Source organism: Pseudomonas sp. 18-147 (assembly GCF_051048045.1).
GTDB lineage: Bacteria > Pseudomonadota > Gammaproteobacteria > Pseudomonadales > Pseudomonadaceae > Pseudomonas > Pseudomonas aeruginosa.
In genome coordinates, this window is record NZ_CP182296.1 from 2108731 (window position 1) to 2165206 (window position 56476).

The 56476-nt window shown below is 66.0% G+C and carries 51 protein-coding genes and 8 tRNA genes (1 of these 59 cut by a window edge); 47 read left to right on the top strand and 12 right to left on the bottom strand.

The features are described from left to right. Positions 1–35 precede the first annotated feature (35 nt). The 3 genes from ACM0M4_RS10205 (at position 36) to ACM0M4_RS10215 (ending at position 3591) form a co-directional block, all read left to right on the top strand. Positions 36–1061 (top strand): MraY family glycosyltransferase, encoded by a 1026-nt coding sequence (locus tag ACM0M4_RS10205; protein ID WP_434324234.1) that lies wholly within the window; start codon positions 36–38, stop codon positions 1059–1061. A 12-nt stretch (positions 1062–1073) separates the two neighbouring features. Then, positions 1074–3071: a polysaccharide biosynthesis protein gene (locus ACM0M4_RS10210; RefSeq protein ID WP_021265047.1), complete on the top strand. Its 1998-nt coding sequence runs from the start codon at positions 1074–1076 to the stop codon at positions 3069–3071. A gap of 190 nt (positions 3072–3261) precedes the next feature. Then, positions 3262–3591 carry a ComEA family DNA-binding protein gene (locus ACM0M4_RS10215; protein WP_003091430.1) on the top strand — a complete coding sequence of 110 codons (330 nt, stop codon included), beginning with the start codon at positions 3262–3264 and terminating at the stop codon, positions 3589–3591. 72 nt (positions 3592–3663) lie between these two features. Here ACM0M4_RS10215 and ACM0M4_RS10220 read toward each other — a convergent pair. Further along, positions 3664–3739: transfer RNA gene (locus ACM0M4_RS10220), tRNA-Asn, on the bottom strand. Positions 3740–3807: 68 nt separating this feature from the next. Continuing rightward, entirely contained in the window at positions 3808–5004 is a 1197-nt protein-coding gene (locus tag ACM0M4_RS10225) for an amino acid aminotransferase (protein WP_003104588.1), read from the bottom strand. Positions 5005–5191: 187 nt separating this feature from the next. On the opposite strand from ACM0M4_RS10225, the gene uvrB reads away from it, so the two are divergent. Further along, entirely contained in the window at positions 5192–7204 is a 2013-nt protein-coding gene (uvrB, locus tag ACM0M4_RS10230) for an excinuclease ABC subunit UvrB (RefSeq protein ID WP_003104590.1), read from the top strand. A 3-nt stretch (positions 7205–7207) separates the two neighbouring features. Here the strand turns inward: uvrB and ACM0M4_RS10235 are convergent, their stop codons facing one another. Further along, entirely contained in the window at positions 7208–8707 is a 1500-nt protein-coding gene (locus tag ACM0M4_RS10235) for an MDR family MFS transporter (RefSeq protein ID WP_003130539.1), read from the bottom strand. Between the two features lie 49 nt (positions 8708–8756). Then, complete coding sequence (locus ACM0M4_RS10240; protein ID WP_003091421.1) at positions 8757–9791, bottom strand: HlyD family secretion protein; 1035 nt, start codon at positions 9789–9791, stop codon at positions 8757–8759. Positions 9792–9893: 102 nt separating this feature from the next. Here ACM0M4_RS10240 and ACM0M4_RS10245 point away from each other — a divergent pair, with 102 nt between their 5' ends. The 11 genes from ACM0M4_RS10245 (at position 9894) to ACM0M4_RS10295 (ending at position 16847) form a co-directional block, all read left to right on the top strand. After that, the gene (locus ACM0M4_RS10245) at positions 9894–10814 is read left to right on the top strand and encodes a LysR family transcriptional regulator (protein ID WP_003091419.1); all 921 of its coding nucleotides are present in this window, start codon (positions 9894–9896) and stop codon (positions 10812–10814) included. A 37-nt stretch (positions 10815–10851) separates the two neighbouring features. Next, positions 10852–12336, top strand: coding sequence for a glutamate--tRNA ligase (gltX, locus tag ACM0M4_RS10250; RefSeq protein ID WP_003104596.1), 1485 nt, complete (start codon positions 10852–10854; stop codon positions 12334–12336). A 201-nt stretch (positions 12337–12537) separates the two neighbouring features. Continuing rightward, positions 12538–12613 (top strand) — tRNA-Ala (locus ACM0M4_RS10255). 48 nt (positions 12614–12661) lie between these two features. After that, positions 12662–12737 (top strand) — tRNA-Glu (locus ACM0M4_RS10260). Positions 12738–12830: 93 nt separating this feature from the next. Continuing rightward, positions 12831–12906 (top strand) — tRNA-Ala (locus ACM0M4_RS10265). 46 nt (positions 12907–12952) lie between these two features. Further along, a tRNA-Glu gene (locus tag ACM0M4_RS10270) sits at positions 12953–13028 on the top strand. Between the two features lie 158 nt (positions 13029–13186). Next, a complete protein-coding gene (locus ACM0M4_RS10275) occupies positions 13187–13729 on the top strand; it encodes a TetR/AcrR family transcriptional regulator (protein ID WP_003091415.1) in 543 nt (180 codons plus the stop codon). Between the two features lie 11 nt (positions 13730–13740). After that, positions 13741–14598, top strand: a complete 858-nt coding sequence (locus ACM0M4_RS10280; RefSeq protein ID WP_003115024.1) for an alpha/beta fold hydrolase — start codon at positions 13741–13743, stop codon at positions 14596–14598. Between the two features lie 112 nt (positions 14599–14710). Continuing rightward, positions 14711–15358: a bifunctional 4-hydroxy-2-oxoglutarate aldolase/2-dehydro-3-deoxy-phosphogluconate aldolase gene (locus tag ACM0M4_RS10285; protein ID WP_003115023.1), complete on the top strand. Its 648-nt coding sequence runs from the start codon at positions 14711–14713 to the stop codon at positions 15356–15358. After that, positions 15358–15795 carry an acyl-CoA thioesterase gene (locus tag ACM0M4_RS10290; RefSeq protein WP_003107647.1) on the top strand — a complete coding sequence of 146 codons (438 nt, stop codon included), beginning with the start codon at positions 15358–15360 and terminating at the stop codon, positions 15793–15795. Before ACM0M4_RS10285 ends, ACM0M4_RS10290 begins: the two co-directional genes overlap by 1 nt. 92 nt (positions 15796–15887) lie before the next feature. Beyond that, positions 15888–16847, top strand: coding sequence for a tRNA dihydrouridine(16) synthase DusC (locus tag ACM0M4_RS10295; protein ID WP_003104220.1), 960 nt, complete (start codon positions 15888–15890; stop codon positions 16845–16847). A gap of 14 nt (positions 16848–16861) precedes the next feature. Here ACM0M4_RS10295 and ACM0M4_RS10300 read toward each other — a convergent pair whose 3' ends face one another. Both ACM0M4_RS10300 and ACM0M4_RS10305 read right to left on the bottom strand, forming a co-directional pair. Beyond that, positions 16862–17608: an SDR family oxidoreductase gene (locus ACM0M4_RS10300; RefSeq protein WP_003115022.1), complete on the bottom strand. Its 747-nt coding sequence runs from the start codon at positions 17606–17608 to the stop codon at positions 16862–16864. Between the two features lie 16 nt (positions 17609–17624). Next, positions 17625–18428: a GNAT family N-acetyltransferase gene (locus ACM0M4_RS10305; RefSeq protein WP_003115021.1), complete on the bottom strand. Its 804-nt coding sequence runs from the start codon at positions 18426–18428 to the stop codon at positions 17625–17627. A gap of 157 nt (positions 18429–18585) precedes the next feature. Between ACM0M4_RS10305 and ACM0M4_RS10310 the strand changes: the two genes are divergently transcribed. Then, positions 18586–19035, top strand: a complete 450-nt coding sequence (locus ACM0M4_RS10310; RefSeq protein WP_003091405.1) for an Hsp20 family protein — start codon at positions 18586–18588, stop codon at positions 19033–19035. Positions 19036–19078: 43 nt separating this feature from the next. On the opposite strand, the gene ACM0M4_RS10315 is transcribed toward ACM0M4_RS10310, so the two are convergent. Next, entirely contained in the window at positions 19079–20407 is a 1329-nt protein-coding gene (locus ACM0M4_RS10315; protein ID WP_004350966.1) for an SGNH/GDSL hydrolase family protein, read from the bottom strand. A 111-nt stretch (positions 20408–20518) separates the two neighbouring features. Between ACM0M4_RS10315 and ACM0M4_RS10320 the strand changes: the two genes are divergently transcribed. Then, positions 20519–21430, top strand: coding sequence for a LysR substrate-binding domain-containing protein (locus ACM0M4_RS10320; protein WP_003115019.1), 912 nt, complete (start codon positions 20519–20521; stop codon positions 21428–21430). Positions 21431–21509: 79 nt separating this feature from the next. Further along, positions 21510–21887: a RidA family protein gene (locus tag ACM0M4_RS10325; RefSeq protein ID WP_115288743.1), complete on the top strand. Its 378-nt coding sequence runs from the start codon at positions 21510–21512 to the stop codon at positions 21885–21887. A 92-nt stretch (positions 21888–21979) separates the two neighbouring features. Here the strand turns inward: ACM0M4_RS10325 and ACM0M4_RS10330 are convergent, their stop codons facing one another. Continuing rightward, entirely contained in the window at positions 21980–22873 is an 894-nt protein-coding gene (locus tag ACM0M4_RS10330) for a LysR family transcriptional regulator (protein WP_003091401.1), read from the bottom strand. A 162-nt stretch (positions 22874–23035) separates the two neighbouring features. Here ACM0M4_RS10330 and leuC point away from each other — a divergent pair, with 162 nt between their 5' ends. The 16 genes from leuC to ACM0M4_RS10410 all read left to right on the top strand — a co-directional run bounded on the left by leuC (position 23036) and on the right by ACM0M4_RS10410 (position 41323). Further along, positions 23036–24460: a 3-isopropylmalate dehydratase large subunit gene (gene leuC, locus ACM0M4_RS10335; protein ID WP_003091399.1), complete on the top strand. Its 1425-nt coding sequence runs from the start codon at positions 23036–23038 to the stop codon at positions 24458–24460. An 11-nt stretch (positions 24461–24471) separates the two neighbouring features. Then, positions 24472–25110 carry a 3-isopropylmalate dehydratase small subunit gene (leuD, locus tag ACM0M4_RS10340; RefSeq protein WP_003091398.1) on the top strand — a complete coding sequence of 213 codons (639 nt, stop codon included), beginning with the start codon at positions 24472–24474 and terminating at the stop codon, positions 25108–25110. A 71-nt stretch (positions 25111–25181) separates the two neighbouring features. After that, a complete protein-coding gene (locus tag ACM0M4_RS10345; protein WP_003452681.1) occupies positions 25182–25943 on the top strand; it encodes a class I SAM-dependent methyltransferase in 762 nt (253 codons plus the stop codon). Between the two features lie 58 nt (positions 25944–26001). After that, the gene (leuB, locus tag ACM0M4_RS10350) at positions 26002–27084 is read left to right on the top strand and encodes a 3-isopropylmalate dehydrogenase (protein WP_003091395.1); all 1083 of its coding nucleotides are present in this window, start codon (positions 26002–26004) and stop codon (positions 27082–27084) included. 69 nt (positions 27085–27153) lie between these two features. Beyond that, a complete protein-coding gene (gene asd / locus ACM0M4_RS10355; protein WP_003111187.1) occupies positions 27154–28266 on the top strand; it encodes an aspartate-semialdehyde dehydrogenase in 1113 nt (370 codons plus the stop codon). A 101-nt stretch (positions 28267–28367) separates the two neighbouring features. Then, the gene (locus tag ACM0M4_RS10360; protein WP_003115016.1) at positions 28368–29378 is read left to right on the top strand and encodes an aspartate-semialdehyde dehydrogenase; all 1011 of its coding nucleotides are present in this window, start codon (positions 28368–28370) and stop codon (positions 29376–29378) included. 168 nt (positions 29379–29546) lie between these two features. After that, positions 29547–32294, top strand: coding sequence for a motility hub landmark protein FimV (fimV, locus tag ACM0M4_RS10365; protein ID WP_057387035.1), 2748 nt, complete (start codon positions 29547–29549; stop codon positions 32292–32294). Between the two features lie 21 nt (positions 32295–32315). Beyond that, a complete protein-coding gene (gene truA, locus ACM0M4_RS10370; RefSeq protein ID WP_003091390.1) occupies positions 32316–33173 on the top strand; it encodes a tRNA pseudouridine(38-40) synthase TruA in 858 nt (285 codons plus the stop codon). Positions 33174–33262: 89 nt separating this feature from the next. After that, the gene (locus ACM0M4_RS10375; protein ID WP_003104200.1) at positions 33263–33898 is read left to right on the top strand and encodes a phosphoribosylanthranilate isomerase; all 636 of its coding nucleotides are present in this window, start codon (positions 33263–33265) and stop codon (positions 33896–33898) included. Between the two features lie 268 nt (positions 33899–34166). Then, positions 34167–35039, top strand: a complete 873-nt coding sequence (gene accD / locus ACM0M4_RS10380) for an acetyl-CoA carboxylase, carboxyltransferase subunit beta (RefSeq protein ID WP_003104199.1) — start codon at positions 34167–34169, stop codon at positions 35037–35039. Next, positions 35036–36325, top strand: coding sequence for a bifunctional tetrahydrofolate synthase/dihydrofolate synthase (folC, locus tag ACM0M4_RS10385; protein ID WP_003115014.1), 1290 nt, complete (start codon positions 35036–35038; stop codon positions 36323–36325). The genes accD and folC overlap by 4 nt, the downstream gene beginning before the upstream one ends. A 3-nt stretch (positions 36326–36328) precedes the next feature. Next, positions 36329–36988 (top strand): SPOR domain-containing protein, encoded by a 660-nt coding sequence (locus tag ACM0M4_RS10390; RefSeq protein WP_033956831.1) that lies wholly within the window; start codon positions 36329–36331, stop codon positions 36986–36988. Positions 36989–37061: 73 nt separating this feature from the next. After that, positions 37062–37604, top strand: a complete 543-nt coding sequence (locus ACM0M4_RS10395) for a CvpA family protein (RefSeq protein WP_003113932.1) — start codon at positions 37062–37064, stop codon at positions 37602–37604. Positions 37605–37825: 221 nt separating this feature from the next. Continuing rightward, positions 37826–39331 (top strand): amidophosphoribosyltransferase, encoded by a 1506-nt coding sequence (gene purF, locus ACM0M4_RS10400; RefSeq protein WP_003091383.1) that lies wholly within the window; start codon positions 37826–37828, stop codon positions 39329–39331. Between the two features lie 16 nt (positions 39332–39347). Continuing rightward, positions 39348–40559, top strand: a complete 1212-nt coding sequence (locus tag ACM0M4_RS10405; RefSeq protein WP_003113933.1) for an O-succinylhomoserine sulfhydrylase — start codon at positions 39348–39350, stop codon at positions 40557–40559. Beyond that, the gene (locus ACM0M4_RS10410) at positions 40556–41323 is read left to right on the top strand and encodes an SDR family oxidoreductase (RefSeq protein WP_115288744.1); all 768 of its coding nucleotides are present in this window, start codon (positions 40556–40558) and stop codon (positions 41321–41323) included. Before ACM0M4_RS10405 ends, ACM0M4_RS10410 begins: the two co-directional genes overlap by 4 nt. 86 nt (positions 41324–41409) lie before the next feature. Here the strand turns inward: ACM0M4_RS10410 and xcpQ are convergent, their stop codons facing one another. Together xcpQ and xcpP are read right to left on the bottom strand one after the other, a co-directional pair. Next, a complete protein-coding gene (xcpQ, locus tag ACM0M4_RS10415) occupies positions 41410–43386 on the bottom strand; it encodes a GspD family T2SS secretin variant XcpQ (protein WP_003103536.1) in 1977 nt (658 codons plus the stop codon). A 4-nt stretch (positions 43387–43390) separates the two neighbouring features. After that, positions 43391–44098, bottom strand: coding sequence for a type II secretion system protein N (gene xcpP, locus ACM0M4_RS10420; RefSeq protein ID WP_003119750.1), 708 nt, complete (start codon positions 44096–44098; stop codon positions 43391–43393). A 219-nt stretch (positions 44099–44317) separates the two neighbouring features. Here xcpP and xcpR point away from each other — a divergent pair, with 219 nt between their 5' ends. From xcpR to ACM0M4_RS10480, 12 genes are all read left to right on the top strand, one after another. Beyond that, the gene (gene xcpR, locus ACM0M4_RS10425) at positions 44318–45826 is read left to right on the top strand and encodes a GspE family T2SS ATPase variant XcpR (protein WP_003091377.1); all 1509 of its coding nucleotides are present in this window, start codon (positions 44318–44320) and stop codon (positions 45824–45826) included. Beyond that, a complete protein-coding gene (xcpS, locus tag ACM0M4_RS10430; protein WP_003091376.1) occupies positions 45826–47043 on the top strand; it encodes a GspF family T2SS innner membrane protein variant XcpS in 1218 nt (405 codons plus the stop codon). The genes xcpR and xcpS overlap by 1 nt, the downstream gene beginning before the upstream one ends. A gap of 4 nt (positions 47044–47047) precedes the next feature. After that, on the top strand, positions 47048–47494 hold the full coding sequence (gene xcpT / locus ACM0M4_RS10435; protein ID WP_003119751.1) for a GspG family T2SS major pseudopilin variant XcpT: 447 nt from the start codon (positions 47048–47050) through the stop codon (positions 47492–47494). 6 nt (positions 47495–47500) lie between these two features. Continuing rightward, positions 47501–48019: a GspH family T2SS minor pseudopilin variant XcpU gene (gene xcpU, locus ACM0M4_RS10440; protein ID WP_003103530.1), complete on the top strand. Its 519-nt coding sequence runs from the start codon at positions 47501–47503 to the stop codon at positions 48017–48019. Beyond that, a complete protein-coding gene (xcpV, locus tag ACM0M4_RS10445) occupies positions 48016–48405 on the top strand; it encodes a GspI family T2SS minor pseudopilin variant XcpV (RefSeq protein WP_003103528.1) in 390 nt (129 codons plus the stop codon). Before xcpU ends, xcpV begins: the two co-directional genes overlap by 4 nt. Continuing rightward, positions 48402–49115, top strand: a complete 714-nt coding sequence (xcpW, locus tag ACM0M4_RS10450) for a GspJ family T2SS minor pseudopilin variant XcpW (protein WP_003110067.1) — start codon at positions 48402–48404, stop codon at positions 49113–49115. Before xcpV ends, xcpW begins: the two co-directional genes overlap by 4 nt. After that, positions 49112–50113 carry a GspK family T2SS minor pseudopilin variant XcpX gene (gene xcpX, locus ACM0M4_RS10455; protein ID WP_003119753.1) on the top strand — a complete coding sequence of 334 codons (1002 nt, stop codon included), beginning with the start codon at positions 49112–49114 and terminating at the stop codon, positions 50111–50113. Before xcpW ends, xcpX begins: the two co-directional genes overlap by 4 nt. Beyond that, positions 50110–51258: a GspL family type II secretion system protein XcpY gene (gene xcpY, locus ACM0M4_RS10460; protein ID WP_003103522.1), complete on the top strand. Its 1149-nt coding sequence runs from the start codon at positions 50110–50112 to the stop codon at positions 51256–51258. Before xcpX ends, xcpY begins: the two co-directional genes overlap by 4 nt. A gap of 1 nt (position 51259) precedes the next feature. Then, positions 51260–51784 carry a GspM family type II secretion system protein XcpZ gene (gene xcpZ, locus ACM0M4_RS10465; protein ID WP_003103519.1) on the top strand — a complete coding sequence of 175 codons (525 nt, stop codon included), beginning with the start codon at positions 51260–51262 and terminating at the stop codon, positions 51782–51784. A gap of 138 nt (positions 51785–51922) precedes the next feature. Beyond that, positions 51923–51998 (top strand) — tRNA-Val (locus ACM0M4_RS10470). A gap of 16 nt (positions 51999–52014) precedes the next feature. Continuing rightward, positions 52015–52091 (top strand) — tRNA-Asp (locus tag ACM0M4_RS10475). 114 nt (positions 52092–52205) lie between these two features. After that, positions 52206–52282: transfer RNA gene (locus ACM0M4_RS10480), tRNA-Asp, on the top strand. Positions 52283–52569: 287 nt separating this feature from the next. Here ACM0M4_RS10480 and ACM0M4_RS10485 read toward each other — a convergent pair. Beyond that, a complete protein-coding gene (locus ACM0M4_RS10485; protein WP_003103517.1) occupies positions 52570–53607 on the bottom strand; it encodes an AraC family transcriptional regulator in 1038 nt (345 codons plus the stop codon). Continuing rightward, positions 53604–54722 (bottom strand): carbon-nitrogen hydrolase family protein, encoded by a 1119-nt coding sequence (locus ACM0M4_RS10490; protein WP_003119757.1) that lies wholly within the window; start codon positions 54720–54722, stop codon positions 53604–53606. Before ACM0M4_RS10490 ends, ACM0M4_RS10485 begins: the two co-directional genes overlap by 4 nt. A gap of 214 nt (positions 54723–54936) precedes the next feature. On the opposite strand from ACM0M4_RS10490, the gene ACM0M4_RS10495 reads away from it, so the two are divergent. Next, on the top strand, positions 54937–56476 hold the 5' portion of the coding sequence (locus tag ACM0M4_RS10495) for an NADPH-dependent 2,4-dienoyl-CoA reductase (RefSeq protein WP_003103513.1). It continues 500 nt past the right edge of the window; only the first 1540 of its 2040 coding nucleotides appear in the window; its start codon is at positions 54937–54939; its stop codon lies off the right edge, out of view.

Genomic DNA, 56476 nt, shown 5'->3' on the forward strand with positions numbered 1-56476 from the left:
AAGGGGTGAGAGTATTTTTTGGGATAAATTTATAAATGGAAGAATGGTATTTGTTACTCGCTGCAGCTGGGGTTTCGGGACTGCTTACAGGCCTCTTGCGTCGTTATGCCTTAGCGAGGAGCTTACTTGACACCCCTAACTCTCGAAGTTCCCATGTCGTTCCCACTCCACGCGGAGGAGGGGTCGCCATTGTAGTTACTTTTTGTCTCATGCTGCCTATTTGGGCTGTACTGGGAAATATCTCATGGGCCGTGTCCTGGGCTTTACTTCTCGCTGGCGGCGGGGTTGTCATTATTGGATTCATGGATGATCACGGTCATATCGCCGCACGCTGGCGTCTGCTGGGACATTTTAGTGCAGCCTTGGTCTCATTGTACTTTTTGAATGGCATACCACCATTTCAGATTGTTGGTGTCAGTTGGGACCTGGGGTGGTTCGGAGGACTTCTCTTTGCTTTCTATCTCGTGTGGTTGCTGAATCTCTATAACTTCATGGATGGGATCGATGGACTTGCCAGCCTTCAGGCCATTTTTGTCTGTGTTGGCGGGGCATTATTATACTGGCTGAATGGCCAACTGACGCAGGCTTTGCTCCCCTTATCGCTAGCTTTTGCCGTTTTTGGATTCTTGTTCTGGAATTTTCCACCCGCAAAAATTTTCATGGGAGATGCGGGTAGTGGTTTTCTGGGGATTGTTTTAGGAATTCTTTCCATTCATGCCATGTGGATGAATACGAATTTTTTCTGGGCATGGTTGGTCCTGTTAGGCGTTTTCATCGTCGATGCGACCTATACCCTGATTCGTCGCTTGCTGAGAGGGGACAAGGTGTATGAGGCTCATCGAAGCCATGCCTATCAATACGCAAGCCGATACTATGGAAAGCATGCTCCTGTTACGATTGGCGTCACGGCATTGAACGTCATCTGGCTCCTCCCTATAGCCTTGTTGGTCGGGAGTGGATCTCTAGAGCCTTTGATGGGCATCGTCATAGCCTACGTCCCTCTCGTTTTTCTGGCAGTGAGGTTCAAGGCGGGTAAGCTAGAGTCGTCCGCTCAGGCCTAAAGGAGTAGGGGAATGCTAGATCGTTTAAGAGTAAAGTTGTTATCCATGCCTCGTCGCTGGAAACGTTTGCTTCAAGTGGCTACGGATATCCTTCTGGTATGGCTGTCTCTGTGGCTCGCTTTTGTGGTCCGTCTAGGCACAGACGATATGATCGACGTGTTCGGCGAGCATGCATGGCTTTTCATCACTGCGCCGGTCATCGCCATTCCACTATTCATTCGCTTCGGCATGTATCGCGCGGTGATGCGTTATCTCGGTAACGACGCATTGATCGCCATCGCCAAGGCGGTGACCATCTCGGCTCTGGTGCTGTCGCTGGTGGTGTACTGGTATCGTGGCGCGCCGGCGCCGGTGCCGCGTTCCCTGGTGTTCAACTACTGGTGGTTGAGCATGCTGCTGATCGGCGGCTTGCGTCTGGCCATGCGCCAGTATTTCATGGGCGACTGGTACTCTGCTGTGCAGTCGGTACCATTTCTCAATCGCCAGGATGGCCTGCCCAGGGTGGCTATCTATGGCGCGGGGGCGGCCGGCAACCAGTTGGTTGCGGCGTTGCGTCTCGGTCGGGCGATGCGTCCGGTGGCGTTCATCGATGACGACAAGCAGATCGCCAACCGGGTCATTGCCGGTCTGCGGGTCTATACCGCCAAGCATATCCGCCAGATGATCGACGAGACGGGCGCGCAGGAGGTTCTCCTGGCGATTCCTTCCGCCACTCGGGCCCGGCGCCGAGAGATTCTCGAGTCCCTGGAGCCGTTCCCGCTGCACGTGCGCAGCATGCCCGGCTTCATGGACCTGGCCAGCGGCCGGGTCAAGGTGGACGACCTGCAGGAGGTGGACATCGCTGACCTGCTGGGGCGCGACAGCGTCGCACCGCGCAAGGAGCTGCTGGAACGGTGCATCCGCGGTCAGGTGGTGATGGTGACCGGGGCGGGCGGCTCTATCGGTTCGGAACTCTGTCGGCAGATCATGAGTTGTTCGCCTAGCGTGCTGATCCTGTTCGAGCACAGCGAATACAACCTCTATAGCATCCATCAGGAACTGGAGCGTCGGATCAAGCGCGAGTCGCTTTCGGTGAACCTGTTGCCGATCCTCGGTTCGGTGCGCAATCCCGAGCGCCTGGTGGACGTGATGCGTACCTGGAAGGTCAATACCGTCTACCATGCGGCGGCCTACAAGCATGTGCCGATCGTCGAGCACAACATCGCCGAAGGCGTTCTCAACAACGTGATAGGCACCTTGCATGCGGTGCAGGCCGCGGTGCAGGTCGGCGTGCAGAACTTCGTGCTGATTTCCACCGACAAGGCGGTGCGGCCGACCAATGTGATGGGCAGCACCAAGCGCCTGGCGGAGATGGTCCTTCAGGCGCTCAGCAACGAATCGGCGCCGGTGCTGTTCGGCGATCGGAAGGACGTGCATCACGTCAACAAGACCCGTTTCACCATGGTCCGCTTCGGCAACGTCCTCGGTTCGTCCGGCTCGGTCATTCCGCTGTTCCGCGAGCAGATCAAGCGCGGCGGCCCGGTGACGGTCACCCACCCGAGCATCACCCGTTACTTCATGACCATTCCCGAGGCGGCGCAGTTGGTCATCCAGGCCGGTTCGATGGGGCAGGGCGGAGATGTATTCGTGCTGGACATGGGGCCGCCGGTGAAGATCCTGGAGCTCGCCGAGAAGATGATCCACCTGTCCGGCCTGAGCGTGCGTTCCGAGCGTTCGCCCCATGGTGACATCGCCATCGAGTTCAGTGGCCTGCGTCCTGGCGAGAAGCTCTACGAAGAGCTGCTGATCGGTGACAACGTGAATCCCACCGACCATCCGATGATCATGCGGGCCAACGAGGAACACCTGAGCTGGGAGGCCTTCAAGGTCGTGCTGGAGCAGTTGCTGGCCGCCGTGGAGAAGGACGACTACTCGCGGGTTCGCCAGTTGCTGCGGGAAACCGTCAGCGGCTATGCGCCTGACGGTGAAATCGTCGACTGGATCTATCGCCAGAGGCGGCGAGAACCCTGAGTCATCGTTCTCCGGAAAAGGCCGCCTAGCGGCCTTTTTTGTTTTCTCCGTACGATGTTTCCGGTGCCGGACCAGGAAGCGACTGCTTTGCTGGGGCTGTCGATCCAGGTGCGTTCCACGGCGATAAGGTGGTTTCGTGGATGGGCATGAAGCCCTCTACGTGGTCATTCATCTCTGAAGGAGTGCACCCATGCACCTAATCAAATCCGCTCTGCTTCTCATCCTGTTCGCCTGTCTTCCGTTTTCGGCTTCCGCCGCACCGGTCGCCGTCGCCAAGAATCCGCTGGCCGCAACGACACCTGCGACGACCGTGTCGCCGGGGGAGCAGGTCAATATCAATACGGTCGACGAGGCCGCCCTGATACGGGGGCTCAACGGTGTCGGCGAGGCCAAGGCCAGGGCGATCCTCGAGTATCGTGCGGCCCATGGTCCGTTCGTCTCGGTGGATCAACTGCTGGAAGTGAAAGGGGTAGGCCCGGCGTTGCTGGAGAAGAACCGGTCACGGATCGTCATCGAGTGAGGTGCGACTGAAGGGGCGAACTTTCGTCCCGATAACGAAAAAGCCCCCGGCATATGCCGAGGGCTTTGAATTTGGCTCCGCGACCTGGACTCGAACCAGGGACCCAATGATTAACAGTCATTTGCTCTACCGACTGAGCTATCGCGGAACAGCGAGGCGTATGTTACTGATTAAAAAGGGGAAGTCAAGCCTCTCCCGATGACTTCCCCATTTTCCCTACAGGACCTGGACGATGGCCTTGGTGATGGTCTCCAGGTTCGATTTGTTCAGCGCGGCGACGCAGATACGGCCGGTGCTGACGGCGTAGATACCGAACTCGGTCTTCAGGCGCTCGACCTGGTCGGCGGTCAGGCCGGAATAGGAGAACATGCCACGTTGGCGACCGACGAAGCTGAAGTCGCGCTTGGCGCCGTGGGCTGCCAGTTGCTCGACCATCGCCAGGCGCATGTCGCGGATGCGGTCGCGCATCTCGCCCAGTTCCTGCTCCCAGAGGGCCCGCAGTTCCGGGCTGTTGAGCACGGAGGAGACGACGCTGGCGCCGTGGGTCGGTGGGTTCGAATAGTTGGTGCGGATCACTCGCTTCACCTGGGACAGCACGCGGGCCGATTCATCGCGGCTTTCGGTTACGATCGAGAGGGCGCCGACGCGTTCGCCATAGAGCGAGAAGGATTTGGAGAACGAGCTGGAAACGAAGAAGCTCAGGCCCGACTGGGCGAACAGGCGCACCGCGGCGGCGTCTTCCTCGATGCCGTTGCCGAAGCCCTGGTAGGCGATGTCGAGGAACGGCACGTGGCCCTTGGCCTTGAGCACGTCCAGCACCTGTTTCCAGTCGTCCAGCTCGAGATCGACGCCGGTCGGATTATGGCAGCAGGCGTGCAGAACCACGATCGAGCGGGCCGGCAGGGCATTCAGGTCTTCCAGCAGGCCGGCGCGGTTCACGCCATTGCTGGCGGCGTCGTAATAGCGGTAGTTCTGCACCGGGAAGCCGGCGGCTTCGAACAGTGCGCGGTGGTTTTCCCAGCTCGGGTCGCTGATGGCCACGGTGGCGTCGGGCAGCAGGCGCTTGAGGAAGTCGGCGCCGAGCTTGAGCGCGCCGGTGCCGCCGACGGCCTGGGTCGTGACCACACGGCCGGCGGCCAGCAGCTCGGACTCGTTACCGAACAGCAGTTTCTGTACGCCCTGGTCGTAGGCGGCGATCCCTTCGATCGGCAGGTAGCCGCGCGGCGCGTGGGCCTCGATGCGGGCCTTCTCGGCAGCCTGCACGGCACGCAACAGCGGAATGCGCCCCTCCTCGTTGTAGTACACGCCCACGCCCAGGTTGATCTTGCCCGGACGGGTATCGGCGTTGAAGGCTTCGTTCAGGCCAAGGATGGGATCACGCGGTGCCATTTCGACGGCAGAAAACAGACTCATTTTGCGGCTGCTCGGAGTGTGAAGAGAGGAGGGCAACGCAACCCGTTATGCGGGGGCGCAAAGGGTTGCGCAAACGGGGGGTTATTATAGACACCCCTTGATGCATGCGGCGACATTTAGGTGCATGCTTTCAGCTATTTCTGACGCCGGATTTTCCTTGGCGTCACAGCTCCCTGCGAGGTTTTTCATGGATACGTTCCAACTCGACTCGCGCTTCAAGCCCGCCGGCGACCAACCGGAAGCCATCCGGCAGATGGTCGAGGGGCTGGAGGCGGGGCTTTCGCACCAGACCCTGCTGGGGGTGACGGGCTCTGGCAAGACTTTCAGCATCGCCAACGTGATTGCCCAGGTGCAGCGCCCGACCCTGGTCCTGGCGCCGAACAAGACCCTGGCGGCCCAGCTCTACGGGGAGTTCAAGACGTTCTTCCCGCACAATTCCGTGGAGTACTTCGTTTCCTACTACGACTACTACCAGCCGGAGGCCTACGTCCCGTCTTCCGATACCTATATCGAGAAGGACTCCTCGATCAACGACCATATCGAGCAGATGCGCCTGTCGGCGACCAAGGCGCTGCTCGAGCGTCCGGATGCGATCATCGTCGCCACCGTGTCGTCCATCTACGGCCTCGGTGATCCCGCGTCCTACCTGAAGATGGTCCTGCACCTGGACCGCGGCGACCGCATCGACCAGCGCGAACTGCTGCGGCGACTGACCAGCCTGCAGTACACCCGCAACGACATGGATTTCGCCCGTGCGACTTTCCGTGTGCGTGGCGATGTGATCGACATCTTCCCGGCCGAATCCGATCTCGAGGCGATTCGTGTCGAGTTGTTCGACGACGAGGTGGAAAGCCTCTCGGCCTTCGATCCGCTCACCGGCGAGGTGATCCGCAAGCTGCCGCGTTTCACCTTCTACCCCAAGAGCCACTACGTGACCCCGCGCGAGACGCTGCTGGAGGCGGTCGACCAGATCAAGGCCGAACTCAAGGAACGCCTGGACTACCTGCGCAACAACAACAAGCTGGTGGAAGCGCAGCGCCTGGAGCAGCGCACCCGTTTCGACCTGGAGATGATCCTCGAGCTGGGCTACTGCAACGGCATCGAGAACTACTCGCGCTATCTTTCCGGGCGGGCCCCCGGCGAGCCGCCGCCGACGCTCTACGACTACCTGCCGGCCAACTCGCTGCTGGTTATCGACGAATCGCACGTCAGCGTTCCGCAGGTCGGTGCGATGTTCAAGGGCGACCGCTCGCGCAAGGAGACCCTGGTGGAATACGGTTTCCGCCTGCCTTCGGCGCTGGACAACCGGCCGCTGCGCTTCGAAGAGTGGGAGGCGGTGAGTCCGCAGACCATCTTCGTCTCCGCCACCCCGGGCCCCTACGAGGCGGAGCATGCCGGGCGGGTCATCGAGCAGGTGGTGCGTCCCACCGGGCTGGTCGATCCGGAGATCGAGGTACGTCCGGCGATGACCCAGGTGGATGACCTGCTCTCGCAGATCCGCCAGCGTGTGGCCAAGGACGAGCGGGTGCTGGTGACTACCCTGACCAAGCGCATGGCCGAGGACCTCACCGATTATCTCGGCGATCACGACGTGCGGGTGCGCTACTTGCACTCGGACATCGATACCGTCGAGCGAGTGGAGATCATCCGCGACCTGCGCGCCGGTGCGTTCGACGTGCTGGTGGGGATCAACCTGCTGCGCGAAGGCCTGGACATGCCCGAGGTGTCGCTGGTGGCGATCCTCGACGCGGACAAGGAAGGCTTCCTGCGCTCGGAGCGCTCGCTGATCCAGACCATCGGTCGTGCCGCGCGCAACCTGCACGGCAAGGCGATCCTCTACGCCGACAACGTCACCGGCTCGATGCAGCGTGCGATCGACGAGACCGAGCGGCGTCGGGCCAAGCAGATCGCTTTCAACGAAGCCCATGGCATCGTGCCCAAGGGGGTGCGCAAGGACATCAAGGACATTCTCGAAGGCGCCGTGGTGCCCGGCGCGCGCGGCAAGCGCAAGGGCGTGGCCAAGGTGGCGGAGGAGAGCGGGCGCTACGAGAACGAACTGCGCTCGCCGAGCGAGATCAGCAAGCGCATCCGCCAACTGGAGGAAAAGATGTACCAGTTGGCCCGCGACCTGGAGTTCGAGGCGGCGGCGCAACTGCGCGACGAGATCCAGACGCTGCGCGAGCGCCTGGTCAACGTCTGAACCTCAGTGAGCCCCGGCGTCGGCGCGGGCGCCGATGCCGGCCGGCAGCGAGCGGGTCAGCAGCACCGCGAGCATGCTCACTGCGAGCACCATGCCGATGACATGGAAAGCATCGTTGTAGGCCATGATCATCGCCTGCTGGTGGGTGATCTCGCTGAGTTTGCCCAGCGCCGCCTGCTGGCTGCCCAGTTGCGCGGCGAGTTGCGCGAGGCGTTCGTCGACCTGCGGGTTGGTCGGCACCAGGGCTTCGCGCAGATAGTCGAAGTACACCTTGGCGCGACTGTCGAGCAGGGTCGCGAGCAGGGCGATGCCGATGGCGCCTCCGAGGTTGCGCAGGATGTTGAACAGGCTCGAGGCCGAGCCGGCATCCTGTGGCTGCAGGTAGGCGGTGGCGATCAGCGAAATGGTCACCATGATCATCGGCTGGCCGAGGGCGCGCAGTAGCTGGATCTGGTTGAACTGCGGTCCGGCGAAGTCCGGGTTGAGCACTCCGGAGAAGAAGCTGGCAAGGCCGAACAGGCCGAAGCCGGCGGCGCAGAGCAGGCGCGGCGAGACCAGCTTCATCAACTTCGGGACCAGCGGGATCAGGAACAGCTGGGGAATGCCCATCCACATGATCACCTCGCCGATCTGCATGGCGTTGTAGCCCTGGATTTGCGCTAGGTACAGCGGCAGTACGTAGATCGAGCCGTACAGGCCCATGCCCAGACCGATGCTGGAAATGCTCGCGAGGCCGAAGTTGCGGTTGCGCAGGATGCCCAGATCGATCAGCGGGTTCGGCCGCGACAGCTGCAGGATGACGAACAGGACCAGGCTGAACAGGGCGACGCTGCCGAGGCTGACGATCAGTTGCGACTCCAGCCAGTCCTTGCGGTGACCTTCCTCGAGGAAGACCTGCAGGCAGCCCAGGCCGATGCCGAGGGTGACGATGCCGGCGTAGTCGGTACTCTTCAGCAGTTCCCAGTGCGGCGCCTTTTTCTCCAGGCCGTAGAGCAGCCCGGCGATCATCAACAGGCCCGGCGGCACGTTGATATAGAAGATGTATTCCCAGCCGAAGTTTTCCGTCAGCCAGCCTCCCAGGGTCGGTCCGATGGAGGGCGCGAAGGTGGCGGTGATGGCGAACAGCGCCATGCCCTTCGGACGGTGGTGTTCCGGCAACTTGACCAGGGCCAGGGTGAACGCCAGCGGAATCAGCGCGCCGCCGGTGAAACCCTGCATGGCGCGGAACACGATCATGCTTTCCAGGTTCCAGGCGAACGAGCAGAGCAGCGAGGACACCAGGAAGCCCACCGAGATCATCACCGCCAGGCGCCGTGCCGAGAGCAGCTGCACCAGCCAGGCGGTCATCGGGATCATGATGATCTCCGCCACCAGATAGGAGGTGGAGATCCACGAGCCTTCTTCGAGGGTCGCCGCCAGCGCGCCCTGGATGTCCTTCAGCGAGGAGTTGGTGATCTGGATGTCGAGCACCGCCATGAATGCGCCGAGCATGGCGCTGAGCACCGCGATCCAGTCGCGCCGGGTCGGTTCGCCAAGCGGCCGGGCCAGCGCCTCAGCGGTCACGGAGCTCGACCTCGGCTTCGACGGACATGCCGGGGCGGATGCGGCCATGCAACGGGTTGTCGGCCTCGAACACGATCTTCACCGGGATGCGTTGCACCACCTTGGTGAAGTTTCCGGTGGCGTTGTCCGGTGGCAGCAGGCTGAACTGCGCGCCGGAAGCGGCGAACAGGCTATCGATGCGGCCGTCGATAGGCGTGTCGGGGAAGGCGTCGAAGGTCAGGCGCGCCTTCTGCCCGTCGCGCATGCGGCCGACCTGGGTCTCCTTGAAGTTGGCCTGGACCCAGATGTCTTCGTCCGGCACCAGTGACAGCAAATGGGTACCAACCTGCACGTACTGGCCGTTGCGTGCGCTGCGCTGGCCGACCAGGCCGTTGATCGGCGAATGGATCAGGGTGCGTGACAGGTTGATTTCGGCTTGCGCCAGTTCGGTTCGGGCGCTGGCGATCTGCGCTTCCAGGCGCTTGATCTCGGCGCCCAGGGTGTCGCGCTGGACGCGTTGTGCCTCGAGGTCGGCGCGGGCCTTGGCCAGTTGCGAGCGGGCCACGTGGTTGTCGGCGGTGAGGGTGGTGACCCGTTCCTCGGAAACGTAGCCGGGCTTGCGCAGGGCTTCGGCGCGGTTCAGGTCGATCTGTGCGCGGCCGAGGGTTGCCTGGCTGGCGTTGACGTCGGCGGCGCTGGCGGCGATCAGGCTGCCCTGCTGCACCAGCTTGCTGCGCGCCTGGGCCAGTTCCGCCTCGCGGGTGGCCAGCGCGGCCTGGGCGCGCTCGACGGCGAGCTTGAAGTCGGCGTCTTCCAGGCGTACCAGTAGCTGCCCCTTGTCCACGTGCTGGTTGTCGCGCACCAGGACTTCCTCGACCCGCGCGCCCAGCTGGCTGGCCACCCGCGTGATCTCGCCCTGGACGTAGGCGTTGTCGGTGCTTTCCACGTGGCGGCCGATGAACCACCAGTGCAGGAAGAAGGCCAGGGCGATCAGGCCGACGGCCACCAGGAAGACGGTCAGGCGACGTTTGAGTTGGGCGGGCATGGGTGGAGTGTTCCGTCGGCAAAATTCGGCCAATCTAGCAGTGTTCCGCCGGACGTTATAGGCGCTACACTTCAGACTCTTTGTTGCTTATAGGGAACAATAATGGGGCTTGATGATGCGCTGATCTTCACCCGCGTGGTGGAGTACCACAGCTTCACCCAGGCCGCGCAGAGCCTGGGCATGCAGAAGTCCACGGTGAGCCGGCGCATCGCCCTGCTGGAGGAGCGCCTGGGCGTGCGCCTGCTCAATCGCACCACCCGCAAGTTGCGCCTGACCGAAGTAGGGCAGGCCTACTACGAGCGCTGCCGGCAGATCATGCACGATTTCGCCGAGGCCGAGCAGGCGGTCATGCAGTTGCAGCAGGCGCCGTCGGGATTGCTGCGGATCACCTCGCCGATAGAGTTCGGCCAGATGTTCCTCGCCAGCCTGCTGGGCGACTTCATGCGTCAGTACCCGCAGATCACCGCCGAGGTCGAGCTGGCCTCGCGCAGCGTCGATCCGCTGCAGGAGGGCGTCGACATCGTGATCATGGTCGGCCAGCCGGAGGATTCCACCCTGGTGGCCCGTCGCCTGCTCTCTACCAGCCGCTGGCTCTGCGCCAGCCCCGACTACCTGGCGGCGCACGGCACGCCGACATCGGTGGCCGAGCTTGCCGGGCATCGCGCGGTCCTTCTGTCCACCGACTCCCAGCGCTACTGGCCGCTTTCCGGAGACAGCCTGCCCTGCCAGCGGGTGCTGTCCTGCAACAACATCACCTTCGCCCGCGAGGCGGTGGTCGCCGGTGCCGGCATTGCCGCGCTACCGGCGCTGATCTGTGCGGAGAGCGTGCACAGCGGGCGTCTGGTGCGTTTGCTGGCGGACGTGCCGTTGCCGGTCGGCGAACTGTATGCGGTCTATCCTTCGCGGCGTTTCCAGGCGATGAAGGTCAAGGCCTTCCTCGATTTCCTGATCAGCCGCCTGCCGGCCGACACCGGTCGTTTACTGGAGCCGGAGGCGGCCCGCCTGATAACATCGCGCCCCTGAATTTCCGTTTTAACTTCCGCTTGGCAAGAGAGTCTCCATGACCACTGTTCGTACTCGCATCGCCCCGTCGCCGACGGGCGACCCGCACGTCGGTACCGCATACATCGCGCTGTTTAACCTGTGCTTCGCGCGTCAGCACGGCGGTCAGTTCATCCTGCGCATCGAGGACACCGACCAGCTGCGTTCGACGCGGGAGTCCGAGCAGCAGATCTACGACGCCCTGCGCTGGCTCGGCATCGAATGGGACGAGGGCCCGGACGTCGGCGGCCCGCATGGCCCGTACCGGCAGAGCGAGCGCGGGCATATCTACAAGAAGTATTCGGACGAACTGGTCGAGAAGGGCCATGCCTTCACCTGCTTCTGCACGCCCGAGCGCCTCGATGCGGTTCGCGCCGAGCAGATGGCGCGTAAGGAAACCCCGCGCTACGACGGCCACTGCATGCACCTGCCGAAGGATGAGGTGCAGCGCCGCCTCGCCGCCGGCGAGTCCCACGTCACCCGCATGAAGGTGCCGACCGAGGGCGTCTGCGTGGTGCCGGACATGCTCCGCGGCGATGTCGAGATTCCGTGGGATCGCATGGACATGCAGGTGCTGATGAAGGCCGACGGCCTGCCCACCTACTTCCTCGCCAACGTGGTCGACGACCACCTGATGGGCATCACCCACGTCCTGCGCGGCGAAGAGTGGCTGCCGTCGGCGCCCAAGCTGATCAAGCTCTACGAGTATTTCGGCTGGGAGCAGCCGCAGCTGTGCTACATGCCACTGCTGCGCAACCCGGACAAGAGCAAGCTGTCCAAGCGCAAGAATCCGACCTCTATCACCTTCTACGAGCGCATGGGCTACCTGCCGCAGGCGCTGCTCAACTACCTCGGGCGGATGGGCTGGTCGATGCCGGACGAGCGCGAGAAATTCACCCTCGCCGAGATGATCGAGCATTTCGACCTGTCGCGCGTCTCCCTGGGCGGACCGATCTTCGACCTGGAGAAGCTCTCCTGGCTGAACGGGCAGTGGATCCGCGAGCAGTCCGTGGAGGAGTTCGCCCGTGAGGTGCAGAAGTGGGCGTTGAATCCCGAATACCTGATGAAGATCGCTCCGCACGTGCAGGGACGGGTGGAGAACTTCAGCCAGATCGCGCCGCTGGCCGGATTCTTCTTCAGCGGCGGGGTGCCGCTGGACGCTTCGCTGTTCGAACACAAGAAGCTCGATCCGACCCAGGTCCGCCAGGTCCTGCAACTGGTGCTGTGGAAACTCGAATCCCTGCGCCAGTGGGAGAAGGAACGCATCACCGGCTGCATCCAGGCTGTCGCCGAGCACCTCCAGCTCAAGCTGCGCGACGTGATGCCGCTGATGTTCCCGGCCATCACCGGGCATGCCAGCTCGGTTTCGGTGCTGGACGCCATGGAGATCCTTGGCGCCGACCTGTCGCGTTATCGCTTGCGCCAGGCCCTGGAGCTGCTGGGCGGGGCGTCGAAAAAGGAAACCAAGGAGTGGGAGAAGATCCGCGACGCCATTCCCGGCTGACCGGCTTTCTCCCACAGTCGATGACGAGGCCTGCCCAGTTGCGGGCCTCGTTTTTGGGGGAGGGGAGGTAAGTGATTGTTCTTCCGGTAAAATTTTTTAGGTTTCGATGAAAAATAATGTTGACAGCCTCAAGCCTCGCCCTTAGTATGCGCCCCGTCTTCACGACGAACTCAACGAAGTGAAGCGATCAAGCGGTACTTTGGGGCTATAGCTCAGCTGGGAGAGCGCTTGCATGGCATGCAAGAGGTCGACGGTTCGATCCCGTCTAGCTCCACCAAATTGCCGGGAATACGCGGTTGGTTTTGCGGATTCCTACGAAGGTTTCGTCCCCTTCGTCTAGTGGCCTAGGACACCGCCCTTTCACGGCGGTAACAGGGGTTCGAGTCCCCTAGGGGACGCCACTTCATGTTCATCCGTCCCAGCAATGGATGAACGTGTCGACGACCGGAAGGTTGTCGAAGCGATCGGAAGATCGCCCGCCTGATGGCGAATTCGGGGCTATAGCTCAGCTGGGAGAGCGCTTGCATGGCATGCAAGAGGTCGACGGTTCGATCCCGTCTAGCTCCACCACATTCCAAGGCCAGCATCGCTGGCCTTACTTTTCGAAGGTTTCATTGTCCCCTTCGTCTAGTGGCCTAGGACACCGCCCTTTCACGGCGGTAACAGGGGTTCGAGTCCCCTAGGGGACGCCACTTTTTCCCGCTCTGCGGGGCTCTATAGGGCCATTCCGAATTGGAATGGCCCTTTTGTTTTTTCCCTTTTCGAATTTCCTGACAGACGGCCCGGCCGTACGCTTGCCGATTTTTATTATGCATATAATATTTCATCCATAATATTTTCGGAGATCGTCATGAGCGACAAGAAAACCCAGACCCGTGCCCGCATCCTCGGTGCCGCCACCCAGGCCCTGCTCGAGCGGGGCGCCGTCGAACCTAGCGTCGGGGAAGTGATGGGCGCGGCGGGGCTCACCGTCGGCGGCTTCTATGCCCACTTCCAGAGCAAGGATGCGCTGATGCTCGAGGCGTTCGAGCAATTGCTCGGCAAGCGCCGCGAACTGCTCGGCGAACTCGATCCCGGATTGTCGGGAAAGGAGCGTCGTGCCTTGGCGGCCGCCTTCTACCTGTCGCGCAAGCATCGGGACGCACAGGTCGACGCCGGTTGTCCGCTGCCGGCGACCCTAGCCGAGGTGGCGCGCCTGCCGGAGGGGTTTCGCGAGGTCTTGAGCAGACATGTCGAGATCATGGTCGCCAGCCTGGCGGAAAGTCCCGAGGAAACCGACGTCGCCCTGGCCGACCTGGTGTTGATGATTGGCGGTTTGGCGCTGGCCCGGGCATTGGGGCCGGGGGAGCTGTCCGACCGGGTTCTGCGTGCCGCCAAGCAGGCGGTGAACTGAGGAGGTGCGAGATGAGCAGCCTGACCTGGATTCGCGGTTTCAACGGGACGATCGGCCGCATCGCGCCGCGTTGGACGGCCGAGCGTATGCGTCGGACGTTCATGGTGCCTGGAGAGTGGCCGCCGAAGGATTGGGAGCTGCCGCTGCTGGCCAGTTCGGAGCGCGTCACTCTGCGCTTCGGGCTGTCGGTGTTGCGCTGGGGCGAGGGGCCGGCAGTCCTGCTGCTGCATGGCTGGGCCGGCAGGCCGACACAGTTCGCCCATCTGATCGAGCAACTGGTCGGCGCGGGTTATTCGGTGTATGCCCTCGATGCGCCGGCCCATGGCCGCTCGCCGGGCAGGGAGGCGAACGTGGTGCTGTTCGCCCATGCCTTGCTGGAGGCCGCTGGCGAGTTGCCGCCGCTGCGTGCGGTGGTCGGTCATTCCCTGGGTGGCGCGGCGGCGTTGCTGGCGGCCCAGATGGGGCTGCGCAGCGAAGCGCTGGTGACGGTCTCGGCGCCGTCGCGGATTCTCGAACAGTTGCGCCTGTTCGCTCGTTTCGTCGGTTTGCCGGCCCTGGCTCGCTCGCATTTCATCCGCCTGGTCGAGCGTCAGGCTGGCATATCCGCGGCGTGCCTGGATGTGGCGCGTTACCGTCTGGAAATGCCCGGGCTGGTGGTGCATGCCGACGACGACACGCGCGTAGCGGTGGAAAATGCCGAGCGCATCCATGCCGCCTGGCCGGCCAGTCGCTTGCTGCGTCTGCCGGGCGGCGGCCACCACCGACTGCTCGGCGAGCGCAGGCTGAGCGAGTCGCTGCTGGCGCTGCTCGAGGAGCGCCCGGCGATGCGCGCTTGCCGGCGCGTGGAAAAGACGGCGAGCGCTTCCTGAGGCGCGTAGCAGAGGGGTTGTCGTTGTCCTGACCTCGGTTCTTCGGTAAAAAGCGCTGTGGCCCGCGCGGAGCGATCCGGCGGGGCGAACCGTTTCGAATCGAGGAGTGCCCATGACATTGCCGCTGGATCGGGTCCTGCAGCAGGCCAGCCCGGTATTGCCGGTGCTGGTGATCGAGGACGTGGCGCTGGCGCCCGACCTGGCGCGCGCGTTGTATGCGGGCGGCGTCACGGTGCTGGAAGTGACGCTGCGCACGCCGCAGGCGCTGGACGCGATCGCCGCCATCCATCGCGAGGTGCCCGAGGTCCTGCTGGGGGCGGGTACCCTGATCCACACCGAGCAGTTTCTCGAGGCGCGCGACGCAGGCGCACAGTTCGCCGTCAGCCCCGGATGCACGCCGCGTCTTGCCGCCGCCGCGGAGGATGCCGGCTTGCCATACCTACCCGGGGTGATGACGCCTTCGGAAGTGTTGCTGGCGCTGGAGTACGGTTATCGCTCGCTGAAGCTGTTCCCGGCCGATGGCACTGCCAGCGTGAAAATGCTGAAAAGCCTGAAGGGGCCGTTCACCGGCATCCGCTTCTGCCCGACCGGCGGGGTGAACCTGGACAACCTGCTGAATTTCCTCCGCCTGCCCAATGTCGCCTGTGTCGGCGGCACCTGGTTGGCGCCGCCGAGCCTGATCCGGGCGCGGGCCTGGGATCAGATCACACAACTGGCCAGGGAAGCGCGCGAACTGGCCGGCAGCCTGGAGCAGCATTGATGAATTGGGACTACGCCGATCCGTTCGTGATCGACCTCAGGGTCCTCGCCGAGGACATCGACGGGCTCGGCCACGCGAACAACGCCGTCTACGTCAGTTGGCTGGAGCGCTGCGCCTGGCGCCACTCGCAGCGGCTGGGCCTGGACCTGGCCGAGTACCGCCGGCTGGACCGGGCGATGGCGGTGCTGCGCCACGAGATCGACTACCTGGCCGCGGCCTACGAGGGCGACGAACTGCAATTGGCGACCTGGATCGTCGAGTCCGACCAGCGCCTGCGGATGAACCGGCGCTTCCAGTTGGTACGCCCGGCGGATGGCGCCACGCTGCTGCGGGCGCAGACCACCTTCGTCTGCATCGAACTGTCCAGCGGCAAGCCGAAGCGGATGCCGGCGGAGTTCATCGACGGCTACGGCCAGGCTCTGCTCGCCGGGGCCTGAGCCGTCGCGCGTCGACCGGCAGGCATTCGCACTTTGTTCCGGGCGGCGGATTCTCTAGAATCCGCCGCCTGTCATTTTCGAGGTAGTGGTTCGTGCAAATCGCCCTGGCGCCGATGGAAGGTCTGGTGGATGAAATCCTCCGCGACGTGCTGACCCGCGTCGGCGGCATCGATTGGTGCGTCACCGAATTCATCCGCATCACCGATCGCCTACTGCCGGCCACGGCGTTCCACAAGCTGGCGCCGGAGCTGCGCGACGGCAGCCGGACCCGCGCCGGGACGCCGATGCGTGTGCAGTTGCTCGGCTCCGATCCTGCGTGCCTGGCGGATAACGCCGCGTTCGCCTGTGAGCTGGGTGCCCCGGTGATCGACCTGAACTTCGGTTGTCCGGCCAAGACCGTGAACCGCTCGCGCGGCGGCGCGGTATTGCTCAAGGAGCCGGAGCTGATGCACGACATCGTCGCCGCCGTGCGTCGCGCGGTGCCGAGCGAGATTGCGGTGACCTCGAAGATGCGCCTGGGCTACGACAGTCCCGACGGCGCCCTGGATTGCGCGCGGGCCCTGGCCGACGGCGGCTCGGCCCATGTAGTGGTGCATGCCCGGACCAAGGTCGATGGCTACAGGCCGCCGGCGCACTGGGAGTGGGTGGCGCGGGTGGCCGAGGCGGTGCGCGTGCCGGTGTTCGCCAATGGCGAAGTGTGGACGCTCGACGACTACCTGCGTTGTCGCGAGGTCAGCGGGGTGGAGGACATCATGCTCGGTCGCGGCCTGGTCTCGCGTCCTGGCCTGGCTCGGCAGATCGCCGCCTGGCGCGATGGCGGCGAAATCCGCGAGATGCCCTGGAGCGAGCTGTTGCCGCTGCTGCGCGACTTCTGGCTGCAGGCCCGGCGCAAGCTCGCCCCGCGCTATGCCCCGGGCCGTCTCAAGCAGTGGCTGGGCATGCTCACCCGCACCTATCCCGAAGCCGTCGAGCTGTTCGCACGGATTCGCCGGGAAAGCGATTGCGAAACCATCGACCGGCTGTTGCAGGTGTCGTTCAGCCAGGCGGCCTAGCTTGCGTACCAGGCCTAGCGGCCGCCGCTGACATCGATGAAGGTGCCGGTGCTGTAGCTGGCTTCGTCCGACGCCAGCCAGAGAATCGCCCGCGCGACTTCCTCCGCCGTACCGCCGCGTCCTAGCGGTATGCCGCCCTTCAGGCGTTCGATACGGCCGGGCTCGCCGCCGCTGGCGTGGATCTCGGTATCGATCAGTCCGGGCCGCACCGCGTTGACCCGGATACCCTCCGCCGCCACTTCCCTGGCCAGACCGATGGTCATGCTGTCGATGGCGCCCTTGGCGGCGGCATAGTCGATGTATTCGTTGGGCGATCCCAGCCGCGAGGCCATCGAGGACACGTTGACGATGCTGCCGCCGCGCCCGCCGTGGCGGGTCGACAGGCGCTTCACCGCCTCGCGGGCGCAGAGGAAGCTGCCGGTCACGTTGGTCGCGAATACCCTGTGCAGGCGCGCCGCGTCGATGTTTTCCAGGCGCGTCTGCGCTTCCAGCATGCCGGCGTTGTTGACCAGCACGTCGAGGCGGCCGAAACGTTCGTCGATGGAGGCGAACAGCCGCTCGACATCGCCTTCCTCGGCTACGTCGGCCGCCACCGCCAGGGCTTCGCCGCCCTGGCGCTCGATGCGCTGGCGCAGCGCTTCGGCGGCCTCGCGGTTGCGCAGATAGTTGAGGACGACCGCATAGCCGCGTTCGGCGGCGAGCAGAGCGGTGGCGGCGCCGATGCCGCGGCTGGCTCCGGTGATCAGCATGACGTTGCGCATGATGATGCTCCCCAGGTCAGTAGCGAGTGAAGGTCAGGTAGTCGGCGTCCCAGCCCAGGCCCTGCCAGAACAGGTTGGACAGCGGCGCGTCAAGGGCCGATTGCGCGCGGATCAGGCCGGCGCCGCGCGAGCGCAGGGCCTCCTCGGCACTGCCCACCAGTTCCCGGGCCAGGCCCTGGCGGCGGGCCTGCGGCAGTACGTAGAGCTCTGCGATCTCTCCCACCCGTGCCTGACCGTCCTCGATCTGCCACAGGTGGGCGAGGACGAAACCGCGGGGATGCTGCTGGGCCTCCGCCAGCCAGAGCAAGCGGTTGCGCGAGGCGGCCAGGAGCAGTGCCTGGATCGCCTGCTGGTCGCCGGCATCCAGGGTTTCTCCGGCTTCGCGGACATTGGCTTGCCAGAGGGCGGCCACCGCGGGGACGTCGTCGGCGCTGGCCAGGCGAACCCGGTGTTGCTCTGGCGTCGCATCGAGCTCCTGGCCGACCCGCAGCAGGTTGCCGTCGGGATCGACCAGGGCGAATTCGCGCATGCCCCAGGGTTGGTCTTCCAGGGCCGTGATGCGTGGAATCCCCTGACTGCCCAGGCCGAGGGCCGCGGCCTGGCGATGCAGCGCCTGGGCGTCCTCCAGGCGCAGGTAGGCAGCGCTGCAATTGGTCTTCGGTTCGAGCGCTTCGAACAGCGACAGGTGCAGCTCCAGGGCGCCGCGCTGGAGGATGGCGTAGGTCGGATAGCGAGCGCCAAGGTGGAAGCCGAGGGACTGGTAGAAGGCGCTGGCGCTGTCCAGATCGCGGCAGGGGAAGGTCGGGATTGCGCGTTCCATGGCGACGGTTCTCGAAAGGATGAGTTTCGATCTGAGCACGACGAACGGTCGTTCTCAAGGCTCTTGAAATACTTCCGACGATCCCTATCTAGTTCGTGCGGGATGCCGAAGACGGGTTCCGCATCAGAGTACTTGCTGATAATTCAGGAGATTCGCAATGAGCAACGCTTTTTCCCTCGCCCCGCTGTTCCGTCATTCCGTAGGCTTCGATCGCTTCAACGATCTGTTCGAGTCGGCCCTGCGTAATGAGGCCGGGAGTACCTACCCGCCCTACAACGTCGAAAAGCACGGTGACGACGAGTATCGCATCGTTATCGCCGCCGCCGGCTTCCAGGAAGAAGACCTGGACCTGCAGGTCGAGCGCGGCGTGCTGACCGTCAGTGGCGGCAAGCGCGAGAAGTCCACGGACAACGTGACCTACCTGCACCAGGGCATCGCCCAGCGCGCCTTCAAGCTGTCGTTCCGCCTCGCCGACCATATCGAGGTCAAGGCGGCTTCGCTGGCCAACGGCCTGCTGAACATCGACCTGGTCCGGCTGGTTCCGGAAGAAGCCAAGCCGAAGCGTATCGCCATCAATGGCCAGCGCCCGGCACTGGACAACCAGTAACCGTCAGCGGTGATCGAAAAAAGGCGCCTTCGGGCGCCTTTTTTCATTTCGTTGCGCTATCGGCCCGGGGCTCTGCCGGTGTGCCGTCAGGCACCTCGTCCAGCAGGACGTCGAGGTCGACGGCGGCCGCCATCGCCCGGTTGCCTTCGTCGCTGGGGTGCAGATGGTCGCCGGAGTCGTAGCGCGCGGCGAGCCGCGACGGCTGCTCCGGATCGCGCAATGCCGCGTCGAAGTCGATCACCGCATCGAAGGCGCCGGCATGACGGATCCACTCGTTAACCTGCCTGCGCAGGGCTTCCTTGGCGGGATGGTAATAATCGCTCAACGGCGTGCCGGGCAGTGCGCCCTCGAACGGCGTGAGGGTCGCGCCGACGACCCGGATACCCCGGTTGTGCGCCCGTTCGATCAGTTGCCGGTAGCCGGCGATCAGCGCTTCCAGGGTGGGCGGTGCGGCATTCCGGGCGAAAGCGGTACCGGGCCAGGCAATGTCGTTGATGCCGAGCATCACCACCATGCTGCTTGCGCCTGGCTGGGCCAGTACGTCGCGGTCCAGACGTGCCAGCGCGCTCGCGCCCATGCCGTCGCTCAGCAGACGGGCGCCGGAAATCCCCGCATTGACCACGGCGACGCCATGCGGGACCAGGCGTTCGGCGAGGAAGTCCGGCCAACGGCTGTTCCGGTCGAGGCTGGCGCTGGCTCCGTCGGTGATCGAGTCGCCGAGCGTCACCAGCGTCCGCGTTGCCGTTTCGGTTTCGACCAGGATACCTGTCAACAGCAGGCGCGCGCTGGTGCTCTGGCTGTCCGCCGCGTCCAGCTGCAATGCGTGGCTTTGGGTCTGCTCGCCGGCGACGATCCAGCCCGTCTGGCGGCCGTCCCAGTGGAAGGTTTCCATGGGCGTGGCGGCCGGCAGGTAGAGACTCACCAGCACCTGCGAGAGCGCGGCCACCGGCATCGCCACCGGATCGCTGAGTAGCGTGGCGCCGGGCGCGATGGTCGCCGTCCGGCGTCCGCCAAAGGTCACGTCATGCAGGCTGCCGGTGGCGACCGCGGCGTGCTCGGAACCCGGTTTGGCCAGGGTGGCCCGGCCGATCCGGATCGGGCGCCTTCCATAGGTATTTGCCAGGACGATGCGCACGCGCGTTCCTCCCAGGCTGATTCGCGCCAGTTGCCGCACCGTCTGGTCGTGCAGTTCGGCCGGCACGTTGCTGGGAAACAGGAAGTCCTCAGCCCAGACCGGCTGCGGGCTGGCCTGCCAGCTGGCGGTCCAGGAAGCGGCCGGCGCGGCGCAGGCGTACAACAGGCTCGTCGTGAGCGCGAAGGCCCGGGTTGCGCTGGAGGTCGCGGCGGGAAGTCTTTCGATGGGTCGTTTCATGTCGTTGAATTCAGTGGTTATCCTGTAGCTGATGATGAATTCAAAGATTTAAGGGGAATAGGCCGTAGCGGGGAACATCATTTATGAAGCGAAATCATCAGGCAGGGCGCCATGGCCCGGCTTGAAGTCAACCGTTCCGGCGAACTGGAGGTGTTTGCCCGGGTCGTCGAGTCGGGGGGCTTTTCCGCCGCCGCTCGACGTTGCGGCATGACGCCCTCGGCAGTCAGCAAGCTGATCACCCGGCTCGAACAGCGCCTGGGAACCCGCTTGCTGAACCGCTCCACCCGTCAATTGCAACTGACGCCCGAGGGATGCGCGTTCTACGAGCGCGGGGTGCGTATCCTGGCCGATCTGGAGGAAGCCGAGCGGTGTGCGAGCGAAAACGCGGCGCCGCGTGGGCGCTTGCGAGTCAACGCCAACGTGCCTTTCGGGCATCACTTCCTGCTGCCGCTGGTGCCCGAGTTCCTCGCGCAGCATCCCGAGGTGACGCTGGATATCGTGCTGACCGATGAGGTCGTCGACATCCTCGAGCAGCGCACCGACGTGGCCGTGCGCGCGGGGCCGCTGAAAAGCTCGAGCCTGGTGGCGCGCAAGCTGGGGAGCACGCGCATGCTGATCGTCGGTGCGCCGGCCTATCTGGCCCGGCATGGCATGCCGGCCACGCCGCAGGCGCTGCTGGGGCACAACCGCCTCGGCGCCAACTATGTGCGAACGCGCTCCGGCTGGCCGCTGCGGGACGCCGGCGAGGAACTCGTGGTGCCGTTGTCGGGCAACGCCCAGGCCAGCGATGGCGAGGCGCTGCGCCGTCTGGCCGTGGCCGGCCTGGGCCTGGCGCGGCTGGCCGCGTTCCAGGTGCGCGAGGACATAGCCGCCGGGCGCCTGATTCCCGTGCTCGAGGCATACAACCCAGGCGACCTGGAGGAAGTCCACGCCGTCTACGTCGGCCAGGGCGGCTATCTGCCGCTGCGCGTGCGGGCGTTCCTGGACTTTCTGGCGGAGCGCGTCGATATGAGCCAGGGTTGATCGCAGTGCTACATGAATACGCCGATTCCGCGGCCGAAAGCTTTTCTTCCTAGCGCTTCATCCACAGGAGGCAATCCAGATGAGCGATGACATCCAGCGTTACCCCAGCAGCCTGCCGTTTCCCTTTTCCCGCGCGGTGCGGGCCGGCGGCTTCCTGTTTCTTTCCGGACAGGTGCCGATGAGTCCGACCGGCGAGGTGGTACGTGGCGATATCCAGACCCAGACCGAAGCGGTGATGGCACGCATCGGCGAGACCCTGGAGAGCTGTGGCGCGCGCTTCGACCAACTGGTGAAGGTCACCGTCTGGCTGTTGGACATGGCCCACTTCGCCGGTTTCAACGAGGTCTACCAGCGTCATGTGCAGGGGGCCTTGCCGGTACGCTCGACGGTGACCGCCGGGCTGGCGCTGGGGGTCGACGTGGAGGTCGAGGTGCAGGCGTGGGTCGGCGAGGGCTGAGTCGCGAGGGCATTGGCATGCAGGTCGGGTGAGCGCTGGCCGCGGACGGCGAAGAGGGGAGGGCCTACCCGTGGCGTCCGACCTGAATCGCTTCAGGCCGCTGGAGTGCCGTTGCCGAATGCCTGTTCGTCGAGCAGGCGCATGAAGGCGCGCGCGGCGTTCGACAGGGTCCGCTCGGTGTGCAGGATATAGCCGAGCTGGCGGCTGAGCTGGATGTCCTGCAGCGGCAGGCGCACCACCTGGTCGTCGAGCATGGTCCGCGGCAGCACGCTCCAGGCCAGGCCGATGGAGACCATCATCTTGATGGTCTCCAGGTAGTTGGTGCTCATGGCGATGTTCGGCGTCAGCCCTTCGGCTTCGAACATGCGCCGCACGATGTGGTGGGTGAAGGTGTTGCCGCCGGGGAATACCGCGGGGTGCTTGGCGACGTCGGCGAGGAACACCGTGCCCTGTCGGGCCAGCGGGTGCTCCGGGGCGGCGACGAAGTCCAGCGGGTCGTCCCACACCGGGACTGCGCGCACCGGTTCGGCGGTTTCCGGGGCCAGGGTGATCACCGCCAGTTCCGCACGACCATGAAGGATCTCCTCGTAGGCCACTTCCGAATCCAGGAACTGGATATCCAGCGCCACCTGCGGATGCGCCCGGGTGAAGGCGCGCAGCAGCGGCGGCAGGCGATGCAGGCCGATGTGGTGGCTGGTGGCCAGGACCAGCCGGCCGCTGACCTCGCCGGTGAGGTTGTTCAGCGCCCGGCGGGTGTCGTCGAGCACGTTGAGCAACTGGTAGGCGCGCGGCAGCAGGGCGCGGCCGGCCTCGGTGAGGTTGACCTCGCGGCCGACCCGGTCGAACAGCCGGGCATTGAGCTGCTGTTCGAGGGCGGCGATGCGCTTGCTCACCGCCGGTTGGGTCAGGTGCAGGCGCTCGCCGGCTTCGGAGAAGCTGCCGGTCTCGGCAATGGCGATGAAGGTGTTGAGGCTGTTCAGGTCCATTGCGGGCCTCCGCTGGTTTCGGCTGCCCGGAGCTTAGCGCCAATGGATTCCTGTTGGGAATGCTTTGGATGAAAAATATGAATTTGAGTTATTCGTAGACAAGCCATAGGATCATCCTCACAAGCCCTGTGGGCATAGAAATGAGCTGATGAGGAAATCCCGATGGCCGGCAAGACCCTCTACGACAAACTCTGGGACATGCACCTGGTCAAGCAGCGCGACGACGGTTCGGCGCTGATCTACATCGACCGCCATATCCTGCACGAAGTGACCTCGCCGCAGGCCTTCGAGGGTCTTCGCCTGGCCGGGCGCAAGCCGTGGCGGATCGACGCCAACATCGCCACCCCGGACCACAACGTGCCGACCACCCGCACCGAGCGCAAGGGCGGCATCGCCGCCATCGCCGACGAGGTCTCGCGCCTGCAGGTGCAGACCCTCGACGAGAACTGCGACGACTTCGGCATCACCGAATTTAAGATGAACGACGTGCGCCAGGGCATCGTCCATGTGGTCGGTCCGGAGCAGGGCGCGACCCTCCCGGGGATGACCGTGGTCTGCGGCGACTCGCACACTTCCACCCACGGCGCCTTCGGCGCGCTGGCCCACGGCATCGGCACTTCCGAGGTAGAGCATGTGCTGGCGACCCAGTGCCTGGTGGCGAAGAAGATGAAGAACATGCTGGTCAAGGTCGAAGGCAGGCTGCCGGCCGGCGTCACGGCGAAGGATATCGTCCTCGCGGTGATCGGCAGGATCGGCACCGCCGGCGGCAACGGCCACGCCATCGAGTTCGCCGGCAGCGCCATCCGCGACCTGTCCATCGAAGGGCGGATGACCATCTGCAACATGTCGATCGAGGCGGGCGCCCGCGTCGGCCTGGTCGCCGTCGACCAGAAGACCATCGACTACGTGAAGGGCCGGCCCTTCGCGCCGAGCGCCGAGCAATGGGACCAGGCCGTCGCCTGCTGGCAGGGGCTGGTGTCGGACGCCGATGCCCGCTTCGATACCGTGGTCGAGCTGGACGCCGCGCAGATCAAGCCGCAGGTCAGCTGGGGCACGTCGCCGGAAATGGTCCTGGCGGTGGACCAGAACGTGCCGGACCCGGCCCGCGAGAGCGACCCGATCAAGCGCGGTTCGATCGAGCGCGCCTTGAAGTACATGGGCCTGCGGCCGAACCAGGCGATCACCGACATCCAGCTGGACCGGGTATTCATCGGTTCCTGCACCAACTCGCGGATCGAGGACCTGCGCGCTGCCGCCGAAGTGGCCAGGGGCCGCAAGGTCGCCGCGACCATCAAGCAGGCGCTGGTGGTGCCGGGTTCCGGGTTGGTCAAGGAGCAGGCCGAGAAGGAAGGCCTGGACCGGATCTTCATCGAGGCCGGCTTCGAATGGCGCGAGCCGGGCTGTTCCATGTGCCTGGCGATGAACCCGGACCGGCTGGAGAGCGGCGAACACTGCGCCTCGACCTCCAACCGCAACTTCGAGGGCCGTCAGGGCGCCGGTGGCCGTACCCACCTGGTCAGCCCGGCGATGGCCGCCGCCGCGGCCGTCAACGGCCGCTTCATCGATGTCCGCGAATTGCTCGCCTGAGGAGAACCGAGATGAAACCCTATACCCAGACGACCGGTCTCGTCGCTCCGCTGGATCGCGCCAACGTCGATACCGATCAGATCATTCCCAAGCAATTCCTCAAGTCGATCAAGCGCACCGGCTTCGGCCCCAACCTGTTCGACGAATGGCGCTACCTGGATGTCGGGCAGCCGGGACAGGACAACTCGAAGCGTCCGCTGAACCCGGACTTCGTCCTCAACCAGCCGCGCTACCAGGGTGCCAGCGTACTGCTGGCGCGGGAGAACTTCGGCTGCGGCTCGTCCCGCGAGCACGCGCCCTGGGCGCTGGACGAGTACGGTTTCCGCACGGTGATCGCACCGAGCTATGCCGACATCTTCTTCAACAACAGTTTCAAGAACGGCTTGCTGCCGATCATCCTGCCCGAGGCCGAGGTGGACGAACTGTTCCGCCAGGTCGAGGCGAACGAAGGCTACCAGTTGTCCATCGACCTGGCGGCGCAGACCGTTACCCGTCCTGATGGCAAGGTGCTGGGTTTCGAGGTCGACCCGTTCCGCAAGCATTGCCTGCTCAACGGCCTCGACGACATCGGCCTGACGCTGCAGGACGCCGATGCGATCCGTGCCTTCGAGGACGGCTACCGCCAGCAGCAGCCCTGGCTGTTCCGCTGAGCGCCACGTGAGTCCCCTTGCCGGGCGCATCCTGGGTAGGGTGCGCCCGGTTTTTCTCCCGGAGTAGGTTCATGAGCGACCACGATGACGTTGTCCAGCGCCAGTTCGGCGCCCAGGCTTCGGCCTACCTGAGCAGCGCCGTGCATGCCCAGGGCGAGGAATTCGCCTTGCTGCGCGACGCCCTGGCCGGGCGCCCGGAAGCGCGGGTCCTCGACCTGGGCTGCGGCGCCGGCCACGTGAGCTTCCAGGTCGCCGCCCTGGCAGGGGAGGTGGTGGCCTACGATCTTTCCGCCGAGATGCTCGCCGTGGTGGCGCAGAGCGCCGCGGAACGGGGCATGGCGAACATCCGTACCGAACAGGGCAAGGCGGAGAGCCTGCCCTTCGCCGACGGCGAGTTCGATTTCGTCTTCAGTCGCTATTCCACCCATCACTGGCGCGATGTCGGCCTGGCCCTGCGCGAGGTGCGGCGGGTGCTCAAGCCCGGCGGGGTGGCGATCTTCGTCGACGTGGCGGCGCCCGGGCAGGCCTTGCCGGACACCTTCCTGCAGACCGTCGAGCTGCTCCGCGACACCAGCCATGTGCGCAACTACTCGCCGGCCGAGTGGGCGCGCCTGAGCGGCGAGGCGGGCCTGCTGGTAACCGGAAGCCGGCGCCAGCGCCTGCGCCTGGAGTTCCAGTCGTGGGTCGAGCGGATGCGTACGCCGGAGGTGTTCCGCCAGGCGATCCGCACCCTGCAGCTGGCGGTGGGCGAGGAAGTCAGGGAGTATTTCGAGATTGCCGACGACGGCTCGTTCAGCACCGACGTGCTGGTGCTGTGGCTGCGTCGGGAGTGACGGTTCGATCGCGGCGGCGCATGCCCGCCGTTCAATGAATGAAGGACAAGAGGGTGTTATGAGCAAGCAGATCCTGGTTCTCCCCGGTGACGGTATCGGCCCGGAAATCATGGCGGAAGCGGTCAAGGTGCTGGAACTGGCCAACGACAGGTTCCAGCTCGGCTTCGAACTGGCCGAGGACGTCATCGGTGGCGCGGCCATCGACAAGCACGGCGTGCCGCTGGCCGACCAGACCCTGCAGCGCGCGCGCCAGGCCGATGCGGTGCTGCTGGGCGCGGTAGGGGGGCCGAAGTGGGACAGGATCGAACGCGATATCCGTCCCGAGCGCGGTCTGCTGAAGATTCGCTCGCAACTGGGCCTGTTCGCCAACCTGCGTCCGGCCATCCTCTATCCGCAACTGGCCGCGGCCTCCAGCCTGAAGCCGGAAGTGGTCGCCGGGCTGGACATCCTCATCGTCCGCGAACTGACCGGCGGCATCTACTTCGGCCAGCCCCGCGAGCAGCGCGTGCTGGAGAACGGCGAGCGCCAGGCCTACGACACTCTGCCGTACAGCGAGAGCGAAATCCGTCGTATCGCCCGCGTCGGTTTCGACATGGCCCGCGTACGCAACAACAGGCTCTGCTCGGTGGACAAGGCCAACGTCCTCGCCTCCAGCCAGCTGTGGCGGGAAGTGGTGGAAGAGGTGGCGAAGGACTACCCGGACGTCGAGCTTTCCCATATGTACGTGGATAACGCCGCCATGCAACTGGTGCGCGCGCCCAAGCAGTTCGACGTGATGGTCACCGACAACATGTTCGGCGACATCCTGTCGGATGAGGCTTCCATGCTGACCGGTTCCATCGGCATGCTGCCTTCTGCCTCGCTCGACGCGAACAACAAGGGCATGTACGAACCCTGCCACGGTTCCGCCCCGGACATCGCCGGTCAGGGCATCGCCAACCCGTTGGCGACCATCCTCTCGGTCTCGATGATGTTGCGCTACAGCTTCAGCCAGGCGACCGCCGCCGACGCCATCGAGCAGGCGGTGAGCAAGGTCCTCGACCAGGGGCTGCGCACCGGCGACATCTGGTCCGAAGGCTGCCGCAAGGTCGGCACCCGGGAAATGGGCGATGCCGTAGTCGCGGCACTCAAGAATCTGTAATCTGACGGGCTTGGCCGGCGCCATGATGGCTGCCGGCCAGCTCACTTCTCTCATATAGGTGTAGTTGCGATGAAGCGTGTAGGTCTGATCGGTTGGCGCGGGATGGTGGGTTCCGTACTCATGCAGCGGATGCTGGAAGAGCGGGACTTCGACCTGATCGAGCCGGTGTTCTTCACCACGTCGAACGTCGGTGGCCAGGGCCCGGAAGTGGGCAAGGACATCGCTCCGCTGAAGGACGCCTACAGCATCGACGAGCTGAAGACCCTCGACGTGATCCTGACCTGCCAGGGCGGCGACTACACCAGCGAAGTATTCCCCAAGCTGCGCGAGGCCGGCTGGCAGGGCTACTGGATCGATGCCGCCTCCAGCCTGCGCATGGAAGACGACGCGGTGATCGTCCTCGACCCGGTCAACCGCAAGGTCATCGACCAGGCTCTGGACGCCGGCACCCGCAACTACATCGGCGGCAACTGCACCGTCAGCCTGATGCTGATGGCCCTGGGCGGGCTGTTCGACGCCGGCCTGGTCGAGTGGATGAGTGCCATGACCTACCAGGCCGCCTCCGGCGCCGGCGCGCAGAACATGCGTGAACTGCTCAAGCAGATGGGCGCCGCCCATGCATCGGTGGCGGATGACCTGGCCAACCCGGCCAGCGCGATCCTCGACATCGACCGCAAGGTGGCGGAGACCCTGCGCAGCGAAGCCTTCCCCACCGAGCATTTCGGCGCGCCGCTGGGCGGCAGCCTGATCCCCTGGATCGACAAGGAACTGCCCAACGGGCAGAGCCGCGAAGAGTGGAAGGCCCAGGCGGAGACCAACAAGATCCTCGCCCGCTTCAAGAACCCGATCCCGGTCGACGGTATCTGCGTGCGCGTCGGCGCCATGCGTTGCCACAGCCAGGCGCTGACCATCAAGTTGAACAAGGATGTGCCGCTGACCGACATCGAGGGCCTGATCAGCCAGCACAATCCCTGGGTCAAGCTGGTGCCGAACCACCGCGAGGTAAGCGTGCGCGAGCTGACCCCGGCCGCCGTCACCGGCACCCTGAGCGTTCCGGTCGGGCGCCTGCGCAAGTTGAACATGGGCTCCCAGTATCTCGGCGCCTTCACCGTCGGCGACCAGTTGCTGTGGGGCGCTGCCGAGCCGCTGCGGCGCATGTTGCGCATCCTGCTGGAGCGCTGATCGATCCGGCGCCGTCCGCAATGGGCGGCGCCTCGATTGCCTGGGCGAAGGTGGGCAAGTAAAGTGCCACGCCTATTTCGCAGACCGCCGAGGCTTTTCCCATGTCCCAGCCCCTCAATGTCGCAGTCGTAGGCGCCACCGGATCGGTTGGCGAGGCTCTGGTCGGTCTCCTCGACGAACGCGACTTCCCGCTTCATCGTCTGCACCTGCTGGCCAGCGCCGAGTCGGCCGGGCAGCGCATGGGTTTCGCCGAAAGCAGCCTGCGCGTCGGCGATGTCGATAGCTTCGATTTTTCCAGTGTCGGCCTGGCCTTCTTCGCCGCGGCAGCCGAGGTGTCGCGTGCCCATGCCGAGCGCGCCCGCGCGGCGGGTTGTTCGGTGATCGACCTGAGCGGCGCCCTGGAACCGAGCGTCGCACCGCCGGTCATGGTTTCGGTGAATGCCGAACGCCTGGCCTCGCAAGCGGCGCCGTTCCTTTTGTCCAGTCCTTGCGCCGTAGCCGCCGAACTGTGCGAAGTGCTGGCGCCACTCCTGGCCACGCTGGATTGCCGGCAACTGAACCTGACAGCCTGCCTCTCCGTCTCCAGCCTGGGGCGCGAAGGGGTCAAGGAACTCGCCCGGCAGACCGCCGAACTGCTCAATGCGCGCCCCCTGGAGCCGCGTCTCTTCGACCGCCAGATCGCCTTCAACCTGCTCGCGCAGGTCGGCGCGGTGGATGCCGAGGGGCACAGCGCGATCGAGCGGCGCATCTTCGCGGAGGTGCAGGCCTTGCTTGGCGAGCGTATCGGACCGTTGAACGTTACCTGCATCCAGGCGCCGGTATTCTTCGGCGATAGCCTCAGCGTGACCCTGCAGTGCGCGGAACCGGTGGACCTGGCCGCGGTGACGCGGGTCCTCGATGCGACGAAAGGTATCGAATGGGTCGGCGAGGGCGACTATCCGACGGTGGTCGGCGATGCCCTCGGCCAGGACGAGACCTATGTCGGCCGGGTGAGGGCGGGGCAGGCTGATCCCTGTCAGGTCAATTTGTGGATTGTGTCTGATAATGTGCGAAAAGGTGCCGCGCTGAATGCCGTGCTCCTGGGTGAGTTGTTGATAAAACACTATCTGTAAAAGATACTTACCCACAGATTTGTAGAATTATTCGAGCTTGTTAATACTGGTTCGATCCGCTGCTGCCGGGGAGCGTCCGTCCATGCATGGCTGGGCGAGCGGACAGCAAGCACCGACGCACTCCCTCTCGTGAAACGAGAAAAGATATTAAAACCAAGGGATTACACTATGGTTCGGCTTCGTACACTGGTTCGGGCAATCGCGGCGGCCTCGGTCCTGACTTCCGGCATGGCGCATGGATTGGGACTGGGGGAAATCACCCTGAAGTCGGCGTTGAACCAACCGTTGGATGCCGAGATCGAGCTGCTCGAAGTTCGTGACCTGGGTTCGGGCGAGGTGATCCCGAGCCTGGCGTCGCCGGAAGAGTTCAGCAAGGCGGGCGTCGATCGCCTGTACTACCTCACCGACCTGAAGTTCACGCCGGTGGTGAAGCCCAACGGCAAGAGCGTCATTCGCGTGACCTCGTCGAAGCCGGTGCAGGAGCCCTACCTGAACTTCCTGGTCCAGGTGCTCTGGCCGAACGGCCGCCTGCTGCGCGAGTACACCGTCCTGCTGGATCCGCCGCTGTACTCCCCGCAGGCCGCGGCAAGCGCTCCGCAAGCGCCGGTCAGCGCGCCGCGCGCGACCGGCGCCCCGCGAGCCCCGCAGGCTCCGGCTCCGGTGCGTACCACCGCGCCGGCAGGCAGCGACACCTATCGCACCGTTTCCAACGACACGCTCTGGGAGATCGCCCAGCGCAACCGTACCGATCGCGTTTCCGTACCCCAGGCGATGCTCGCGTTCCAGGAGCTGAATCCGGGCGCCTTCGTCGATGGCAACATCAACCGGCTGAAGAGCGGCCAGGTCCTGCGCATTCCCACCGAACAGCAGATGCTGGAGCGCTCGCCGCGCGAGGCGCTGTCCCAGGTGCAGGCGCAGAACCAGAGCTGGCGCGGCAGCCGCAATCCGGCCGCGGGCAGCGCTGGCGCCAGGCAGTTGGATGCGACCCAGCGCAATGCCGCCGGGTCGGCGCCATCCAAGGTCGACGCCACGGACAATCTGCGCCTGGTGTCTGGCGAGGGCAAGGCCAGCAAGGGTGCCGACAAGGGCGGGAAGGGCGACAGCAAGGCGCTCGCCGATACCCTGGCGGTGACCAAGGAAAGCCTCGACAGCACTCGCCGCGAGAACGAAGAACTGCAGAGTCGCATGCAGGATCTGCAGAGCCAGTTGGACAAGCTGCAGAAGTTGATCCAGCTGAAGGACGCCCAGTTGGCCAAGCTGCAAGGGCAGTTGGGCGCCGAAGGCCAGGGCGCAGCCCAGCCGAACGCAGCCCTGCCGGATGCGTCCCAGCCCAATGCGGCCGCGCAGGCGCCGGCTCAGCCCGGGACTCCTGCTGCGGCAGCGCCGACTCCTGCTCCAGCCGGAGAAGCACCCGCCGCTCCGGCGCAGCCTCCGGTGGCGCCGCCGCCCGCGCCAGCTGCCGAGAAGCCTCCGGCACCTGCCGTTCCGGTACAGGCGGCAGAGCAGCCGGCACCGAGCTTCCTCGACGAACTGCTGGCCAACCCGCTGTGGTTGGCGGTGATCGGCGGTAGCGCACTGCTGGCGTTGCTGGTGCTGCTGATGATCCTGTCGCGGCGCAATGCGCAGAAAGAGAAGGAAGAAGCCCAGGCTTTCGCCGCGGATACCGGCGAGGAACAGGAGGATGCGCTGGACCTGGGAAAGGACGGCTTCGACGACCTGACCCTCGACGAGCCTGAGCCGCAGGTCGCAGCCGTCGCTCCGCAGGTCGAGAAGACCACCGCGCAGACTTCCGATGCGCTGGGCGAGGCCGACATCTATATCGCCTACGGGCGTTTCAACCAGGCCGCCGAACTGTTGCAGAACGCCATCTACGACGAGCCGCAGCGCACCGACCTGCGCCTCAAGCTGATGGAAGTCTATGCCGAGATGGGCGATCGCGAAGGTTTCGCTCGCCAGGAAAACGAGCTGCGCGAAATCGGCGGCGCACAGCCGCAGGTCGAGCAGCTCAAGTCGCGCTATCCGGCAATGGTCGCGGTCGCCGCGGTTGCCGGCCTGGCCGGCGCCAAGCTGGCGCAGGACGAGCTGGATAGCTTCAGCCTTGACGACCTGTCGCTCGACGACAGCGGTCACGCGGCCAAGCCGGATGCGGCAGGACAGGATCTCGACGACGCCTTCGACCTGAGCCTGGACGACCTGGGCGGCGACGACGTGCAGGCCGACCTCAAGTCCGACAGCGGGGCGCTGGACGACCTGACCCTGGACAGCGATCTGGACCTGGCGGCCTCGACCCCGGCGGACAAGCCTGTCGACGATCTCGACTTCGGCCTGGATTTCGCGGAGTTGGCAGAGACTCCGAGCCAACCCAAGCATGACGACCTGGGCGATTTCTCCCTGGATCTCGATGCGCCGGAAGACAAGCTTTCGGACGACGACTTCCTGCTTTCGCTGAACGACGAAGTGCCCGCCGCGGCGCCCGCCGACAACGAATTCACCCTCGATACCGAGGCTGCCGAAGAGCCGGCGTTGTCCCTGCCGGACGACTTCGACCTGTCGCTGGCCGACGAGCCGACGGAGCCGGCCGCTCCGGAGAAGGGCGAGGACAGTTTCGCCGCCCAGTTGGACGAGGTGAGTGCGCAGTTGGACGAGTTGGCCAGCAACCTTGACGAGCCGAAGAGCGCGACGCCGAGTTTCTCCGCCGAAGATGCAGCGGTCGCCTCCGCCCTGGACGGAGACGCCGACGATGACTTCGACTTCCTCTCCGGTGCCGACGAAGCGGCGACCAAGCTGGATCTGGCTCGCGCCTACATCGACATGGGCGATAGCGAAGGCGCGCGCGATATCCTCGACGAAGTCCTGGCCGAAGGTAATGACAGCCAGCAGGCGGAAGCCCGCGAGTTGCTGGAGCGCCTGGCCTGATCCGGAAATGAAGCGACCCTCATGAACGATGTTGTTCCGCCAGCGGCAGCCGAATCGGCTGCCGCTGGCGTTTCCAGAATCGCCCTCGGCATCGAGTACAAGGGCTCCCGCTATCGTGGCTGGCAGCGCCAGGAAGCCGGCGTGCCTTCCGTGCAGGAAGCGCTGGAGCGCGCCTTGTCGAAGGTTGCCGCCGAGCCGGTCGGGGTGATCTGCGCCGGCCGTACCGACGCTGCCGTTCATGCCAGCGGCCAGGTGGTGCATTTCGACACCGCGGTGGAGCGCCCGTTGAAAGCATGGGTGATGGGCACCAACGCCAACCTGCCCGCGGATATCAGTGTGACCTGGGCGAGGGTGATGCCGGCGCATTTCCACGCGCGCTTCTCGGCCATGGCCCGGCGCTATCGCTACGCCATCTACAACGATCCGATCCGCCCGGCGCACCTGGCCGAGGAGGTCACCTGGAACCATCGGCCGCTGGATATCGGGCGGATGCGCGAGGCGGCCCAGGTACTGGTCGGCACCCATGACTTCACCTCGTTCCGGGCGGTGCAGTGCCAGGCCAAGTCGCCGGTCAAGACCATGCATCACGTGCGCTTGCTGGAGCATGGTCGGTTGATCGTGCTGGACATCCGCGGTAACGCTTTCCTTCACCATATGGTGCGCAACATCGCTGGCGTCCTGATGACCATCGGTGCCGGCGAGCGGCCGATCGAATGGGCGAAGGAGGTACTCGAGGCGCGCGACCGGCGCGCCGGTGGGGTCACCGCTCACCCCTACGGACTCTATCTGGTGCGGGTGGAGTACCCCGGGGAGTTCGAGTTGCCCGAGCGCTACCTGGGGCCGCATTTCCTTTCCGGATTGCCCGATATCGTCGGCTGACGTCGAATCGGGCTTTTGCTACCATCGAGAATTCCCGCCGGACCGGCCGTCCGGCGGTTCGTCGCTCACTCGCCGAGGATTCTCCGTCGTTGCCAGCCGTTCGCATCAAGATCTGCGGTATCACCCGAGTCGAGGACGCCCTGGCCGCCGCCGCGGCGGGCGCCGATGCCATCGGCCTGGTGTTCTATGCGAAGAGCCCGCGGGCGGTGGATATCCATCGGGCGCGGGAGATCGTTCGTGCCCTGCCGCCGTTCGTGACCAGCGTCGGCCTGTTCGTCAACGCCAGCCGCTGCGAACTGGGCGAGATTCTCGATGCGGTGCCGCTGGACCTGCTGCAATTCCATGGCGACGAACGCGCCGAGGACTGCGAGGGACATCGGCGACCCTACCTGAAAGCCCTGCGGATGAAGCCCGGCGACGACATCGTCGGGCGCGCGGCGGCATATCCGGGAGCTGCCGGGATTCTCCTGGATACCTATGTGGAAGGCGTGCCCGGCGGCACGGGGGCGGCGTTCGACTGGTCGCTGGTGCCGACCGACCTGGGCAAACCCCTGGTGCTGGCCGGCGGTCTGACGCCGGATAACGTCGGCAGGGCAGTCGAGCAGGTCAAGCCCTACGCGGTGGACGTCAGCGGTGGCGTCGAGGCGAGCAAGGGAATCAAGGATGCGGCGAGGGTCCGTGCGTTCGTGGACGCGGTGCGTTCGCGGCGCCGCGACGAGACATGATGTGACGACGGGCGGCCCGCCGCCGTCCACTAGCGTGTCGCCGTTTCCGCGACAACGCCCGGCCGCCGATAGGGAGGCCAGATATTTCGCGATAGCCGCTCGCCGGGTATCGCCCAGGTGACCGCGCAGGCGGGGGATGGGACAGGCCGCGAAACGCTTCGCAGCCGTGGGGCCCACCGCTGCCGGCGGTCACGAAGATGAATTTGCTCAGGGACGCCGTCACCGGATCGGTGCGGCCATCCCGACCTTGCACTGGAGAACAAAGAGCATGAGCAACTGGCTGGTAGACAAGCTGATCCCTTCCATCATGCGTTCCGAGTCCCAGAAGAGTTCGGTACCGGAAGGCCTGTGGCACAAATGCCCGTCCTGCGAAGCCGTGCTGTACCGTCCGGAGCTGGAAAAGACCCTGGATGTCTGCCCGAAGTGCGATCACCACATGCGCATCAACGCGCGTACCCGCCTGGACATCTTCCTCGATGAGGACGGTCGCGAGGAGTTGGGTGCCGACCTCGAGCCGGTGGACCGTCTGAAATTCCGCGACAGCAAGAAGTACAAGGATCGCCTCGCCGCGGCACAGAAGGACACCGGCGAGAAGGACGCGCTGATCGCCATGAGCGGCAAGCTGCAGGGTATGCCGGTGGTCGCCTGCGCCTTCGAGTTCTCCTTCATGGGCGGTTCGATGGGCGCCATCGTCGGCGAGCGCTTCGTTCGCGCAGCCAACGTCGCCCTGGAGAAGCGCTGCCCGCTGATCTGCTTCTCCGCCTCCGGCGGCGCGCGCATGCAGGAAGCGCTGATCTCGCTGATGCAGATGGCCAAGACCTCGGCGGTTCTGGCGCGCCTGCGCGAAGAAGGCATCCCGTTCGTCTCGGTATTGACCGACCCGGTCTACGGCGGCGTTTCCGCCAGCCTGGCGATGCTCGGCGACGTGATCGTCGGCGAACCCAAGGCGCTGATCGGCTTCGCCGGTCCTCGCGTGATCGAGCAGACCGTCCGCGAGAAGCTTCCGGAAGGCTTCCAGCGTAGCGAGTTCCTCCTTGAGCATGGCGCCATCGACATGATCGTGCATCGTGCCGAGTTGCGGCCGCGCCTGGCCAATCTGCTGTCGGCCTTCACTCATTCGCCGAGCCCCGTATCCGCATGACCCAGCGTTCCCTGGCCGATTGGCTGAGCTATCTCGAACAACTCCATCCGACGGCCATCGACATGGGCCTGGAGCGTTCCCGCGAGGTAGCGCGCCGGCTCGGCCTGGGAAGGCCGGCGAAACGCGTGGTCACCGTTACCGGGACCAACGGCAAGGGCTCCACCTGCGCCCTGCTCGCCGAACTGCTGCGTGAGCAGGGGTTGTCGGTCGGGGTCTACAGCTCGCCGCACCTGCTGCGCTACAACGAGCGGGTGCGGATCGACGGCATCGAGGCCGGCGATGCGCAACTGTGCGACGCCTTCTCCGCGGTGGAGGCCGCACGTGGCGAGATTTCCCTGACCTATTTCGAAATGGGCACGCTGGCCGCCTTCTGGCTGTTCGAGCGCGCCGGGCTGGACTTCGCGGTGCTGGAAGTCGGCCTTGGCGGGCGCCTGGATGCGGTCAACCTGATCGACGCCGACCTGGCGCTGATCACCAGCATCGGCCTGGACCATGCGGACTGGCTGGGCGATACCCGCGAAAGCGTGGCTTTCGAGAAAGCCGGTATCCTGCGCGCCGGCAAACCGGCCCTGTGCGGCGATCTCGATCCCCCGCAGCCATTGCTGGAGCAGGTGGCTGCGCTGGGGGCACCGCTTTACCTGCGCGGTCGCGACTACGACCTGGCGCTCGCCGATCATGGCTGGCACTGGCGCGGGCTGGCCGCGGACGGCCAGGCGCTGGCGCTGCACGATCTGCCGTTGCTCGGGTTGCCCATGGAAAACGCCGCGCTGGCCCTGCAGGCCTACGCGTTGCTCGAGTTGCCCTGGCAGGCGGAGCGCCTGGCCGAGGCGCTGCGGCGGACCCGGGTGACCGGTCGCCTCGATCGCCGCGACCTGTCCTGGAACGGCCAGCCACGCCAGCTCCTGCTGGACGTCGGGCACAATCCCCAGGCCGCCCAGTACCTGGCGCAACGCCTGCGTGCCGCAGCGCCACGAGGACGCTACCTGGCGGTCTTCGGCCTGCTGGCGGACAAAGACCTGGATGGCGTACTGGAACCCTTGACCGGCTTGGTGCAGGATTGGGCCGTTGCACCGTTGCCGACTCCGCGTTCGCGGCCGGCCGCGGAGCTGGAGGCGGCGCTGATCCTGCGCCAGGTTCCGGCGAGCAGTCATGCGGATATCGCCGCCGCCCTGGACGCGCAGTGCGCCAAGGCTACCGCGGATGATGTCATTCTGCTGTTCGGATCGTTCTATAGCGTGGCCGAAGGCCTGGAATGGCTGGCCCGTAGAACGGATAAGGGGGAGTAAATCATGGCCTTGCTGGAAAGAGGGCTGAAGCAGCGCATCGTCGGGGCGTTGGTGCTGATCGCCCTGGCGGTGATCTTCCTGCCGATGCTGTTCACCCGCGAAGACGAGTCGCGCCAGGTCGTGGTGGAAGCGCCGCCGCGCCCGCAATCGCCGGCCATGCCCAGTGTCGAGGTGCAGCCGACCGAGGTGCCGGAACTGCAGCCCGGCGAAGAAGGCATTGCGCCCGAGATCGTCGAGGAAGGCTCCCCGGTCGCCGCCGGCCAGCCCAGCCAGCCGATCGGCGGCCTGCCGGCGACCCCGCCGGCCACCCAGCCGCCCGCCCAGGCCCAGGCGCCGGCCGCCAGCCTGCCGCCAAGCCAGCCGCAACCGCCCGCTGCGCCGCCGAGCCCGCCGCCCGCGGAGAAGCGCCTGGACGCCAACAACCTGCCGCAGAGCTGGTCGGTACAGCTTGCCAGCCTGTCCAACCGGGCGCGCGCCGAGGAATTGCAGAAGACCCTGCGCTCCCAGGGCTACAACGCCTACATCCGCAGCTTCGACGGGATGAACCGGGTCTTCGTCGGGCCGGTGATCCAGCGCGCCGAGGCGGATCGCCTGCGCGACCAGTTGAGCAAGCAGCAGAAGCTCAACGGCTTCGTCGTGCGCTTCCAGCCGGAACGCGGTTGACCGCGACCCGCGGCTTACCGTCGCGGGCGCGCTCTGCTAAAATGCAGCGCCTTTTCTGCTTGTGGGCTGCATAGTGGCATTTACCTGGGTCGATTGGACGATGGTCGCCATCATCGTCGTTTCCAGCCTGATCAGTCTGAGTCGCGGCTTCGTCAAGGAAGCCTTGTCCCTGCTTACCTGGATAGTCGCCGGCGCGGTGGCCTGGATGTTCGGCGGGGCGCTGGCGCAGCACCTGGGCGAGTACATCCAGACCCCCTCGGCCCGCATCATCGCAGCCTGCGCGCTGCTGTTCATCGCGACCCTGCTGCTCGGGGCGCTGGTCAACTACCTCATCGGCGAACTGATCCGGGTCACCGGCCTCTCCGGCACCGACCGCTTCCTCGGCATGGTCTTCGGCGGTGCGCGCGGCGTACTGCTGGTCGTGCTGCTGGTCGGCCTGCTCAGCCTGGCCCCGGTACAGCAGGACCCTTGGTGGCAGCAGTCGGTGCTGATGCCGCATTTCCTGATGGTTGCCGACTGGTCGAAGAACTTCATTCTCGGTTTCGCCGGCCAGTGGTTGCCGGCCGCGCCGATAACGCCGCCGAGCGGCATCGGCGGGCTGCTTCCCAGCCAGTGATTTTGGCGGGACACTGGCCGAGGCCGGGTCCCGCGGTTTTCCAGGGCGGCGCGTCGATGGCGTGGCGCCGGCGGCACAGGACGTGCCGCGAGCCAGTCGGCGGCGAAGGTCGCCGATTCGCGGGAGCCAGCGGCCCACAGGCCCTGGTCAGCTCGATGGTCCGGGACGGACCGATCGCGCTTCCCATCTTTCCAGCTTGAGCCAAGTAGGGGTTGCGTCACATGTGTGGCATCGTCGGTATCGTGGGCAAGTCGAACGTCAATCAGGCGCTGTATGACGCGCTCACCGTCCTCCAACATCGCGGCCAGGACGCTGCCGGTATCGTCACCTGCCATGACGATAAGCTGTACCTGCGCAAGGACAACGGCCTGGTCCGCGACGTCTTCCAGCAGCGCCACATGCAGCGCCTGATCGGCAGCGTCGGCATCGGCCATGTGCGTTACCCGACCGCCGGCAGCTCCAGCTCGGCGGAAGCGCAGCCGTTCTACGTCAACTCGCCCTACGGCATCACCCTGGCGCACAACGGCAACCTGACCAATGTCGAGCAGTTGGCCAAGGAAATCTACGAATCCGACCTGCGCCACGTGAACACCAACTCCGATTCGGAAGTGCTGCTCAACGTGTTCGCCCACGAGCTGGCGGTGCGCAACAAGCTGCAGCCCACCGAGGAGGACATCTTCGCCGCGGTTTCCTGCGTGCACGACCGTTGCGTCGGCGGCTACGCGGTGGTGGCGATGATCACCGGCCATGGCATCGTCGGTTTCCGCGACCCCAATGCGATCCGTCCGATCGTCTTCGGCCAGCGGCATACCGAGAACGGCGTCGAATACATGATCGCCTCCGAGAGCGTGGCCCTGGACGTACTCGGCTTCACCCTGATCCGCGACCTGGCGCCGGGCGAGGCGGTGTACATCACCGAGGAAGGCAAGCTCTATACCCGCCAGTGCGCCAAGGCACCGAAGTACGCGCCGTGCATCTTCGAGCACGTCTACCTGGCGCGTCCGGATTCGATCATGGACGGCATCTCGGTGTACAAGGCGCGCCTGCGCATGGGCGAGAAGCTTGCCGACAAGATCCTCCGCGAGCGTCCCGACCACGACATCGACGTGGTCATCCCGATCCCGGACACCAGCCGCACCGCGGCGCTGGAACTGGCCAACCGGCTCGGCGTGAAGTTCCGCGAGGGCTTCGTCAAGAACCGCTACATCGGCCGCACCTTCATCATGCCCGGCCAGGCGGCGCGGAAGAAATCCGTGCGGCAGAAGCTCAACGCCATCGAGCTGGAGTTCCGCGGCAAGAACGTGATGCTGGTGGATGACTCCATCGTCCGCGGCACCACCTGCAAGCAGATCATCCAGATGGCCCGCGAGGCCGGGGCGAAGAACGTCTACTTCTGCTCCGCCGCGCCGGCCGTGCGCTACCCCAACGTCTACGGCATCGACATGCCGAGTGCGCACGAGCTGATCGCGCACAATCGCAGCACCGAGGACGTCAGCAAGCTGATCGGCGCCGACTGGCTGGTCTACCAGGACCTGCCCGACCTGATCGACGCGGTCGGCGGCGGCAAGATCAAGATCGATCACTTCGACTGCGCCGTGTTCGACGGCGAGTACGTGACCGGCGACGTCAACGAGGCCTACCTGAACCGGATCGAACAGGCGCGCAACGATGCGACCAAGGCCAAGAGCCAGGCGGTCAGCGCGATCATCGATCTGTACAACGACTGACAAAGGGGAGAGCGGCATGACTCAGGACTGGGATGCCGGGCGTCTCGACAGCGACCTGGAAGGCGCGGCCTTCGACACCCTGGCGGTTCGCGCCGGGCAACGGCGGACGCCGGAGGGCGAGCACGGCGAGGCGCTGTTCACCACTTCCAGCTACGTCTTCCGCACCGCCGCCGACGCGGCCGCGCGGTTCGCCGGCGAAGTGCCGGGCAACGTCTATTCGCGCTACACCAACCCCACGGTACGCACCTTCGAGGAGCGCATCGCCGCCCTCGAAGGAGCCGAGCAGGCGGTGGCCACGGCGTCGGGCATGTCGGCGATCCTCGCCCTGGTGATGAGCCTGTGCAGCTCCGGCGACCACGTGCTGGTCTCGCGCAGCGTGTTCGGCTCGACCATCAGCCTGTTCGACAAGTACTTCAAGCGCTTCGGTATCCAGGTCGACTATCCGCCGTTGAGCGATCTCGCGGCCTGGGAGGCAGCGTGCAAGCCGAATACCAAGCTGTTCTTCGTCGAGTCGCCATCCAACCCGCTGGCCGAGCTGGTGGATATCGCCGCTCTGGCCGAGATCGCCCACGCCAAGGGTGCGCTGCTGGCGGTGGACAACTGCTTCTGCACGCCGGCCCTGCAACAGCCGCTGAAGCTCGGTGCGGACGTGGTGATCCACTCCGCGACCAAGTACATCGACGGCCAGGGCCGGGGCATGGGCGGGGTGGTCGCCGGTCGCGGCGAGCAGATGAAGGAAGTGGTCGGCTTCCTCCGCACCGCCGGACCGACCCTCAGCCCGTTCAACGCCTGGCTGTTCCTCAAGGGCCTGGAAACCCTGCGTATCCGCATGCAGGCGCACAGCGCCAGTGCCCTGGCCCTGGCCGAATGGCTGGAGCGCCAGCCGGGCATCGAGCGGGTCTACTACGCGGGCCTGCCGAGCCATCCTCAGCATGAGTTGGCCCGGCGCCAGCAGAGCGGCTTCGGCGCGGTCGTCAGCTTCGACGTGAAGGGCGGGCGCGATGCCGCCTGGCGCTTCATCGACGCTACCCGGATGGTCTCGATCACCACCAACCTGGGCGACACCAAGACCACCATCGCCCACCCGGCGACCACCTCCCACGGTCGACTGTCCCCCGAGGACCGCGCGCGCGCCGGGATCGGCGACAGCCTGATCCGGGTCGCGGTCGGCCTGGAAGACCTCGACGACCTCAAGGCCGACATGGCTCGGGGGCTGGCCGCGCTGTGATCGAACCCAACCTGCGAGGCAACGGCAAGGTCGCCCTGGTCGCCGGGGCGGCCCGGGGCATTGGCCTGGGCATCAGTGCCTGGCTGATCGCCGAGGGCTGGCAGGTAGTGCTTGCCGACAACGACCGTGAACGCGGGGCCAGGGTGGCCGAGGCGCTGGGCGAGCACGCCTGGTTCGTGGCCATGGACGTGGCCCAGGAGGGCCAGGTGGCGATGAGCGTGGCTGAGGTGCTCGGTCAGTTCGGCCGCCTCGACGGCCTGGTCTGCAACGCCGCCATCGCCAATCCGCGCAATACGCCGCTGGAGGCGCTGAGTCTCGGCGAGTGGACCCGGACCCTGGCGGTCAACCTGACCGGTCCGATGCTGCTGGCCAAGTACTGCACGCCTTATCTGCGCGCGCACAATGGCGCCATCGTCAACATCGCCTCGACTCGTGCCCACCAGTCGGAGCCTGACTCCGAGGCCTACGCCGCGAGCAAGGGCGGGTTGCTGGCGCTGACCCATGCCCTGGCCGCCAGCCTGGGCCCGGATATCCGTGTCAATGCGCTCAGCCCCGGCTGGATCGATACCCGCGAGGCCGCCGAGCGCGAGGCTGCGCCGCTGACCGAGCTGGACCACGACCAGCACCTGGTCGGCCGGGTCGGAACGGTGGAGGATGTCGCGTCGCTGGTGGCTTGGCTGCTCTCCGAGGACGCCGGTTTCGTCACCGGCCAGGAATTCCTGGTCGATGGCGGCATGACCCGGAAAATGATCTACCTCGACTGAGTTGGTGGGGAGATGCGGAAAAGGCGCTGTTCCGAAAGGAGCAGCGCCTTTTTTTCGTATGAGGCCGCCTTGCCGGTATGGCGCCGTTATTCCGTCTTCAGTTCGCGCAGATCGACGGCCTGTCCATCGAACAACTGGTTGGCGTTGGTCGGCAGGATGCTGGGTCGTCCCTCTGGGCCGCGAGTGCCGTCGATGACCCGGATGTCGCTGTATTTTTTGCCCGAGAGCGCGGCGAGACCGGCGCTGTCGCGGACCACCGTAGGACGCAGGAAGACCATCAGGTTGCGCTTGGTGTGGGTGTCCTTGGTGGAACGGAACAGGCGACCGAGCAATGGGATGTCCCCGAGCAGGGGAACCTTCGACTCGGCTTGGGAAACGTCGTCCTGGATCAGGCCGCCGATCACGATCACCTGGCCGTTCTCGGCGAGGATGGTGCTCTTGATCGAGCGCTTGCTGGTGATCAGGTCGGTATTGTTGCGCTGCTGGGCGTTGGGCAGCAGGGCCGAGATCTCCTGCTCGATCTCCAGGCGCAGGGCCGCGCCGTCGTTGATGTGCGGAGTGACCTTGAGGCTGACGCCGATATCCTTGCGCTCCACGGTGGTGAACGGGTTGCTCGAACCTTCGCTGTTGGTGGTGTAGGAGCCGGTCTGGAACGGTACGTTCTGGCCGACCAGAATCTCCGCTTTCTGGTTGTCCAGGGTCAACAGGCTCGGGGTCGACAGCAGGTTGCTCTTGGTGTTGGCCGAGAGCGCGGTGACCAGCGCGCCGAAGCTGCTGCTGCCGATGCCGACGATGGCGCCGTCGGGGATGGATTCCGGTGCCTTGTTGCTCTCGAGCGATTGCAGCAGGGTGCCGATGGACAGTCCGGTATTGGCGAAGTTGGTCTTGGTTCCGCCCATGCCGCCCTTGTTGATCGCCCATTGCACGCCGACGGCATCCTGGATGTCGCCGGAGATCTCGACGATGGCCGCTTCCACCAATACCTGGGCACGCGGCACGTCGAGCTGGCGAACGATGTCTTCGAGAGCGTTGACCGTGTCCGGGTCGGCCAGCAGGACCAGGGCGTTGGTGCTTTCGTCGGCACGGATGAGGATGTTGCTCGGTCGGCCGCCGCCGGTCTGTTCGCCGCCCTGGCCGCCATTGTTCTTCATGCCTTCGGAAATCTGGCCGAGGGTTTCCGCGAGGGTCTTGGCGTCGTTGTGGCGCAGGCGGATCACCCGGGTGTTGGCTGAGCGCGCGGTCGGGGTGTCCAGCGATTGCGCCAGTTGCACCAGCTTGGCGCGCGCCTGCGGCGGGCCGAGGATGATCAGGCGGTTGGTGCGCGCGTCGGCGATCACCTGGGCGCCCGCCGCGCCCTTGGCCTGGCCGCGGCTCATGGCGTTGTTGAGCACCTCGGCGGCGTCCATCACCCAGCCGTAGCGCAGGTTGATCACGCTGTAGTCGTGGCTGCCCTTCTGGTCGAGCTGGCGGATCACGTCTTCTATTCGCGCGATATTGGCGCTGCGGTCGCTGATGATCAGCGCGTTGGCCGAGGGCACCGCGGCGAGGTGGCCATATTGTGGGACCAGCGGACGGATCAGCGGGATGAGTTCCGATACCGGGCTCTGCTGCACCTGGATCACCCGCGTCTCCAGGCGATCCGGCGCGCTCTGGCCGCCGCCGGCCTCGGTCTTGGCCTCGGCGTTGGGCACGATGCGCGCCTGGTCGCCCTGGGCAACCACGGTGAAGCCGTGGGTGCTCATCACCGAGAGGAACAACTGGTAGACCTCGCTCAACGAGAGCTGGGCCTTGGAGACCACGCTGACCTGGCCCTTGACCCGCGGGTCGACGACGAAGGTCTCGCCGGTGATTTCGGAAATCTGGTCGATGAATTCGCGGATGTCGGCATCCTTGAGGTTGATCGTCCAGTGCGCCTCCTGCTGGTTGCCGGCCGGGACGAAGGCGTTCCCGCCGCTGTTTTCGGCGTGCGCCGCCTGGATGCCGAGGGCCAGGCTGAGAAGGACGGCGGGAACGTACGAACGACTGGAAGGGGCAAACAGGGCGCGGAGCAAAGGCTGGGACATCGGGTCAGTCGCTTTCCGTAGGCGTGGTCGTGGGCTCGCTCGAGTCTTCTTCGGCGGGTTCTGCGATGGGCGTGGCTTCCATCTGCTGGCGCAAGGCGTCCAGGCGCTCGCGCAATGCTGCAGCGTTCTCATCCTGCAGGCTTTGCAGTTGTTCGATCGAGTCGTTCTCGCTTGTAATGTCGTCCGCGCTGGCCAGCAGTCCCCCGGAACGGTGCGGGAAGGGCAGGCTTTCCAGGCGCCCGCCGCGCTGCAGTTCGACGCGGTCGCGGTAGACCGCGTGCAGCTTCACGCCGTCGCTGATCTCGCCGCCGACCGCGTAGCGGTGCGGCTTGTCGCCCTGGCGCTGGATGATCGCGCTGGACAGCTTGGGATCGCTCTGGACGAAGCTGCCCTTGAGCACCAGGTCGAGGTTGGTGGCCGGTGGCGGGGCGTTGGGGTCCTGGGCGCTGGTGCCGAAGAGGCGCGCCAGGCGGGTCGGATCGCTGCGGATCGACTCGTGGCTGACCGGCGAGGCGGCGACGGCTACCGGGCTGCGTTGCAGGCGCAACCAGCCGGCCGCCTGCCAGGCGAGGCTGATGCTCATGGCGATGATCAGGGCAACAGCCAGAAGGGCCGGGGCGTACCGCTGCAGCCAGCGGGAAGAGGCGCCGGAGAAAGGCAATACATCACTCCTGGTCTTTATCGTTATGTCTGAAGATCGCCGAGGGATCATAGCAGTTCGTTGCCAGTAGGCTACCTACTTCTATCAATAGGTGTGACTGGCCGGGCCAGGCACGCTTGTGCTTAAGATAACGGCTCGCCAGGATACTTCTGCAAGAGGAACTCGGGATCGGCCGCACAAAACGACTAACAACTAACAATACTGACGGTAACCGTTCAGTGGTCATATACGACCAAGATACTTCTGTAAGGTTACCGCTATAAGGCATCCATGATGACAGCCCCATTACCCGACATCGCCGCGCCGGCCGCACCGCCACGGCGTCTGCCGTTCAGCTTCGCCAAGCGCCAGGGCCTGCTGTTCCTGTGCCTGGAGGAGCAGTACTGGCTGGCCTGCCGGCCGCAGGTGGAGCTGGCGGCGATCGCCGAGGCGCAGCGCTTCGCCGGCCGCCGCCTGCCGCTCAAGGCGCTCGGCGAGGACGCCTTCAACCAGGCCCTGGCGGCCTCCTACCAGCACGACTCCTCGGCGGCCATGCAGCTCGCCGAGGACCTCGGCGGCAGCCTGGACCTCGCCGCGCTGGCCGACCAGGTCCCGGAAACCGAGGACCTGATGGAGCAGGAGGACGACGCGCCGATCATTCGCCTGATCAACGCGATCCTCGGCGAGGCGATCCGCGAGAACGCCTCGGACATCCACCTGGAAACCTTCGAGAAACGCCTGGTGGTGCGCTTCCGCGTCGACGGCGTGCTGCGCGAGGTGCTGGAGCCCAAGCGCGAGCTGGCGGCCCTGCTGGTATCGCGGATCAAGGTCATGGCACGGCTGGACATCGCCGAGAAGCGTATTCCCCAGGATGGGCGGATTTCCCTGCGGGTCGGCGGGCGCGAGGTGGACATCCGCGTCTCGACCCTGCCCTCGGCCAACGGTGAACGGGTGGTGCTGCGTCTGCTCGACAAGCAGGCCGGGCGCCTGAACCTGCAACACTTGGGCATGAGCGAGCGCGACCGCAAGCTGATGGACGAAACGGTGCGCAAGCCGCACGGCATCCTGCTGGTCACCGGCCCCACCGGCTCGGGCAAGACCACCACCCTGTACGCCAGCCTGACCACGCTCAACGACCGCACGCGGAACATCCTCACCGTCGAGGATCCGATCGAATACCACCTGGAGGGCATCGGCCAGACCCAGGTCAACGCCAAGGTCGACATGACCTTCGCCCGCGGCCTGCGGGCGATCCTCCGGCAGGACCCGGACGTGGTGATGGTCGGCGAGATCCGCGACCGGGAGACCGCCGAGATCGCGGTGCAGGCTTCGCTGACCGGCCACCTGGTGCTCTCGACCCTGCACACCAACAGCGCCATCGGCGCGATCACCCGCCTGGTGGACATGGGCATCGAGCCGTTCCTGCTGTCCTCCTCCATGCTTGGCGTGCTGGCCCAGCGCCTGGTGCGGGTGCTCTGCCCGGCGTGCAAGGAGCCCTACCGGGCCGACGAGGCCGAGTGCGCGCTGCTCGGCGTCGATCCCGCCGCGCCGCCGACCCTGCATCGCGCCCGCGGCTGCGGCGAGTGCCACCAGCATGGCTATCGCGGGCGTACCGGTATCTATGAGCTGGTGGTGTTCGACGACCACATGCGCTCGCTGATCCACAACGAATCCTCCGAGCAGGAAATGACCCGGCATGCCCGCACCAGCGGACCGAGCATCCGCGACGACGGTCGGCGCAAGGTGCTGGAAGGCGTCACCACGGTCGAGGAAGTCCTGCGCGTGACCCGGGAAGAATAATGGCCGCCTTCGAATACCTCGCCCTCGACCCCAGCGGTCGCCAGCAGAAGGGCGTGCTGGAGGCGGACAGCGCGCGCCAGGTCCGCCAGTTGCTGCGCGAGCGCCAATTGGCGCCGCTCGACGTGAAGCCCACCCGTACCCGCGAGCAGAGCGGGCAGGGCGGGCGCCTGACGTTCGCCCGCGGACTGTCCGCGCGCGACCTGGCATTGGTGACCCGGCAACTGGCGACCCTGGTCCAGGCCGCGTTGCCGATCGAGGAGGCGCTGCGCGCCGCCGCGGCGCAGTCCACCTCGCAGCGCATCCAGTCGATGCTTCTCGCGGTGCGCGCCAAGGTCCTCGAAGGCCATAGCCTGGCCGGCAGCCTGCGCGAGTTTCCCACCGCCTTTCCCGAGCTGTACCGGGCGACTGTGGCTGCCGGCGAGCATGCCGGGCACCTCGGCCCGGTGCTGGAGCAACTTGCCGACTACACCGAGCAGCGCCAGCAGTCGCGGCAGAAGATCCAGCTGGCGCTGCTCTATCCGGTGATCCTGATGGTCGCTTCGCTGGCCATCGTCGGCTTCCTGCTGGGCTACGTGGTGCCCGACGTGGTCCGGGTGTTCATCGACAGCGGGCAGACCCTGCCGCTGTTGACCCGCGTGCTGATCGGCGTCAGCGACTGGGTCAAGGCCTGGGGCGCGCTGGCCTTCGTCGCGGCGATCGGCGGGGTGATCGGCTTCCGCTACGCGCTGCGCAAGGATGCCTTTCGCGAGCGCTGGCATGGCTTCCTGCTGCGCGTGCCGCTGGTCGGTCGGCTGGTGCGTTCCACCGACACCGCGCGCTTCGCCTCGACCCTGGCGATCCTCACCCGCAGCGGCGTGCCGCTGGTGGAGGCGCTGGCGATCGCCGCCGAGGTGATCGCCAACCGGATCATCCGCAACGAAGTGGTCAAGGCCGCGCAGAAGGTCCGCGAGGGCGCCAGCCTGACCCGCTCGCTGGAAGCCACCGGACAGTTCCCGCCGATGATGCTGCACATGATCGCCAGCGGCGAGCGCTCCGGCGAGCTGGACCAGATGCTGGCGCGCACCGCGCGCAACCAGGAGAACGACCTGGCGGCGCAGATCGGCCTGATGGTCGGCCTGTTCGAACCGTTCATGCTGATATTCATGGGCGCGGTGGTGCTGGTCATCGTCCTTGCCATTCTTCTTCCGATCCTTTCTCTCAACCAACTCGTGGGGTAATCGCGTGAATCAGAGCCGCCCATTGCAGCGTCGCCAACAGTCGGGCTTCACCCTGATCGAAATCATGGTCGTGGTGGTCATCCTCGGCATCCTCGCCGCCCTGGTGGTGCCGCAGGTGATGAGCCGTCCCGACCAGGCCAAGGTCACCGTGGCCAAGGGCGACATCAAGGCCATCGCTGCCGCGCTGGACATGTACAAGCTGGACAACTTCGCCTATCCGAGCACCCAGCAGGGCCTCGAGGCGCTGGTGAAGAAGCCCACCGGCAATCCGCAGCCGAAGAACTGGAACAAGGACGGCTACCTGAAGAAGCTGCCGGTCGATCCGTGGGGCAATCCCTACCAGTATCTGGCGCCGGGCACCAAGGGCCCGTTCGACCTGTATTCGCTGGGCGCCGACGGCAAGGAAGGCGGCAGCGACAACGACGCCGACATCGGTAACTGGGACAACTGACCGGACATGCGGGCTTCGCGCGGCTTCACCCTCATCGAGCTGATGGTGGTGATGGTCATCATCAGCGTGCTGATCGGCCTGGCGGTGCTCAGCACCGGCTTCGCCAGCACCTCGCGGGAGCTGGACAGCGAGGCCGAGCGGCTCGCCGGGCTGATCGGCGTGCTGACCGACGAGGCCGTGCTGGACAACCGCGAGTACGGCCTGCGCCTGGAGCGCGATGCCTACCAGGTACTGCGCTACGACGAAGCGAAGGCGCGCTGGTTGCCGGTGGCGCGCGACAGCCACCGCCTGCCGGAGTGGGCGGAGCTGACCTTCGAGCTGGACGGCCAGCCGCTGGTGCTGGCCGGCAGCAAGGGCGAGAAGGAGCAGAAGAAAGGCACCGACCAGCCGCAATTGCTGATCCTCTCCAGTGGCGAACTCAGTCCGTTCCGCCTGCGCCTGGCCGAGCGCGGACCCGAGGGGCGGGCGTTGTCGCTGAGCAGCGACGGTTTCCGCCTGCCACGGGTCGAGGTGGCGCGGCGATGAAGCGCGCGCGTGGTTTCACCCTGCTGGAAGTGCTGGTGGCCCTGGCGATCTTCGCCATGGTCGCGGCCAGCGTGCTCAGTGCCAGCGCGCGCAGCCTGCAGAACGCCTCGCGGCTGGAAGACAAGACCCTGGCGATGTGGATCGCCGACAACCGTCTCAACGAATTGCAACTGGAACAGACGCCGCCCTCCAGCGGCCGCAACCAGGGCGAGCTGGAGTTCGCCGGGCGCCGCTGGGAGTGGCGCACCCAGGTCGACAGCACCGCCGAGCAGGATATGCGGCGGGTGATCGTCTGGGTCGCGGCGAAGCCCCTTGGCCGCGAGCGTGGCAGCATCGAGGAACGCGCCGCGGCGCGCCTCGTCGGTTTCCTCGGGAGCCAGCCATGAGGCTACAGCGGGGCTTCACCCTGCTCGAGCTGCTGATCGCCATCGCCATCTTCGCCCTGCTGGCCCTGGCCACCTACCGCATGTTCGACAGCGTGATGCAGACCGACCAGGCGACTCGCGTGCAGGAGCAGCGCATGCGCGAGCTGGTGCGGGCGATGGGCGCGCTGGAGCGCGACCTGACCCAGGCGGTCGAACGTCCGGTACGCGACGAACTGGGCGATAACCGTGGCGCCTTCCTCAGCGAGGGCGAGAACGACCAGATCGTCGAATTCACCCGTGGCGGCTGGCGCAACCCGCTCGGCCAGGCGCGCTCGCGCCTGCAGCGGGTGCGCTGGTCGCTGTCCGGGGAGACCCTCGAACGCCGCTACTGGCTGGTTCTGGACCGCGCCCAGGACAGCAAGCCACGGGTGCAGCAGGTGCTGGACGGGGTTACCGCGCTGAGCTGGCGCTTCCTCGACAAGGAGCACAACTGGCAGGGCCACTGGCCGACCGACGAAGGCAGCGAGGAGGAGCGCCTGGAAAGCCTGCCGCTGGCGGTGGAGATGACCCTGGAGCACCGCCACTACGGCAAGCTGGTGCGCGTCTGGCGTCTGCTCGATCCGCCGCTCAAGCAGGACCAGCCGCAGGGCCAGCCGGGCGGCGAGAATGGCGAGAACGGCGAGGGCGGAGTGCCGCAGCCGCCGGAAGGCATGCCGGGGGCGCCGGAATGAGGCGCGGGCAGAACGGCGTCGCGCTGATCACCGTGCTGCTGGTGGTGGCGGTGGTGACCATCGTCTGCGCCGGGCTGATCATCCGCCAGCAGTTGGCGATACGCAGCAGCGCCAACCAGTTGCACGTGCGCCAGGCCTGGCACTATGCGCTGGGCGGCGAACGCCTGGCGGAAGCGGTGCTGCGCCGCGACCTGCGCCAGGGCGGCGAGAATACCCGCGAGCCGGTGGACCACCTGGGCGAGGCCTGGGCTCGACCGATGACGCCGTTCAAGCTGGACGACGGCGGCGAGCTGCGGGTGCGGATCGAGGACCCCAGCGGACGTTTCAACCTCAACGGGCTGGTGCGCAAGCGCAAGGTCAAGCCGGATTCGGTGAAGCAGTTCCGTCGCCTGCTGGCCACCCTGGGGATGAAGGAAGAGATCGTCCAGGGCTTGCCGGACCGGCTGGCCGACTGGCTCGACGCCGACCAGAATCCGCAGGGCGAGCAAGGCGCCGAGGACAACCAGTACCTGCTGGAGGCGCCGGCCTACCGCGCCGCCAACCGCAGTTTCAAGGACGTGTCCGAGCTGCGCCTGCTGAAATTGTCGGAAGCCGACTATCGACGCCTGCTGCCGTTCGTCAGCGCCTTGCCCGAAGATGCGCCGCTGAACGTGAACACTGCCAGCGTGCCGGTGCTGGCCGCCATGTTCGAGATCGATCCGGGACAGGCGGAAAACATCGTGGCGGCCCGTGGGCGAGAAGGCTTCCAGGAGAAGACTGAGTTCAGCAAGCACCTGAACGAGTTGGGATCAAAGGCAAGTAACGTCAACTTTGCCGTCGGCACCCGCTACTTCCAGGTGATCAGCGAGGTCAGCCTGGGCGACCGCCGGCAGGTGCTGGTGAGTACCTTGCAGCGGGGCAAGGACGGCAAGATACGCGTAATGGCCCGCGACATGGGGCAGGGCGGCCTGCCCATCCCGTCGACGGGCGGCGACGATTGGAAGAAGGACGAGCGATGAGTGGAGTGAGTGCGCTGTTCCTGCCGCCCGCCAGCACGGCGGGGGCCGATGGGGAACTGGCGGTATGGTGGGTGCAGGATGGCGAGTGCCGGCGCGCGCCGTTCGCCCAGGCGCTGGCGGAGATCCGCGCGCCCTGGCGGCTGTACCTGCCGGTGGAGGCGGTGACCGCCTGCGCGGTGAACCTGCCTACACAGAAGGCGCGCTGGTTGCGCCAGTCGCTGCCGTTCGCGGTGGAGGAACAACTGGCCGACGATGTCGAGCAGATGCACCTTGCCCTTGGTCCGGCGCTGGCCGACGGCCGCCACCGGGTATTCGCGGTGCAGCGCACCTGGCTCGCCGCCTGGCTGGCGCTGGCCGAGGGCGCGGGCAAGGCGCCGGCTTCGCTGCATGTCGATGCCGATTGCCTGCCGGGCGAGGGCAGTTGCCTGTTCTGGCTGGAAGAGCGCTGGCTGCTCGGCGGCAGCGGCGCCGTACGCCTGGCCTGCGGCAGCGAGGATTGGCCGGTACTGCGCGACAGTTGCCCGCCGCCGCAGCGGGCCTTCGCCGCGCAGGAGGTGGCGCCCCTGGAGGGGGTGGAAGTCCAGGCCCTGGCGGGCAATCCGCACGTCTGGCTGAGCGAGCAGCCGCTGGGCACCGACCTGGCCCAGGCCGAGTTCGCCGCGCGCCAGCAGAGCAGCCAGTGGCGCCGCTGGCGGCCGCTGCTGGGGTTGGTCGGGCTGTGGCTGGTATTGCAATGGGGCTTCACCCTGGTCCAGGCCTGGCAGTTGCAGCGCGAAGGCGACCGCTACGCGGCGCAGAGCGCAGAACTCTACCGCCAGTTGTTTCCCGAGGACCGCAAGCTGATCAACCTGCGCGCGCAGTTCGACCAGCACCTGGCCGACAGCGCCAGCAGCGGCGGCGAGGGCCAGTTGCTCGGCCTGCTTGGCCAGGCCGCCACGGTGATCGGCGGCGAGCCGACGGTGAGCGTCGAGCAACTGGACTTCAGCGCCGCTCGCGGCGACGTCGCCCTCCAGGTGCGGGCTCCCGGTTTCGACGTGCTGGAACGGCTGCGTTCGCGTCTCAGCGAGTCCGGGCTGGCGGTGCAGCTGGGTTCGGCCAGCCGCGATGGCTCGACGGTCAGCGCGCGCCTGGTGATAGGAGGTTGAGATGAAGGTGATGACGCAATTCCACGAGCGCCTCAGGGCCCAGGCGGAAACCTCGCAGCTGGCGATCCGCTGGCGCGGGCTGCCGGCGCGGGACCGCCTGGCGCTGCTCTGGCTCGGCGCGTTCCTCCTGCTGGTGATGCTCTACCTGGCGCTGTGGCGCCCGGCCGAGCGCCATTTGCAGTCGGCGCGGCAGTACTTCACCGAACAGCGCGCGCTGCATGCCTACATCCAGCAGCAGGCGCCCAACGTGCGCCAGGCCGATGCCGCGGCGCCGCAGGCGCAGATCGACCCGGCGGCGCTGCAGGGCATGGTCACGGCTTCGGCGGCCCAGGCCGGACTGAGTGTCGAGCGCCTCGACAACGAAGGCGAGGGCGCCGTGCAGGTGGCCCTGCAGCCGGCGCCATTCGCCAAGCTGCTGCCCTGGCTGGAGCAGTTGAACGGGCAGGGCGTGCAGGTGGCGGAGGCCGGCCTGGACCGCCAGGTCGACGGCCGGGTCTCGGCGCGCCTGAGCCTGCGGGTCGAGTGAGCGGCCCGTGGCTGGGCCCGGCCTGGGCCCCGGCGCCGACCGTGGCGACAGGCGATCGCCGAAATTTCAAAAAAAATTCAATCAGGGCATTGACTTAGGTTTTTCGGTCGGTAGAATGCGCCCCACTTCGAGAGTGAAGGGTGATTAGCTCAGCTGGGAGAGCATCTGCCTTACAAGCAGAGGGTCGGCGGTTCGATCCCGTCATCACCCACCAATCTCGCAAGTTACGCGCAGCGGTAGTTCAGTCGGTTAGAATACCGGCCTGTCACGCCGGGGGTCGCGGGTTCGAGTCCCGTCCGCTGCGCCATTCACTTCCCCTCCCGAGTTCACCACCCCGAACTCGCCGTCTTCCACTAGAAGGCGGGCAGCCTGGCTGCAACAAGAGGAAGTCGCTTTACCGGGCATCTTGCCCAGCCGACGCGCAGCGGTAGTTCAGTCGGTTAGAATACCGGCCTGTCACGCCGGGGGTCGCGGGTTCGAGTCCCGTCCGCTGCGCCATACATCTTCACCACGCCGAGGCGGGGTGAGCCACGAAGAAAGCGGCCAATGGCCGCTTTTTTCGTTTCCGTCGTCCCCTGCGCCTTCCGTTTTCTCCTTGTTTGCCGGATTTCCTGCTCCGTCGGTCCGCGCGCGGTAATCCCGCTGTCATCTTCCTCGTCTACAGCTGAAAGACACAGACGAACGAAAGGTGATCCGCGATGGACGACTACCAGGAAGAACTGCTGGAGCAGCATGCCGCCGAATGCGATCTGCCAGAGCCGGCGGACGACGCCACCGAGATGTGATCAGGCGCTCTGTCGCTGGGCGCGGCGGAATTCGCCGGGCGTCTGCCCGCTCCAGCGCTTGAAGGCGCGCTGGAAGGCTTCCGCCGAGGCGAAGCCGAGCAGGTAGGCGATTTCGCCGAAAGCCAGGTCGGTCTCGCGGATGTAGACCATCGCCAGGTCGCGGCGGGTGTCGTTGAGGATGCTGCGGAACTGGGTGCCTTCCTCGGCCAGCTTGCGCCGCAGGGTCCAGGTCGGCAACTTGAGGCGCGCGGCGATTTCCTCGAGGTCCGGTTCGCGACCATTGAGCATCGGCCCCAGCAGGCGGCTGACGCGCTCGCGCCAACTGCGGGTGCGGGTCAACTGCTCCAGTTCGCGGTTGCAGAGTTCCAGCATCTGGCTCCAGGTGCTCGGACAGTGCTCGGCATTCGCCAGGGCCAGGCTGGCCTGGCTCAGGCGCAACTGGTTGGTCGGCGCGCCGAATTCCACCGGGCAGCCGAAGAATGCCTCGTAGCGCTCGGCCCAAGGCGGCGCTGGATATTCGATCTCCACCCGCTCCGCTTTCAACGGCTGCCTTGCCAGGGCGCCGAGATGGCTGATCCAGCCTGCCAGCACCGAATCGACGACGAAGCGGTTATAGGCGTTATAAGGGCTGATCGAATAGAAGCGCAGCCAGGCGCCGCCAGCGTCTTCCACCAGGCTCGACTGGCCCCGGTAGTTCTGCGCGTAAAGCGGTTCCAGGTGGATCATTGCCCGCGCGGCGGCGCGCAGGTTGGGCGCCTGGGCGACGCTGACGCCGGCCAGGCCCATCTGTCCGAGACGGCTCAGGCGGCCCATCTGCAGGCCAAGGGCGGGGTCGCCGCTGAGCTGTATGGCGGCATGGCCGAGGCGCATGTAGCGAGGGATCGACAGGCGCGCCCCGGGTTCGGCCAGGCGCCGCTGGTCGAGGCCGTACTGCTCGAGCAGTGCTGCGGGCTCGACGCCGGCGGCGAGCAGGGCGTCGGCCAGCGCCTGGACGAAGCCGACCGAGAGGTCGCCGAGGCGAACCCGGGGCGCGCTCATAGCCAGAGATTGACCAGTTGCGCACCGCCGCCGGGATTGGCCTGGCGCATGCCCTGCGACGAACCGAGCAGGCTCTGGCCGTCTTCGGTGACGTTCCACAGGCGGCTATGGGCGAAGGCCACGGCGGCGCCGCGCGCACCGCTGGCCAGCAGGCGCTCGCCGACCGCCAGGTGCTGCCAGGCCTCGGCGTTGCTCAGGCTGTTCGGCGCCAGGCGTACGTCGCCGGGAACCAGCTCCGCATCGAAGCCGGGCCAGGGCTGCTGCCAGCGACCGCTCTGGTTCAGGGCGGCGGGGATCGCCAGCAGTTCGACGCGCTGTTCGACCAGGGTGGCGTAGGTGTCCGGGTACCAGCTGTCGGTGCCGATCAGCACGCCCAGGCGTCCTGCCGGCGTATCCAGCACCTGCAGGCGCTCGCCGCGACCGTTGTTGAGGTAGCTCAGTTCGTGGCGGGTCGGGAACACCTTGCGTTGCGGCTGGCCGAGCGGCCGGCCGTCGGGACCGAAGGTCAGGCTGACGTTGTACAGCTGGCCGGTGCCGGGACGCAGCTCGCCGTCCTCGACCTCGGGGTCGGGCAGGACGATGGAGCCGGCGACCACCGTCACCTTGAAATCATGGGCGAGCCCGCCGAACAGGGTCTGGTAGTCGTGGGCCATGTCCACCGCCTTCATCCGGAACAGGGTGTCGGTGAGACGCTGATCGCCGCGCGCGGTGATCCAGCCGCGCGCCACCTTCAGTGGGTTGCTCGCGGCCATCCAGTCCATCGCCGTGGGCCAGTCGGCAGCGGCGTAGACCTCGGGCTTCTCGCCGCTGGCCACCAGCCAGGTGCCGACATGCTCGGGGAACACCACCACCGTGCGCTCGTTGAGCAGGCCCTGGCGGCGGGCATTTTCCAGGTAGGCGTGGAATTTCAGTTGCAACCGTTCGGCGCTCTGGTAGTCCGGCGTGAACAGTTCCGGCTGGACCGCCAGCAGGTTGCCGCGCTCGCCGGGCTGGCCCTGGACCACGCTGACCTGGCTGCGCAGGTCGGACAGGTAGTGGCCTACCGGGCGGCGTTCGGCCCAGCCGGCGTAGGCGGCGAAGAGGGTGATGAGGATCAGGAAGATCAGCTTGCGCATGCGGGTCTCCAAGGCAGCCCACAGGGTAGGGGAGTGGCGTCGGCTTGCCAAGCATCCCTGTGCATTCCGATCAGTAACTTGTCATTTAGGATCATTGAGCGCTCCGGTGGCGCTCCTTAGAGTCGTCGCCATACCGACCGCTGCCCGTCCCGCGCATTGCGCCCGAGGCCGCGGCATATCCGTGAACGCGTTTCGCCCGATGTGGAGACCCCCGATGACCGCCGCCGTTCCCTATCCGCACCTGCTCGCCCCGTTGGACCTCGGCTTCACCACCCTGCGCAACCGCACCCTGATGGGGTCCATGCACACTGGCCTGGAAGAGAAGCCGCAGGGCTTCGAGCGCATGGCGGCGTACTTCGCCGAACGCGCCCGCGGTGGCGTCGGCCTGATGGTCACCGGCGGCATCGGCCCGAACGAGGAGGGCGGCGTGTATTCCGGCGCGGCCAAGCTGAGCACGCCGGAAGAGGCGGAGAAGCACAGGATCGTGACCCAGGCGGTGCATGAGGCGGGTGGCAAGATCTGCATGCAGATCCTGCATGCCGGCCGCTACGCCTACAGTCCGAAGCAGGTGGCGCCGAGTGCGATCCAGGCGCCGATCAATCCGTTCAAGCCCAAGGAACTCGACGAGGAAGGCATCGAGAAGCAGATCGCCGACTTCGTCAACTGCGCCAGCCTGGCCCAGGTCGCCGGCTACGACGGCGTCGAGATCATGGGATCGGAAGGCTACTTCATCAACCAGTTCCTCGTGCAGCACACCAACCAGCGCACCGACCGCTGGGGCGGCAGCTACGAGAACCGCATGCGCCTGCCGGTGGAGATCGTCCGCCGGGTGCGCGAGGCGGTGGGGCCGAACTTCATCATCATCTATCGCCTGTCGATGCTCGACCTGGTCGAGGGCGGCAGCAGCTGGGACGAGATCGTGCTGCTGGCGAAGGCCGTCGAGAAGGCCGGCGCGACCCTGATCAATACCGGCATCGGCTGGCACGAGGCGCGCATCCCGACCATCGCCACCAAGGTACCGCGCGCGGCCTTCACCAAGGTCACCGCCAAGCTGCGCGGCGAGGTCGGCATCCCGCTGATCACCACCAACCGCATCAACACTCCCGAGGTGGCGGAGAAGGTCCTGGCCGAGGGCGATGCCGACATGGTCTCCATGGCCCGGCCGTTCCTCGCCGACCCGGATTTCGTCAACAAGGCCGCCGCCGGCCACGCCGAACGGATCAACACCTGTATCGGCTGCAACCAGGCCTGCCTCGACCACACCTTCGGCGGCAAGCTGACCAGTTGCCTGGTCAACCCGCGCGCCTGCCACGAAACCGAGCTGAACTACATCCCCACCACCAGGCCGAAGAAGATCGCCGTGGTCGGCGCCGGCCCGGCCGGCCTGGCCGCCGCCACCGTGGCCGCCGAGCGTGGGCACCGGGTCAGCCTGTTCGACGCCGCCGGCGAGATCGGCGGGCAGTTCAACGTGGCCAAGCGGGTTCCCGGCAAGGAAGAGTTCCACGAGACCCTGCGCTACTTCCGCAACAAGCTGGAGAGCACCGGTGTCGAACTGCACCTGAACCGCCGGGTCGACGTGGACGACCTGGTCGCGGGCGGCTACGACGAGATCGTCCTCGCCACCGGCATCGTTCCGCGCACACCGGCGATCCCCGGCATCGAGCATCCGAAGGTGATCAGCTACCTGGATGCGATCCTCGAGCGCAAGCCGGTGGGTGGCAAGGTGGCGGTGATCGGCGCCGGCGGCATCGGCT

Coding starts and splice junctions, on each gene's coding strand:
- ACM0M4_RS10205 (WP_434324234.1), top strand. CDS start 36: ATGGAAGAATGGTATTTGTTACTCGCTGCAGCTGGGGTTTCGGGACTG.
- ACM0M4_RS10210 (WP_021265047.1), top strand. CDS start 1,074: ATGCTAGATCGTTTAAGAGTAAAGTTGTTATCCATGCCTCGTCGCTGG.
- ACM0M4_RS10215 (WP_003091430.1), top strand. CDS start 3,262: ATGCACCTAATCAAATCCGCTCTGCTTCTCATCCTGTTCGCCTGTCTT.
- ACM0M4_RS10225 (WP_003104588.1), bottom strand. CDS start 5,004: ATGAGTCTGTTTTCTGCCGTCGAAATGGCACCGCGTGATCCCATCCTT.
- uvrB (WP_003104590.1), top strand. CDS start 5,192: ATGGATACGTTCCAACTCGACTCGCGCTTCAAGCCCGCCGGCGACCAA.
- ACM0M4_RS10240 (WP_003091421.1), bottom strand. CDS start 9,791: ATGCCCGCCCAACTCAAACGTCGCCTGACCGTCTTCCTGGTGGCCGTC.
- ACM0M4_RS10245 (WP_003091419.1), top strand. CDS start 9,894: ATGGGGCTTGATGATGCGCTGATCTTCACCCGCGTGGTGGAGTACCAC.
- gltX (WP_003104596.1), top strand. CDS start 10,852: ATGACCACTGTTCGTACTCGCATCGCCCCGTCGCCGACGGGCGACCCG.
- ACM0M4_RS10275 (WP_003091415.1), top strand. CDS start 13,187: ATGAGCGACAAGAAAACCCAGACCCGTGCCCGCATCCTCGGTGCCGCC.
- ACM0M4_RS10280 (WP_003115024.1), top strand. CDS start 13,741: ATGAGCAGCCTGACCTGGATTCGCGGTTTCAACGGGACGATCGGCCGC.
- ACM0M4_RS10285 (WP_003115023.1), top strand. CDS start 14,711: ATGACATTGCCGCTGGATCGGGTCCTGCAGCAGGCCAGCCCGGTATTG.
- ACM0M4_RS10290 (WP_003107647.1), top strand. CDS start 15,358: ATGAATTGGGACTACGCCGATCCGTTCGTGATCGACCTCAGGGTCCTC.
- ACM0M4_RS10300 (WP_003115022.1), bottom strand. CDS start 17,608: ATGCGCAACGTCATGCTGATCACCGGAGCCAGCCGCGGCATCGGCGCC.
- ACM0M4_RS10305 (WP_003115021.1), bottom strand. CDS start 18,428: ATGGAACGCGCAATCCCGACCTTCCCCTGCCGCGATCTGGACAGCGCC.
- ACM0M4_RS10310 (WP_003091405.1), top strand. CDS start 18,586: ATGAGCAACGCTTTTTCCCTCGCCCCGCTGTTCCGTCATTCCGTAGGC.
- ACM0M4_RS10315 (WP_004350966.1), bottom strand. CDS start 20,407: ATGAAACGACCCATCGAAAGACTTCCCGCCGCGACCTCCAGCGCAACC.
- ACM0M4_RS10320 (WP_003115019.1), top strand. CDS start 20,519: ATGGCCCGGCTTGAAGTCAACCGTTCCGGCGAACTGGAGGTGTTTGCC.
- ACM0M4_RS10325 (WP_115288743.1), top strand. CDS start 21,510: ATGAGCGATGACATCCAGCGTTACCCCAGCAGCCTGCCGTTTCCCTTT.
- ACM0M4_RS10330 (WP_003091401.1), bottom strand. CDS start 22,873: ATGGACCTGAACAGCCTCAACACCTTCATCGCCATTGCCGAGACCGGC.
- leuC (WP_003091399.1), top strand. CDS start 23,036: ATGGCCGGCAAGACCCTCTACGACAAACTCTGGGACATGCACCTGGTC.
- leuD (WP_003091398.1), top strand. CDS start 24,472: ATGAAACCCTATACCCAGACGACCGGTCTCGTCGCTCCGCTGGATCGC.
- ACM0M4_RS10345 (WP_003452681.1), top strand. CDS start 25,182: ATGAGCGACCACGATGACGTTGTCCAGCGCCAGTTCGGCGCCCAGGCT.
- leuB (WP_003091395.1), top strand. CDS start 26,002: ATGAGCAAGCAGATCCTGGTTCTCCCCGGTGACGGTATCGGCCCGGAA.
- asd (WP_003111187.1), top strand. CDS start 27,154: ATGAAGCGTGTAGGTCTGATCGGTTGGCGCGGGATGGTGGGTTCCGTA.
- ACM0M4_RS10360 (WP_003115016.1), top strand. CDS start 28,368: ATGTCCCAGCCCCTCAATGTCGCAGTCGTAGGCGCCACCGGATCGGTT.
- fimV (WP_057387035.1), top strand. CDS start 29,547: ATGGTTCGGCTTCGTACACTGGTTCGGGCAATCGCGGCGGCCTCGGTC.
- truA (WP_003091390.1), top strand. CDS start 32,316: ATGAACGATGTTGTTCCGCCAGCGGCAGCCGAATCGGCTGCCGCTGGC.
- accD (WP_003104199.1), top strand. CDS start 34,167: ATGAGCAACTGGCTGGTAGACAAGCTGATCCCTTCCATCATGCGTTCC.
- folC (WP_003115014.1), top strand. CDS start 35,036: ATGACCCAGCGTTCCCTGGCCGATTGGCTGAGCTATCTCGAACAACTC.
- ACM0M4_RS10390 (WP_033956831.1), top strand. CDS start 36,329: ATGGCCTTGCTGGAAAGAGGGCTGAAGCAGCGCATCGTCGGGGCGTTG.
- purF (WP_003091383.1), top strand. CDS start 37,826: ATGTGTGGCATCGTCGGTATCGTGGGCAAGTCGAACGTCAATCAGGCG.
- ACM0M4_RS10405 (WP_003113933.1), top strand. CDS start 39,348: ATGACTCAGGACTGGGATGCCGGGCGTCTCGACAGCGACCTGGAAGGC.
- xcpQ (WP_003103536.1), bottom strand. CDS start 43,386: ATGTCCCAGCCTTTGCTCCGCGCCCTGTTTGCCCCTTCCAGTCGTTCG.
- xcpP (WP_003119750.1), bottom strand. CDS start 44,098: ATGATCCCTCGGCGATCTTCAGACATAACGATAAAGACCAGGAGTGAT.
- xcpR (WP_003091377.1), top strand. CDS start 44,318: ATGATGACAGCCCCATTACCCGACATCGCCGCGCCGGCCGCACCGCCA.
- xcpS (WP_003091376.1), top strand. CDS start 45,826: ATGGCCGCCTTCGAATACCTCGCCCTCGACCCCAGCGGTCGCCAGCAG.
- xcpU (WP_003103530.1), top strand. CDS start 47,501: ATGCGGGCTTCGCGCGGCTTCACCCTCATCGAGCTGATGGTGGTGATG.
- xcpV (WP_003103528.1), top strand. CDS start 48,016: ATGAAGCGCGCGCGTGGTTTCACCCTGCTGGAAGTGCTGGTGGCCCTG.
- xcpW (WP_003110067.1), top strand. CDS start 48,402: ATGAGGCTACAGCGGGGCTTCACCCTGCTCGAGCTGCTGATCGCCATC.
- xcpX (WP_003119753.1), top strand. CDS start 49,112: ATGAGGCGCGGGCAGAACGGCGTCGCGCTGATCACCGTGCTGCTGGTG.
- xcpY (WP_003103522.1), top strand. CDS start 50,110: ATGAGTGGAGTGAGTGCGCTGTTCCTGCCGCCCGCCAGCACGGCGGGG.
- xcpZ (WP_003103519.1), top strand. CDS start 51,260: ATGAAGGTGATGACGCAATTCCACGAGCGCCTCAGGGCCCAGGCGGAA.
- ACM0M4_RS10485 (WP_003103517.1), bottom strand. CDS start 53,607: ATGAGCGCGCCCCGGGTTCGCCTCGGCGACCTCTCGGTCGGCTTCGTC.
- ACM0M4_RS10490 (WP_003119757.1), bottom strand. CDS start 54,722: ATGCGCAAGCTGATCTTCCTGATCCTCATCACCCTCTTCGCCGCCTAC.